Origin of the sequence: Paracoccus aestuariivivens, assembly GCF_009711225.1 — a bacterium.
Taxonomy (GTDB): domain Bacteria; phylum Pseudomonadota; class Alphaproteobacteria; order Rhodobacterales; family Rhodobacteraceae; genus Paracoccus; species Paracoccus aestuariivivens.
The window spans coordinates 173,014-229,483 of the sequence record NZ_WMIE01000004.1; the positions used below are offsets into that span (position 1 = coordinate 173,014).

57 protein-coding genes and 1 other annotated feature (1 of these 58 cut by a window edge) are annotated in these 56,470 nt (G+C 61.3%); of the genes, 28 read left to right on the forward strand and 29 right to left on the reverse strand.

Going from position 1 to position 56,470, the window contains the following annotated elements; all coding sequences use genetic code 11:
• The 6 genes in view from urtB to GL286_RS09685 are tightly spaced (at most 54 nt apart) and all read left to right on the forward strand, a layout consistent with a single transcriptional unit that may run on beyond the window.
• Window positions 1-245 carry the 3' portion of an urea ABC transporter permease subunit UrtB gene (gene urtB, locus GL286_RS09660; protein ID WP_155095348.1) on the forward strand. Its footprint begins 682 nt before the window's first position, so the window shows 245 of its 927 coding nt (coding positions 683-927); the start codon falls outside the window, past its left edge; it ends in the stop codon at window positions 243-245.
• A gap of 10 nt (window positions 246-255) precedes the next feature.
• A complete protein-coding gene (gene urtC / locus GL286_RS09665) occupies window positions 256-1,389 on the forward strand; it encodes an urea ABC transporter permease subunit UrtC (protein ID WP_246184896.1) in 1,134 nt (377 codons plus the stop codon).
• A gap of 8 nt (window positions 1,390-1,397) precedes the next feature.
• On the forward strand, window positions 1,398-2,147 hold the full coding sequence (gene urtD, locus GL286_RS09670; protein WP_211596250.1) for an urea ABC transporter ATP-binding protein UrtD: 750 nt from the start codon (window positions 1,398-1,400) through the stop codon (window positions 2,145-2,147).
• A 9-nt stretch (window positions 2,148-2,156) separates the two neighbouring features.
• Complete coding sequence (urtE, locus tag GL286_RS09675) at window positions 2,157-2,846, forward strand: urea ABC transporter ATP-binding subunit UrtE (protein WP_155095350.1); 690 nt, start codon at window positions 2,157-2,159, stop codon at window positions 2,844-2,846.
• Between the two features lie 20 nt (window positions 2,847-2,866).
• Window positions 2,867-4,096: a formamidase gene (gene fmdA, locus GL286_RS09680; protein WP_155095351.1), complete on the forward strand. Its 1,230-nt coding sequence runs from the start codon at window positions 2,867-2,869 to the stop codon at window positions 4,094-4,096.
• Between the two features lie 54 nt (window positions 4,097-4,150).
• A complete protein-coding gene (locus GL286_RS09685; protein ID WP_155095352.1) occupies window positions 4,151-4,480 on the forward strand; it encodes an FmdB family zinc ribbon protein in 330 nt (109 codons plus the stop codon).
• Window positions 4,481-4,532: 52 nt separating this feature from the next.
• Here GL286_RS09685 and GL286_RS09690 read toward each other — a convergent pair whose 3' ends face one another.
• From GL286_RS09690 to GL286_RS09725, 8 genes are all read right to left on the reverse strand, one after another.
• Window positions 4,533-5,150 (reverse strand): class I SAM-dependent methyltransferase, encoded by a 618-nt coding sequence (locus GL286_RS09690; protein WP_155095353.1) that lies wholly within the window; start codon window positions 5,148-5,150, stop codon window positions 4,533-4,535.
• A 9-nt stretch (window positions 5,151-5,159) separates the two neighbouring features.
• On the reverse strand, window positions 5,160-5,906 hold the full coding sequence (gene pssA, locus GL286_RS09695; RefSeq protein ID WP_155095354.1) for a CDP-diacylglycerol--serine O-phosphatidyltransferase: 747 nt from the start codon (window positions 5,904-5,906) through the stop codon (window positions 5,160-5,162).
• Entirely contained in the window at window positions 5,906-6,586 is a 681-nt protein-coding gene (locus tag GL286_RS09700) for a phosphatidylserine decarboxylase (protein ID WP_155095355.1), read from the reverse strand. Before GL286_RS09700 ends, pssA begins: the two co-directional genes overlap by 1 nt.
• A gap of 112 nt (window positions 6,587-6,698) precedes the next feature.
• Complete coding sequence (locus GL286_RS09705) at window positions 6,699-8,177, reverse strand: amidase (RefSeq protein WP_155095356.1); 1,479 nt, start codon at window positions 8,175-8,177, stop codon at window positions 6,699-6,701.
• Between the two features lie 47 nt (window positions 8,178-8,224).
• Complete coding sequence (locus GL286_RS09710; protein ID WP_155095357.1) at window positions 8,225-8,812, reverse strand: YdeI/OmpD-associated family protein; 588 nt, start codon at window positions 8,810-8,812, stop codon at window positions 8,225-8,227.
• An 18-nt stretch (window positions 8,813-8,830) separates the two neighbouring features.
• A complete protein-coding gene (gene ggt, locus GL286_RS09715) occupies window positions 8,831-10,642 on the reverse strand; it encodes a gamma-glutamyltransferase (RefSeq protein ID WP_155095358.1) in 1,812 nt (603 codons plus the stop codon).
• Window positions 10,643-10,720: 78 nt separating this feature from the next.
• Window positions 10,721-11,194 carry a Cys-tRNA(Pro) deacylase gene (gene ybaK / locus GL286_RS09720; protein ID WP_155095359.1) on the reverse strand — a complete coding sequence of 158 codons (474 nt, stop codon included), beginning with the start codon at window positions 11,192-11,194 and terminating at the stop codon, window positions 10,721-10,723.
• Window positions 11,195-11,269: 75 nt separating this feature from the next.
• Entirely contained in the window at window positions 11,270-12,685 is a 1,416-nt protein-coding gene (locus GL286_RS09725) for a SulP family inorganic anion transporter (RefSeq protein WP_155095360.1), read from the reverse strand.
• Window positions 12,686-12,709: 24 nt separating this feature from the next.
• Window positions 12,710-12,765: a sequence feature (sul1 is cis-regulatory element that is thought to sense ions involved in sulfur or methionine metabolism; They are found in Alphaproteobacteria), on the reverse strand.
• A 209-nt stretch (window positions 12,766-12,974) separates the two neighbouring features.
• Between GL286_RS09725 and GL286_RS09730 the strand changes: the two genes are divergently transcribed.
• Window positions 12,975-15,764 carry an AMP-binding protein gene (locus GL286_RS09730; RefSeq protein WP_155095361.1) on the forward strand — a complete coding sequence of 930 codons (2,790 nt, stop codon included), beginning with the start codon at window positions 12,975-12,977 and terminating at the stop codon, window positions 15,762-15,764.
• On the opposite strand, the gene GL286_RS09735 is transcribed toward GL286_RS09730, so the two are convergent.
• Window positions 15,737-16,507, reverse strand: coding sequence for an SDR family NAD(P)-dependent oxidoreductase (locus GL286_RS09735; RefSeq protein WP_155095362.1), 771 nt, complete (start codon window positions 16,505-16,507; stop codon window positions 15,737-15,739). The two genes, GL286_RS09730 and GL286_RS09735, sit on opposite strands and share 28 nt — an antisense overlap.
• A gap of 307 nt (window positions 16,508-16,814) precedes the next feature.
• On the opposite strand from GL286_RS09735, the gene GL286_RS09740 reads away from it, so the two are divergent.
• The 5 genes from GL286_RS09740 to GL286_RS09760 all read left to right on the forward strand — a co-directional run bounded on the left by GL286_RS09740 (window position 16,815) and on the right by GL286_RS09760 (window position 24,140).
• The gene (locus GL286_RS09740; protein WP_246184897.1) at window positions 16,815-19,103 is read left to right on the forward strand and encodes an adenosylcobalamin-dependent ribonucleoside-diphosphate reductase; all 2,289 of its coding nucleotides are present in this window, start codon (window positions 16,815-16,817) and stop codon (window positions 19,101-19,103) included.
• Window positions 19,104-19,550: 447 nt separating this feature from the next.
• Window positions 19,551-20,546, forward strand: a complete 996-nt coding sequence (locus tag GL286_RS09745) for an ABC transporter substrate-binding protein (protein WP_155095363.1) — start codon at window positions 19,551-19,553, stop codon at window positions 20,544-20,546.
• A 71-nt stretch (window positions 20,547-20,617) separates the two neighbouring features.
• The gene (locus GL286_RS09750) at window positions 20,618-21,499 is read left to right on the forward strand and encodes an ABC transporter permease (protein ID WP_155095364.1); all 882 of its coding nucleotides are present in this window, start codon (window positions 20,618-20,620) and stop codon (window positions 21,497-21,499) included.
• Window positions 21,496-22,563 (forward strand): quaternary amine ABC transporter ATP-binding protein, encoded by a 1,068-nt coding sequence (locus GL286_RS09755; RefSeq protein WP_343038862.1) that lies wholly within the window; start codon window positions 21,496-21,498, stop codon window positions 22,561-22,563. Before GL286_RS09750 ends, GL286_RS09755 begins: the two co-directional genes overlap by 4 nt.
• 155 nt (window positions 22,564-22,718) lie before the next feature.
• The gene (locus tag GL286_RS09760) at window positions 22,719-24,140 is read left to right on the forward strand and encodes a cryptochrome/photolyase family protein (RefSeq protein ID WP_155095366.1); all 1,422 of its coding nucleotides are present in this window, start codon (window positions 22,719-22,721) and stop codon (window positions 24,138-24,140) included.
• Here the strand turns inward: GL286_RS09760 and GL286_RS09765 are convergent.
• From GL286_RS09765 to GL286_RS09785, 5 genes are read right to left on the reverse strand one after another with little or no spacing between them, the layout of a single operon-like run.
• Window positions 24,137-24,901, reverse strand: coding sequence for an SDR family NAD(P)-dependent oxidoreductase (locus GL286_RS09765; RefSeq protein WP_155095367.1), 765 nt, complete (start codon window positions 24,899-24,901; stop codon window positions 24,137-24,139). The two genes, GL286_RS09760 and GL286_RS09765, sit on opposite strands and share 4 nt — an antisense overlap.
• 9 nt (window positions 24,902-24,910) lie before the next feature.
• Window positions 24,911-25,714: an ABC transporter permease gene (locus tag GL286_RS09770; protein ID WP_155095368.1), complete on the reverse strand. Its 804-nt coding sequence runs from the start codon at window positions 25,712-25,714 to the stop codon at window positions 24,911-24,913.
• A gap of 7 nt (window positions 25,715-25,721) precedes the next feature.
• Complete coding sequence (locus tag GL286_RS09775; RefSeq protein WP_155039486.1) at window positions 25,722-26,573, reverse strand: ABC transporter permease; 852 nt, start codon at window positions 26,571-26,573, stop codon at window positions 25,722-25,724.
• A gap of 13 nt (window positions 26,574-26,586) precedes the next feature.
• Window positions 26,587-27,741, reverse strand: coding sequence for an ABC transporter substrate-binding protein (locus tag GL286_RS09780; RefSeq protein WP_155095369.1), 1,155 nt, complete (start codon window positions 27,739-27,741; stop codon window positions 26,587-26,589).
• Between the two features lie 24 nt (window positions 27,742-27,765).
• A complete protein-coding gene (locus tag GL286_RS09785) occupies window positions 27,766-28,875 on the reverse strand; it encodes an ABC transporter ATP-binding protein (protein ID WP_155095370.1) in 1,110 nt (369 codons plus the stop codon).
• A 132-nt stretch (window positions 28,876-29,007) separates the two neighbouring features.
• Here GL286_RS09785 and GL286_RS09790 point away from each other — a divergent pair, with 132 nt between their 5' ends.
• The 7 genes from GL286_RS09790 (at window position 29,008) to GL286_RS09820 (ending at window position 36,257) form a co-directional block, all read left to right on the forward strand.
• A complete protein-coding gene (locus GL286_RS09790) occupies window positions 29,008-29,790 on the forward strand; it encodes a helix-turn-helix transcriptional regulator (protein WP_155095371.1) in 783 nt (260 codons plus the stop codon).
• A 72-nt stretch (window positions 29,791-29,862) separates the two neighbouring features.
• On the forward strand, window positions 29,863-30,759 hold the full coding sequence (locus GL286_RS09795) for a LysR family transcriptional regulator (protein WP_155095372.1): 897 nt from the start codon (window positions 29,863-29,865) through the stop codon (window positions 30,757-30,759).
• 117 nt (window positions 30,760-30,876) lie between these two features.
• Entirely contained in the window at window positions 30,877-32,031 is a 1,155-nt protein-coding gene (locus tag GL286_RS09800; protein WP_155095373.1) for an ABC transporter substrate-binding protein, read from the forward strand.
• A gap of 61 nt (window positions 32,032-32,092) precedes the next feature.
• Window positions 32,093-33,076: an ABC transporter ATP-binding protein gene (locus GL286_RS09805; RefSeq protein WP_155095374.1), complete on the forward strand. Its 984-nt coding sequence runs from the start codon at window positions 32,093-32,095 to the stop codon at window positions 33,074-33,076.
• Window positions 33,073-34,014, forward strand: a complete 942-nt coding sequence (locus GL286_RS09810) for an ABC transporter permease (RefSeq protein WP_155095375.1) — start codon at window positions 33,073-33,075, stop codon at window positions 34,012-34,014. Before GL286_RS09805 ends, GL286_RS09810 begins: the two co-directional genes overlap by 4 nt.
• The gene (locus GL286_RS09815) at window positions 34,004-34,813 is read left to right on the forward strand and encodes an ABC transporter permease (RefSeq protein WP_155095376.1); all 810 of its coding nucleotides are present in this window, start codon (window positions 34,004-34,006) and stop codon (window positions 34,811-34,813) included. Before GL286_RS09810 ends, GL286_RS09815 begins: the two co-directional genes overlap by 11 nt.
• 19 nt (window positions 34,814-34,832) lie before the next feature.
• A complete protein-coding gene (locus tag GL286_RS09820) occupies window positions 34,833-36,257 on the forward strand; it encodes a gamma-aminobutyraldehyde dehydrogenase (protein WP_155095377.1) in 1,425 nt (474 codons plus the stop codon).
• Between the two features lie 43 nt (window positions 36,258-36,300).
• Here GL286_RS09820 and GL286_RS09825 read toward each other — a convergent pair whose 3' ends face one another.
• The 8 genes from GL286_RS09825 to GL286_RS09860 form a co-directional block, all read right to left on the reverse strand.
• Entirely contained in the window at window positions 36,301-36,720 is a 420-nt protein-coding gene (locus GL286_RS09825) for a c-type cytochrome (RefSeq protein ID WP_155095378.1), read from the reverse strand.
• Window positions 36,721-36,737: 17 nt separating this feature from the next.
• On the reverse strand, window positions 36,738-37,211 hold the full coding sequence (locus tag GL286_RS09830) for a c-type cytochrome (RefSeq protein ID WP_155095379.1): 474 nt from the start codon (window positions 37,209-37,211) through the stop codon (window positions 36,738-36,740).
• The gene (locus GL286_RS09835) at window positions 37,211-37,735 is read right to left on the reverse strand and encodes a methylamine dehydrogenase light chain (RefSeq protein ID WP_155095380.1); all 525 of its coding nucleotides are present in this window, start codon (window positions 37,733-37,735) and stop codon (window positions 37,211-37,213) included. Before GL286_RS09835 ends, GL286_RS09830 begins: the two co-directional genes overlap by 1 nt.
• A 24-nt stretch (window positions 37,736-37,759) precedes the next feature.
• Window positions 37,760-38,353, reverse strand: coding sequence for a redoxin domain-containing protein (locus tag GL286_RS09840; protein WP_155095381.1), 594 nt, complete (start codon window positions 38,351-38,353; stop codon window positions 37,760-37,762).
• A 15-nt stretch (window positions 38,354-38,368) separates the two neighbouring features.
• Entirely contained in the window at window positions 38,369-38,899 is a 531-nt protein-coding gene (locus GL286_RS09845; protein WP_155095382.1) for a MauE/DoxX family redox-associated membrane protein, read from the reverse strand.
• Complete coding sequence (locus GL286_RS09850) at window positions 38,899-40,041, reverse strand: amine dehydrogenase large subunit (RefSeq protein WP_155095383.1); 1,143 nt, start codon at window positions 40,039-40,041, stop codon at window positions 38,899-38,901. The genes GL286_RS09845 and GL286_RS09850 overlap by 1 nt, the downstream gene beginning before the upstream one ends.
• A gap of 277 nt (window positions 40,042-40,318) precedes the next feature.
• Window positions 40,319-40,726: a type II toxin-antitoxin system VapC family toxin gene (locus GL286_RS09855; protein WP_155095384.1), complete on the reverse strand. Its 408-nt coding sequence runs from the start codon at window positions 40,724-40,726 to the stop codon at window positions 40,319-40,321.
• Complete coding sequence (locus tag GL286_RS09860) at window positions 40,723-40,962, reverse strand: AbrB/MazE/SpoVT family DNA-binding domain-containing protein (RefSeq protein WP_155095385.1); 240 nt, start codon at window positions 40,960-40,962, stop codon at window positions 40,723-40,725. The genes GL286_RS09855 and GL286_RS09860 overlap by 4 nt, the downstream gene beginning before the upstream one ends.
• A 164-nt stretch (window positions 40,963-41,126) precedes the next feature.
• Here GL286_RS09860 and GL286_RS09865 point away from each other — a divergent pair, with 164 nt between their 5' ends.
• A complete protein-coding gene (locus tag GL286_RS09865; RefSeq protein ID WP_155095386.1) occupies window positions 41,127-41,825 on the forward strand; it encodes a glycosyltransferase in 699 nt (232 codons plus the stop codon).
• A 1-nt stretch (window position 41,826) separates the two neighbouring features.
• Here the strand turns inward: GL286_RS09865 and GL286_RS09870 are convergent, their stop codons facing one another.
• Window positions 41,827-42,540: a hypothetical protein gene (locus GL286_RS09870; protein WP_211596252.1), complete on the reverse strand. Its 714-nt coding sequence runs from the start codon at window positions 42,538-42,540 to the stop codon at window positions 41,827-41,829.
• A gap of 91 nt (window positions 42,541-42,631) precedes the next feature.
• Between GL286_RS09870 and GL286_RS09875 the strand changes: the two genes are divergently transcribed.
• From GL286_RS09875 to GL286_RS09910, 8 genes are all read left to right on the forward strand, one after another.
• Entirely contained in the window at window positions 42,632-43,582 is a 951-nt protein-coding gene (locus GL286_RS09875; protein WP_155095388.1) for a glycosyltransferase family 8 protein, read from the forward strand.
• Entirely contained in the window at window positions 43,575-44,435 is an 861-nt protein-coding gene (locus GL286_RS09880; protein ID WP_155095389.1) for a 3-deoxy-manno-octulosonate cytidylyltransferase, read from the forward strand. Before GL286_RS09875 ends, GL286_RS09880 begins: the two co-directional genes overlap by 8 nt.
• 286 nt (window positions 44,436-44,721) lie before the next feature.
• Window positions 44,722-44,919 carry a periplasmic nitrate reductase, NapE protein gene (napE, locus tag GL286_RS09885; protein ID WP_281352107.1) on the forward strand — a complete coding sequence of 66 codons (198 nt, stop codon included), beginning with the start codon at window positions 44,722-44,724 and terminating at the stop codon, window positions 44,917-44,919.
• 6 nt (window positions 44,920-44,925) lie between these two features.
• A complete protein-coding gene (locus GL286_RS09890; RefSeq protein WP_155095391.1) occupies window positions 44,926-45,420 on the forward strand; it encodes a ferredoxin-type protein NapF in 495 nt (164 codons plus the stop codon).
• On the forward strand, window positions 45,410-45,658 hold the full coding sequence (locus GL286_RS09895) for a chaperone NapD (protein ID WP_155095392.1): 249 nt from the start codon (window positions 45,410-45,412) through the stop codon (window positions 45,656-45,658). The genes GL286_RS09890 and GL286_RS09895 overlap by 11 nt, the downstream gene beginning before the upstream one ends.
• Window positions 45,659-45,663: 5 nt before the next feature.
• A complete protein-coding gene (napA, locus tag GL286_RS09900; RefSeq protein WP_155095393.1) occupies window positions 45,664-48,171 on the forward strand; it encodes a periplasmic nitrate reductase subunit alpha in 2,508 nt (835 codons plus the stop codon).
• On the forward strand, window positions 48,171-48,641 hold the full coding sequence (locus tag GL286_RS09905) for a nitrate reductase cytochrome c-type subunit (protein ID WP_343038865.1): 471 nt from the start codon (window positions 48,171-48,173) through the stop codon (window positions 48,639-48,641). Before napA ends, GL286_RS09905 begins: the two co-directional genes overlap by 1 nt.
• A 1-nt stretch (window position 48,642) precedes the next feature.
• Entirely contained in the window at window positions 48,643-49,335 is a 693-nt protein-coding gene (locus tag GL286_RS09910) for a NapC/NirT family cytochrome c (protein WP_155095394.1), read from the forward strand.
• Window positions 49,336-49,347: 12 nt separating this feature from the next.
• Here the strand turns inward: GL286_RS09910 and GL286_RS09915 are convergent, their stop codons facing one another.
• The 6 genes from GL286_RS09915 to denD all read right to left on the reverse strand — a co-directional run bounded on the left by GL286_RS09915 (window position 49,348) and on the right by denD (window position 56,408).
• Window positions 49,348-50,436, reverse strand: coding sequence for an HlyD family secretion protein (locus tag GL286_RS09915; RefSeq protein WP_155095395.1), 1,089 nt, complete (start codon window positions 50,434-50,436; stop codon window positions 49,348-49,350).
• Window positions 50,433-52,058, reverse strand: a complete 1,626-nt coding sequence (locus GL286_RS09920) for an MFS transporter (RefSeq protein WP_155095396.1) — start codon at window positions 52,056-52,058, stop codon at window positions 50,433-50,435. Before GL286_RS09920 ends, GL286_RS09915 begins: the two co-directional genes overlap by 4 nt.
• The gene (locus tag GL286_RS09925; RefSeq protein ID WP_155095397.1) at window positions 52,055-52,486 is read right to left on the reverse strand and encodes a MarR family winged helix-turn-helix transcriptional regulator; all 432 of its coding nucleotides are present in this window, start codon (window positions 52,484-52,486) and stop codon (window positions 52,055-52,057) included. The genes GL286_RS09920 and GL286_RS09925 overlap by 4 nt, the downstream gene beginning before the upstream one ends.
• A 267-nt stretch (window positions 52,487-52,753) precedes the next feature.
• Window positions 52,754-54,535: an IlvD/Edd family dehydratase gene (locus tag GL286_RS09930; RefSeq protein ID WP_155095398.1), complete on the reverse strand. Its 1,782-nt coding sequence runs from the start codon at window positions 54,533-54,535 to the stop codon at window positions 52,754-52,756.
• Entirely contained in the window at window positions 54,532-55,419 is an 888-nt protein-coding gene (locus tag GL286_RS09935; protein WP_343038869.1) for an NAD(P)-dependent oxidoreductase, read from the reverse strand. The genes GL286_RS09930 and GL286_RS09935 overlap by 4 nt, the downstream gene beginning before the upstream one ends.
• A 5-nt stretch (window positions 55,420-55,424) precedes the next feature.
• Window positions 55,425-56,408 (reverse strand): D-erythronate dehydrogenase, encoded by a 984-nt coding sequence (denD, locus tag GL286_RS09940; RefSeq protein ID WP_155095399.1) that lies wholly within the window; start codon window positions 56,406-56,408, stop codon window positions 55,425-55,427.
• Window positions 56,409-56,470: the final 62 nt, after the last annotated feature.

The window sequence follows — 56,470 nt, forward strand, 5'->3', positions numbered from 1 at the left end:
TGATCGGATCGACCGGACCGACCTCGGGGCAGCTTTATATTGTCGATACATTCCTTGTCGTCGTCTTTGGCGGCGCGGGCAGCCTGATCGGCACCATCGCCTCGGCTTTCTCGATCAGTCAGGCGCAGTCCATCCTTGAATTCTTCCTATCCGGCTCGATGGCCAAGGTTCTGACGCTGCTTGCGGTGGTCGGCATCCTGATGGTCCGGCCGCAGGGCCTGTTCGCCCTGAAACTGCGCAAGTGAAAGGTAAGCCATGACCGATTTTCCCTCTATGGCGACCGGACGCGACGGACGCTTCCTGAACCGGACCGAGATGCTGGGTGCTGCGGCGCTAGCCCTGCTGGTCTTTGTTCTGCTACCGCTCGCGCTTGATCCGTTCCGGCTGAACCTTTTCGGCAAATACCTGACCTATGCCTTTGTCGCGGTCGGCCTTGTGCTGTGTTGGGGCGCGGGCGGCATCCTTAGCCTTGGGCAAGGCATTTTTTTCGGTCTGGGCGGCTATGCGCTGGCCATGTTCCTGAAGCTCGAGGCCTCGACCCCCGAGGCCACAGCCATCCAATCCACCCCCGGCATTCCCGACTTCATGGACTGGAACCAGATCACCGCGCTGCCGGGCTGGTGGCAGCCCTTCCATTCGCTGACATTCACCATCATCGCGGTGGTGGCGGTTCCGGTGATATTCGCCTTCATCATCGGCACGGCCATGTTCAGGCGCCGCGTGGGCGGGGTCTATTTCTCGATCATCACCCAAGCCATCGCCGCGATCCTAACCATCCTGATCATCGGCCAACAGGGCTATACCGGCGGCGTCAACGGCATCACCGACCTGCGCACGCTCAACGGCTGGGACATCCGCACGGATGAGGCCAAGACGGTGCTGTATTTCGTGAACGGCGCGCTGCTGTTCGGCTGCCTCGCGCTGGCGCAATTCGTTCGCCGCTCGAAGCTGGGCCGCATCCTGATTGCCATGCGCGACCGCGAGGATCGGGTGCGCTTCTCGGGCTATGACGTGGCATCCTTCAAGATCTTCGTCTTCTGCCTTGGCGCTGCTTTCGCGGCCATCGGCGGCGCGATGTTCACCCTGCAGGTCGGCTTCATGTCCCCGAGCTTCGTCGGCATCGTCCCCTCGATCGAGATGGTGATCTTCTGCGCGGTCGGCGGGCGCAACTCGATCCTTGGCGCGGTCTGGGGCACGCTTCTGGTCAACTGGGCCAAGACCACCTTCTCGGAAGGTTTCCCCGAGCTCTGGCAATTCGGCATGGGCGCGCTGTTCATCGCCGTGGTGCTGGTCTTCCCCGATGGGTTGGCCGGGCTGTGGAAACAGCATGTCGAGCCGCTCTTCGCGCGCCTCAAGCCCCGCCCCTCTGCCCCGCAGCCAGCCGAATGAGTGCCGCAATGTCTGACAGCAAAGACGCCTTCATCCTGACGGTCGAGGACCTGACGGTTTCCTTCGACGGGTTCAAGGCGGTGAACGGGCTGAACTTCTATGTCGAGCCCAACGAATGCCGCGTCATCATCGGCCCGAACGGCGCGGGCAAGACGACCGTGCTGGACCTGATCTGCGGGCGCACCAAAGCCACCGGAGGCTCGGTCCAGTTCAAGGGGCAGGAGCTGCTGAAAATGCGCGAGGATCAGATCGTCCATGCGGGCGTCGGGCGCAAGTTCCAGAACCCCTCGGTCTATGAGGATCTGACGGTCTTCGAGAATCTCGAGATCTCGTATCCGCGCGGCTATTCGGTCTTCGGCGCACTGGCCTTCCGCCGCGATCAGGCGGTGCGCGACCGCATCGCCGAGATTGCCGAGATCATCTTCCTGCAGAACCATCTGCAGGAAAAGGCCGCCTATCTGAGCCACGGCCAGAAGCAGTGGCTGGAAATCGGCATGCTGCTCATCCAGGACCCCGAGCTTCTGATGCTGGACGAGCCGGTCGCGGGCATGTCGGTGGCCGAGCGGGTCAAGACCGCCGAACTGCTGAACCGCATCATCGCCGACCGCTCGGTCATCGTGATCGAGCACGACATGAAATTCGTCGAGGACATCGCGACCCGCGTCACGGTCCTGCATCAGGGCAAGCTGCTGGCCGAGGGCTCGATGGCCCATGTCCAGGCCGATCCCAAAGTCATCGAAGTCTATCTGGGCCATTGAGGGGGCATCATGCTTGATATCGCGGAACTGCGCTCGGCCTACGGCGAAAGCGAGATCCTGCACGGGATGTCGATGTCCGTCCCCAAGGGCCAGATCGTCGCCATCATGGGCCGCAACGGCATGGGCAAGACCACGCTGATGAAGACCCTGATGGGCATCGTGCCCACGAAATCCGGCTCGATCCGGGTGGGCGACAAGGACGTGACGGCCATGAAGCCGCATGAGCGCGTCGCCTCGGGCATCGCCTATGTGCCGCAGGGGCGGATGATCTTCAGCGCCATGACGGTGCAGGAGAATGTCGAGACCGGCCTGACCGTCACCGGCGAGAAAACCGTGCCGCCGGACATTTATGAGCTGTTCCCGGTGCTGCTTGAGATGAAGAACCGCCGCGGCGGGAACCTCTCGGGCGGTCAGCAGCAGCAATTGGCCATCGCGCGGGCCTTGGCCTCGAAGCCCAAGGCCCTGCTGCTGGACGAGCCGACCGAGGGCATCCAGCCCTCGATCATCCGCGAGATGGCCCGCACGCTCCGCCGCATCCGCGACGAGCGCGGGTTGACCATCATCGTGTCCGAGCAGGTGCTGAGCTTCGCCCTCGATGTCGCCGACCGCGTGATGGTCATCGAGAACGGCGAGATCGTCCATGACGCCCCCCGCGAGGGCATCGACGAGGCGAAAATCGCCCGTTTCCTATCCGTTTGACGCCAAAAGGGAGATTACAATTGGCCGATACCCTGATTTCCGTGGACCTTTCCGAGAGCCCGCTCACCAACGAAAAGATCCACAACCGCTGGCATCCCGACATTCCGATCGCCTGCTGGGTCGAGCCCGGCGACGAGTTCAAGATCGAGTGCTATGACTGGACCGGCGGCCAGATCAAGAACAATGACGACGCCTCGGACGTTCGCGATGTCGAGCTTGAGCAGGTCCATTACCTCTCTGGCCCCATCGGCATCAAAGGCGCCGAGCCGGGCGATCTTCTGGTGGTCGAAATCCTCGACATCGGTGCCAAGGAAGAGATGCAATGGGGCTTCAACGGCTTCTTCTCCAAGCAGAATGGCGGCGGCTTCCTGACCGAGCATTTCCCCGAGGCGCAGAAGTCGATCTGGGATTTCCACGGCATGTTCACCAAGTCGCGCCACGTTCCGGGCGTGAAATATGCCGGTCTGATCCATCCCGGCCTGATCGGCTGCCTGCCCGACCGCAAGATGCTGGACATGTGGAACTCGCGCGAGAAGGATCTGTTCGACACCGATCCGACCCGCGTTCCGGGCCTTGCGAACCTGCCCACCACCAAGGCCGCCCATATGGGCGCGATGAAGGGCGAGGCGCGTGAGAAAGCCGCAGCCGAGGGCGCACGCACCGTTCCCCCGCGCGAGCATGGCGGCAACTGCGACATCAAGGACCTGTCGCGCGGCTCGACGATCTATTTCCCGGTCTATGTCCCCGGCGCAGGCCTTTCGATGGGCGACCTGCATTTCAGCCAGGGCGACGGCGAGATCACCTTCTGCGGCGCGATCGAGATGGCGGGCTGGCTGCACCTGAAGGTCAGTCTGATCAAGGACGGGATGCAGAAATACGCCATCAAGAACCCGATCTTCAAACCCTCGCCCATCGTGCCGAAATATGACGACTACCTGATCTTCGAGGGGATCTCGGTCGATGAGGGCGGCAAGCAGCATTACCTTGACGTGCAGATCGCCTATCGGCAGGCCTGCCTGAACGCGATCGAATATCTGAAGAAATTCGGCTATTCCGGCGCTCAGGGCTACGCGATCCTCGGGACCGCGCCGGTGCAGGGCCATATCTCGGGCGTGGTCGACGTGCCGAACGCCTGCGCGACGCTCTGGCTGCCGACCGACATCTTCGATTTCGACCTGAAGCCGAATGTGAACGGCCCGACCAAGATGCTGGACGGCTCGGTCGACATTCCGCTGGCCCCCGATCTGTAAACCATACAGGGCCGAAGCCAGCCTTCGGCCCCTTTCCCTCTGCCGGAGCCCCAGATGCCCACCTATGATTTTATCTGCAATGATTGCGGGCCGTTCGAGGCCCACGCCGCCATGGCCGATTTCAACAAGCCGCACGACTGCCCGTGGTGCGCGACCCCGGCACGCCGCGCCATGCTGACCGCGCCTTTGCTGGGCAATATGGATGCGGGCCGCCGCAAGGCTCATGCCACGAACGAACGCAGCGCGGATACCCCCCGCCGCTCGCACGGCTCGGGTTGTTCATGCTGTTCGGCAGCGGCGAAAAAGAAACCGTCGGGAACCTTGCATCGCCCCGACGGCTCGAAAAGCTTTCCCGCGAAACGCCCTTGGATGATCTCGCACTGACAGGCGTCGCGCGGCCGTCGGGGTATATCCTGACGGCCGCAGAGGAACTGCGTCAGCTTTTGCGCAGCTTGCTAAGGACCAGAAACGTCATGAACGGCGGGATCGATTCCTGCTGTTCCGGCACGAGTTGGGCCTCTTGCAGTACGGTCTCGATCCTGAAATCGGAATGCCAGCCGATCACATCTGCCAGGGGGGCGAAGATGCGCTCGATCTTGGCCAGCGGTCCCTCGGTCCGGGCGAAGTGGTTGGTTATCACAACCTTGCCGCCCGGTTTGCAGACCCGCGCGATTTCGGCCATGACCTTTTCAGGTTCCGGGACGACCGACAGCACATGCATCGCGGCAACCGTGTCGAAATGCTCGTCGGGAAAGTCCAGCGCACGAGCATCCATCTGCAAAAGCGCGTGGACCTGATCCAGCTTCATCCGCTCGACCTTGTCGACGGCTTTGTCCAGCATCTCTCGGCTGAAATCTATGCCGGTGACCCGAGTTCCGGGGCGGTAGTGCTGTAGCGAAAGGCCGGTTCCGACGCCGACCTCCAACACGCTTCCGCCCCGGGAATTGATGTAGTTTACGGCTTTTTTCCGCCCGACATTGGTGATGGCTCCGAAAGTCCCGTCATAGACCGGAGCCCAACGTGAGTAGGAAGACTGTACCGCCTTGAGATCCATATAGCGCGCTCAACCTGAGGAAGTTTTTTTTCTCTCCAACAGAGCCCAGATCACCATAGCAACGTAACCAACGCAAAGAACAATTAGCATCGCCCACGGGAAAGTTAGCAGTGTTGCCAAGGTGGCTGTCATCGAGATCAGGAAGAATTTGACGTTTTCCCGCGAAATTCTTGTTTTCTTGAACGACCATGTCGGAATCCGGCTGATCAGCAACAGGCCGACAATGACCATATAGATGCAGATCACCACCTCGGGCAGGACCGGACGGTTTCCGAACAGGAACGACAGATACATCGGCAGCATCACCAGAAGCGCACCGGCGGGTGAGGGAACCCCCTCGAAATAGGCGCTGTCGTGCTGGGGGGCGTCGGATTTAGCCCCGACATTGAAGCGCGCCAGTCGCATCACGCTGCAGACCGAGAAGACCAGCACCGAAATCCACGCAACGCCGCGAAACTCGTCCAGCCCCCAGAAATACAGCAGCAAGGGTGGCGCAACGCCGAAGTTCAGGAAATCCGCCAGCGAATCCAGTTCGGCCCCGATCTTGCTGGAGCTGCCAAGGGCGCGGGCAAGTCGCCCGTCCACCCCGTCCAGCACCCCCGCGAAGATGATCAGCATGACCGCAAGTGTATAGTTTCCCTGCACCCCGAACCTGATCGCCGACAGTCCCGCGCAGATCGCGGCCACCGTCAGCATATTGGGCAGCAATTGCAGCAGCGAAAACTCGCCCGAGGGTTTCTGCGGTTCGTCTGGCATCACTCGGTCCGGTCGCCAATCATGGACAGCTCGGCGATGATGGATTCGCCAGCCACCATAGTCTGGCCGATGCTGACCAGCGGTTCAACGCCCGGCGGCAGGTAGACGTCCAAGCGGGAGCCGAAGCGGATAAGCCCGAAACGTCCGCCGGTCTGCACGGTATCGCCCGGCTTTACGAAACAGACGATACGGCGCGCGACCAGTCCAGCGATCTGCACGACGGCGAGCTGGCGACCGTCAGGCATCTCGATGCACAGGCTGTTGCGTTCGTTATCGACGCTGGCCTTGTCCAGCGAGGCATTGAAGAATTTGCCCGGACGATAGGCGACCGCCGTTACCTTGCCCGCGACAGGCGCGCGGTTCACATGGCAATTGAAGACGCTCATGAATACGCTGACGCGGGTCAGCGCCATGTCGGACATGCCAAGCTCGGCAGGCGGAACCGCCTTTTCGATCAGGGACACGATGCCGTCAGCCGGGCTGATCACCAGACCGGGACGCGCCGGAGTCACGCGCTCGGGGTCGCGGAAGAAGTAGTAGCACCAGATCGTCAGAATGACGCCAAGCCACCCCAACGGCTCCCACAGCAGAAACAGCACCAAGGTGATCGCGGCGAAAATCGCAACGAAACGCCGTCCCTCTGGATGCATCGGCTTGATGAATGTGTCGCGCATGCGCATAAGAGATCGGCCCTTCCTGTGATTTGTGCCCCGACATACGAGGAAGGGCTTGTCTCAGGCAAGATGCAACGCTTGGGCATCGGGGATGGGCGACTGCGCGATCCCGCAGCAATCAGGACGGACGAAACCTCGAGAACCCGCTTGCCTGCTCATAGGCATAGGCGATCTGCAGCACCGCCAGATCCGAGCGTTGCGGACCGATGATCTGGATGCCGATTGGCTGGCTCGTTCCCTTCGGACCGAATCCGGCGGGAACGGCGGCAACCGGCATTCCCGCCAGCGTGGCCGGAATCACGACCTCCATCCAGCGATGATAGGTGTCCATCTGTCGGCCCGCGATCTGTTTCGGCCAGTCGAGCTTGGCGTCAAAGGGAAAAAGCTGCGCCGTCGGCAGCACCAGATAGTCGTAGCTGTCAAACATTGTCCGCATGACCTGATAGAAGGCCGACCGGTTGACGCTGGCCGCGAAAACATCCACTCCGGTCAGCTTCAGGCCATTCTCGACTTCCCAGATCGCCTCGGGCTTGAGCAGCGAACGGGTCGTTTCATCGGCATAGAACTTGCCCAAGGTTCCTGACACCGTGAACCCGCGCAGCGTCAGCCATGTCCGCCAAAGAGCCGGCATATCGAAATCCAGTCGTGCGGCCTCGACCGAACAGCCCATATCCTCGAAATTTTTCAACGCGCTCCGGCAAGTATCCAGAACTCCGGCTTCCATCGGAAGATAACCATCCAGGTCGCCCAGATAGCCGATCCGAGCTCCGGTAAAGTCCCGTGACAGGTTTTGTCGGAATTGCAGCGGGTCCATATCCAGAGACAGCGGTGCGCGGGCGTCGTAACCGGCCTGCACCGACAGCAGATAGGCCGCATCTGCAACGGTCCGCGCCATCGGTCCATCGCAGCCCAGTTGCTGCACGAACAGATCGGCATTCGTCGCAATCGGGACCAATCCCTGCGTTGGCCTGAACCCCACGACATTGTTCCAACCCGCCGGATTGCGCAGCGACCCCATCATGTCGCTGCCATCAGCGACGGGTAGCAGACGCTGGGACAATGCGACCGCCGCCCCTCCGCTCGAGCCTCCGGAGGACAGGTTTGTGTCCCATGCGTTCAGCGTCGTGCCGAACACCGGGTTATAGGTATGCGAGCCAAGGCCGAATTCAGGGGTATTGGTCTTGCCGACGAAAATCGCTCCCTCGCGCCTTGCGCGCTCCGCGACGATGCTTTCCGTCGCGGGCAGATTTTCACGGAATATCGGCGATCCTTGGGTCGTGACGATGCCAAGCGTCGGGGTCAGATCCTTTGGCGCTTGCGGAATGCCATGCAACGCTCCGGTTTTTTGTCCCGAGGCAATGGCCTCATCGGCAGCGTCGGCTGCCTTTCGCATTTGATCGGGGTCCAGCCTGCTGACAATGGCGTTGAAGCGTGGGTTGACCATCTCGATCCTGTCCAGATAGGCATCCATGACCTCGCGGCAGGACAGTTCCCTGCCCCTGATCGCCGCAGCAAGATCGACGACTCCCATGTCGGTAGGATCACTGGCATGACGGTGGCTTGGCGCGAGGTCCGTATTCGAAACGGTCGTGGTCATCTTTTCTCGTTATCCTGCTGTATCAGACCAGAAAACCTGCCGGCCCGTTAACGGCCGTTCATTCCCTTGCCCGCATGGATCAGGGGGGCGGCCTTGTCGATCCGCGAGACCCGTGTGGCCGGTTGCTTGGCTTGCGAGATATGCAGCACCCAGCTGCGCCGCCGTCCCGGTGTCAGCGCATCGAACGCGGTCCTGAACTCGGCATCGCCGTCCAGCCGATCCACAAGCTCGACCGGATATTCAAGATCGTCCTTGGGCAGGTCGATCCTTGTTCCGACTTTCTCGATCTCGATGGCTTCGCAAATATAGGCATTCAGGACAGGCTCAAGCGCCTTGATGCGCGCCACATCGGTAAAATTGATCACCCGTGACGTGCGCGAGTTTTCACCCGGCGCTTCCAGAAGACCTTCCGGATCGCTCAGCAGAACGCCCTTGAAAAAGCCCAAGGTGGCGCGGTCCTTGAAGCCCCAGATAATCGCGACATTGCCGCCGTTATAGGTATAGACAGGCGAGCGCCACTTGAACTCCTCGGTCAAGGCGCTGGCCAATAGCAGGTCGCGCAATGCGGCCAACTCATCCTGCCAATCGGTCAGGTTCCGGAAAATGGTATCAACCTCGGGGTGTTTCTCAGACATGGTCGCTGTCCCTATGCACTATCCGCCGATGGCGATGCCCTCACGACGAGGATCGGCGCCACCCTCCAGCCCGTCGGGCGTAATGGCGATGGCCTGAATGCCCGAGTTCAACTCGGTCTCGTTCACCTCGAAACCCAGATCCGCCATCGGTTTTGCCAGATTGGCCGCAGGGGTTCCTGCCTCAATATCCAACGGACCGAAACGCGACAGGATATTCGGCGCGGCGGCGGCCTGCTGCACATCCATGCCCCAATCCAGATGGGCAATAATGGACTTCGCGACATAGCCGATGATCCGGCTTCCCCCCGGCGAGCCGATGACCAGTACGGGCTTACCGTCCTTCAGCACGATGCTGGGGGCCATAGACGAGCGTGGACGTTTCCCCGGAGCCAGCGCATTCGCAATCGGATAACCCGCCTGATCATGGGTGCTGAAGCTGAAATCGGTCAACTCGTTGTTCAGCAGAAAGCCGTTCGTCATCACCCGTGCGCCGAAGCCGTTCTCGATGGTTGTCGTCATCGAAAGCGCGTTGCCTTGCGCGTCGACAATCGCGATATGCGTGGTCGATGGCAGTTCCAGCGCGTAGTCACGTCCCCAAAGCATCGCGTGGCTCCAGCCCGGTTTACCGGCGCTGACCTCGGGCAGGCTGTCATCTCCGGCAAGAAGTTTTCCACGCTCGGCCAGATAAGCCGGATCGACCAGGCCTTTGGTCGGCATCGGAACGAAATCGCTGTCGGCCATGTAACGCTCGCGATCGGCAAAGGCGAGGCGCGAGGCATCGCCGATCAGCCGCCAGCTTTCCGGATTCTGGGCGCCAAGGCTTGCCAGATCATACCCCCCTAGCATGCCAAGGATTTGCCCGACCGTCAGTGCGCCCGAGGATGGCGGCCCCATGCCGCAGACATCATGCGCGCGATAGGTGGCGCAGACTGCCGGACGTTCCACCACCCGATAGGCCGCCAGATCCGAGGCAGACAGGACACCCGGATTGTCCTTGGCGCCGCGCACCGCCGCGACAATATCCTGCGCCACCGGACCCGAGTAAAACCCGTCCGCGCCCTCGCGCTGCAAGACGCGCAGAACATTTGCGTAATCGGGGTTTTTCAGCAGCGTTCCGGCAGAAATGGCCTGCCCGCCAGGGAAAAAATAGTCGCTGGTTTCAGGATATCGCCGCAGAGCATCGCCTTCGGTCGCGACCAGACCGGCAAGACGCGGCGAGACGGTAAAGCCATGGTCCGCCAGCCGGATCGCATCCTCGAACAGGTTTGACCAATTCGCGCGGCCCCAACGGCGATGCGCGGCTTCCAGCAATGCAGGGGTTCCGGGCGTGCCGACCGAACGTCCCCCGACGACCGCCGCCATGAATTTCAAGGGCGCGCCGGATTCGTCCTGAAACAGCGTCGGCGTGGCCGCCATCGGGGCCGTTTCGCGCGCGTCCAGCGTCGTCAGTTGTCCGGTCCCTGCATCGTACCAGACCAGAAACGCCCCACCGCCAAGGCCCGAGCTTTGCGGCTCGACCAAGCCAAGAACCGTCTGGACGGCGACCATGGCATCGGCAGCCGAACCTCCGGCCTCAAGAACACGCGCGCCAGCCTGTGCCGCCAGCGGATTCGCGGCGCTGACCATCCAGTTCTTGGCCTTGACCGGTTGGCCCGCAACCTTGGCCGTCAGCGCGGCGCGAGCGGCATCGGTCAGATCTCCGAAAGCGTCTGACCGGTCATTTGCGCCGGTCGCGGCCTCGGGCGCGACGGCATCTGTCGCCTGCTGCGCATGGATCGGGAAAGCGACACTGCTTGCCAGCAATGCCAGAACTAAGCTTGTCCGTGTCATGATCTGCCCCTCCGCAATGGGAACAGTCTGACCCCGACAACCCGAGCCTGCAAGGATGGATCGAAATCCGGCGGCAAGCTATCGCGCAAAAGGCGCGATCCGGCAGTCCAGCGCGACAACCAGATCGTCCGGTCGAAGGATGATCTGCAAACCGCGCTGTCCCCCGTTGATATAGATGGTTTCGTGGTCACGGGCGCTCGCCTCAAGCAGCACCGGCACGCTCTTGCGCTGCCCCAAGGGGCTGATGCCGCCAACCTTGTAGCCCGTCATCCGCTCGGCCAGTTCCGGCTTCATCATCTGCGCGGATTTGGCACCGAGGACCGAAGCCAGCGCCTTCATATCCACCTCGGCATCCGAGGGCAGGATCGCGCAGACCGGCTTGCCGTCAACCTCGGTCATCAACGTCTTGAACACACGGGCGGGGGGAACATGCATCGCCTCGGCCGCCTGCAATCCGACCCGCTCGCCACCCGGAGCGTATTCGTATTCGGCCAGTTCGAACGAGATCCCCGCCTTGGTCAATTGCTGCGTTGCCGGAGTGCCTCGGGCCATGATCCATCCCTTGCGATTGTCGCCATGTTTTCCAGATCACCGATATGCATGACGGTTCCGGCGGCAGTCCAGACCCTAACTTCGGCCACCCACCGGCATGGCGTCCAGCCCGTGAATAGTGACGGCCATCCCGTGACGCTCGAACCGGCTTTTCACCTTTTCGATCGCGTCGAATGCGGTGATGTCCCAGACCTTGGCGGCGGTCAGGTCGATGCAGACCGGCCCATCATGTTCCAACGGATCGAAGGCGTCGATAAAGGCGTCAGCCGAGGCAAAGAACAGCTGTCCCTCGACGACATAGCGATTTCCGTCCCGCGTGACCTGCTGCATCTTCGCGACTTTGGCGGCAAAGAAGACACCACTCATCAGCACGCCGATGAAAACGCCAAGCGACAGGTTATGGCTAACCACCGTCACAGCAACCGTCGCAAGCATGACAAGGCTGGACAGACGCGGCGTTTGGCGCAAGCGCCGCAGCGATGCCCAGTCAAGCGTGTCGATCGACACCATGATCATGATCGCGACCAGCGCCGCGACCGGAACCTGCGAGACGACTCCGTTCAGGGCGACCATCAGAAGCAGCAGAATGCCGCCCGCCGCCATGGTGGACAGTCGTCCGCGGCCACCATATTTCACGTTCGAGACCGTCTGGCCGATCATACCGCACCCCGCGATCCCGCCGAACATGCTGGCAGCGACATTGGCAAGACCCAACCCACGCGCTTCGGCATCCTTATCCGACGGCGTGCCGGTCTGGTCGTCCACCACGCTTGCGGTCATCAGCGATTCAAGCAGCCCGACCATCGCGATTGCCAAGGCGGGCAAGAAGATGACCCGCAGCAGGTCAAGGTCTAAGGTCACATCCGGCAGGGCGAAAACCGGCAACCCCTCGGGCAGCTTGCCCAGATCGGCGACCCTCGGAACGTCGATTTTCATCGCCATGCACAGCGCCGTCAGGACGACGACGCAAATCAGCGGCGCGGGGATCTTGGTCGTCAATCGCGGGGCAACGTAGATGATCGCAAGTCCAGCCGCGATCACCCCATAGCCCGTTACACCTGCGTTCAGGATATGTGGCAGCTGCGCCGAGAAAATCAGGATCGCCAAAGCATTGACAAAACCCGTCCGCACCGAGTTCGAGACATAGCGCATCAGCGTGCTGAGCCGCGCGAACCCGAAGGCGATCTGGAACACGCCAGCCAATAATCCCGACGCGAACAGATATTGCACGCCATGGCTTTGCACCAGCGGGGCCGCGACCAGCGCGACCGACCCGGCAGCCGCCGAGATCATCGCCGGACGACCGCCAAAAACCGCGATGACGATGCTGATGACGAACGAAGCGAACAACCCGACCTTGGGGTCAACGCCTGCGGTAAAAGAAAAGGCGATGACCTCGGGGATCAGTGCAAAGGTTGCGACGGCGCCGGCAAGAAGTTCCGAGACAGGGTTTTCCCGCCACTGGCGCAAATAGTGCCGTGTTCTGTTCATGCAGTTCTGGAAAGACAATCTGACAGTTGTCCGGCGGATCGGCGGCCGGAATAGCCACCCGGAATTGCACCGGGTCCAAATGATTTGGCTTTTGATAGGGACAATTTGTCCGATTGCCAACCGTTTCGAAGCAGGCTGCGCAAACTTGGGCGACATCCCTTTTTGCGCACCGCGACCCGGCGGACCTCGGCACGGCAGGATACGGGGCATGTATGACATCTTGACGTTACGACATTTCGTAGCGACGACAGGCGCCTGAATTCCCACTCCGCGATCACGGGCCTTGCCGATGTCACAACTCTACGGATCAGTCTCAGCCGAACTTGCCGACGCATTGGCCACATATCGCGACCGGATCGCTTTGCGCGACCGCCAACTCCGCCTGAGCTATGGCGAGTTGGCCGCATTTGTCACGGCATGTCAGACGGTGCTGGCCCCGCATCAGGCAGTTGCGGTCTATGGCGCTCCGGGGGCGTTGTTCGGGGCGACCGCGACGGCTTGCGTGATTGCGGGCTGCCCGTTCGTCCATCTGGACCCCGCCATGCCAAATGCGGTTCTGGCCAATATCGTGGCCGAACTGGGCATCGGACTGATCCTGACCTCGCAGCCGCCCAAAGCGGGCCAACTGCCCGAGGAATGCGAGGTGATCGATGCGGCGACTTTGTTAGGCGGTCCAGCCGTCCAATCCGTGACCCCTGCCCTGATCGACCCGACCGATACGATCTATCTGGTCGCGACCTCGGGGACGACGGGTCGTCCGAAATGCATTCCGGTGACGCATGATGCCGCGTTCCTGTCCTATCGCTGGCGTGACGCCTATACGCCGTACCGACCCGACATGAAAATCGGAGTCTACATCTTCGCCATCTGGGAGATGTTCCGCCCGCTCCGCAGTGGGGCCGAGGTCTGCTTCCCCGGCCTCGACGATCTGCTATCGCCGCAGGCACTGGTCCGTTTCATGGGCGATCATGACCTGCACGAAATGCTGTTCACGCCCTCATTCTTCGAAAAAATGCTGCAAGGTCTGGATCATGAAACAGCTGCGGCTCTGCCCCTGTGCCGGATCATCCTCAACGGAGAGGTCGTCAGCGACCGCCTGAATGCCGAGGCCCGCGCAAAGCTGCCAGGGGTCGCGTTGTGGAACCTGTACAGCATCTGCGAGACGCATGACATCTGCATGTCCGAACTGACCGCACCCGTCGCTGGCGCTCGGGGCGTGACGGTTGGCAAGGCAATGCAGCATCTACGTGCCGTCGTGCTGGACGACAACGACCGCCCCTGCCCGACCGGCGTTCCGGGTCTTTTGCATTTCGAGGGCGACCGCATGCTGGGGCCGGGCTACATCAACCGCCCCGAGGAAACCTCCCGTCGCTTCCGCGAACTGGTGATCGAGGGCCGCCCCGCCCGCCTATATGACACGGGCGATCAGGGCTTCGTCACCGAAACCGGCGACATCGTCGTGTTGGGGCGCGTTGCCCATATGCTGAAGCTGCGCGGCCACAGCATACAGACCCGCGAACTGACCGAGACATTGGCGGGACTGATCGGCTTTTCGCACGCGATCCCTTGGGTACAGCAAGTCGCGGATCAGGGACAGGCGCTTGTTTTCTACTACACCGCCGACGCGGCCCAGATGACGCAGAACGACGCGCGCTGGCACATATCTCCCGACAGCCATCGCATCCCCGAGACGCTGGCCGAGGCCTTGCGCGCCGTGCTTCCAGCCTATTGCGTGCCAAGCTATCTGGTCCGGTTGGACGAAATCCCGATCCATCAGGTTTCGGGCAAATGCGATTACAAGGCGTTGCCCGCGATCCATGTCGAACAGGCGACCGATATAGCGGACACCCTGCCCGTCATTGCCCATGCCGCGCGTGTCATGTCCTACGCCATTTCCGACATCGACCCCGACCGGTCGTTCCTTGACCAAGGCGGCGATTCCCTGATGTGCGTCGATCTGATCGTCGCGCTGGAAAAAGACTACGGGGTCCGCGTGGACTTCGACTGGGCATTGAACCTGCCTCTGGCACGTTTGCATCAGCTCCTATCGACACAGGCCACGACCTCGCCGCACACGGGTTTCGAGCGCAAGGGCATCTTCCTGACCGGAGCCACCGGCTTTCTGGGACGCCATGTTCTGGCCGAAGCGGCAAAACACCTGCCCGAAGATCAGGTCATCTATTGCCTCGTGCGGGCGGGCAACGAAGATCCCCAACAGCGGCTTGAATCCCTCGCGCGATCCCTGAACCTTCCCGAGGATCGCATTGCTTTGGTCGCCGGTACAATCGACATGCCGCGCTTCGGGCTGGAGGCCGCAGATTACGCGGCGCTGTCGCGACAGATCACCAGCGTCATCCATTGCGCGGCAACGGTGAATCTCGCGGTCGAGCGCGCCCAGATGGAGCAATGGTCGCGCGCTGGCATCGCCAATATTCTTGATCTTTGCCGAGATGCGGGCGCTGATCTGCGCTTTTCGTCGTCCTCGGCAGTCTTTCCGGAACATGCCGGACCGCATCCTGAACGCATTGCCCTGCCCTATCCCGATTGCTCTGGCTACGCAGCGGCAAAGATCGAGGCCGAAGAACAGATTGTCACTTCGGGCGTGCCGGCGACAATCGTGCGCTTGCCCTCGCTTTACGATCTGGAACTGCCCAACCCCAAGGATCTGTACGAAAACATCCTGACCGCCTGCCGCGACGCGAAATGCCTGCCGAAAGCTCTGGCGTTTCCGATGATCGACGTGCGCGCGGCGGCAGCATTTCTCGTGCGGACACCGCCGTCGCAAGGGGCCAGTTTCCGCAACCTGATCGCTGACCAGCAGATCGCCATCGAACATGTTCCCATGGGCTACACGGTCCTGCCCAAAAGCGAGTGGCTGGCCCGCGTCAGGCTGCCCGATCTTCTGCGCAAGCTTATCGCGGACAGCCCTCATATCCTCGATGTCGAGGCCACATTGGAGAATGCCGCCGCGAAATCCGTATGGCAGCAGACCGGACTGGGCAGCTTCAGCCGCCTGTCCGACCCGACCACGCTACTTGCCGACCGGCTGCCCTACCACAACGAGCCCGCATTGACCTGAATATCCTCCATCGTCACGGCGCGGGCAGCATCGCTGACAAGGTAAGCGACCAGTTCGGCGATCTCGTCGGGCTGGACCAGTTTCCCCTGCGGGTTCGAGGCTTCGTATTTCGCGATGACCTCGGCCCGAGGCGCACCCGCCGCGACCTCGTCATCGATGAATTTCGTCAGCATCTCGGTCTGCACCCATGTCGGGCTGATACTGTTGCAGGTGATCCCCAGCGCCGCCCCTTCAAGGCTGACACAGCGCCCCAAGCCCAGCAGGCCCGCCTTGGAGGCGCAATAGGCGGCGTTGTTCGCCATGCCGTGATGCGCCGCGACCGAGGCTATATTAACGATCCTGCCCCATTTCTGCTTCGCCATCGACGGCATCACCGCGCGGATCATCTTGAAAGTGCCGGTCAGGTTCGTGTCCAGCGTCTCGTCCCAAATCCGGTCGGAATGGCCGGTGATGGCGGCCTCTTCATAGACACCGGCCGCGTTCACCAGAATATCGACCCGACCGTAACGTGCCAGAACCCCGTCCACAAATCGCGCACAGCTCTCGGTCTCGCGGACATCCAGCTGCCCAAACCCGATCCCGTCCCCGAACTCGGCACGCAGATCGGCGGTCAATTCGGGATCGTCACCACGCCTTGCACCGACGATGACCACCGTTCCGTGCGCCGCGAGCCTTCGCGCAATCGCGCGACCCATCCCCGACAGGCCGCCGGTGACAATTGCAATTCTGGTTTGGCTGTTCATCAGTCTTAACTATCCGGTCCGTCAGGCGGTTTGCCATGCAACGGGGTTCCGGCGCCTGTTCCGGCCCCCGACCCGCTGACCTAACGGATTGCCAGCCAAGGTCAATCAGCCGTACCGTCACTTAAGTTGACCTGTCGCATCTTGGACCGATCTTACGAAGGCAGGGTGCGACAGTCTGTTCCGCTACCAGATGTTGTGTTAAACTTGCCGCTCGCGCATATAGACGCGACGCATGCAGTGAATTCCATATCTAAATTCCGTTCCTGCTCGCCACCTTGCCCGCGAAACGCCCCACAGGAGTCGCCCGATGAATCAGCTAATGCCCGTCGAGAACGCATCCCCCTTTGCCGCACCGATTGCCGAGCAGATCTGGGACATGAAGTATCGCCTTAAGGACCTATCGGGGACACCAAAGGACGTTACGGTTCAGGATACGTGGCGGCGGATTGCCAAGGATCTTGCGCGGGTCGAAGCCGATCCCGCCGCGTGGGAGGACCGCTTTTATGCCGCGTTGGAAGGATTCAAATTCCTTCCCGCCGGACGGATCATCGCAGGTGCAGGGACCGGCCGCGATGTCACGCTGTTCAACTGCTTCGTGATGGGCACGATCCCCGACAGCATGGCCGGCATCTTCGACATGCTGAAAGAGGCCGCGTTGACCATGCAGCAGGGCGGCGGGATCGGATACGACTTCTCGACGTTGCGCCCCAAAGGCGCACCGGTCATGGGGGTCGCAGCAGACGCCTCGGGTCCGCTGACCTTCATGGATGTCTGGGATTCGATGTGCCGCACCATCATGTCGGCTGGCTCACGGCGCGGGGCGATGATGGCGACGATGCGCTGCGACCACCCCGATATCGAAGAGTTCATCACCGCCAAGCAGGACAGCAAGCGGCTACGCATGTTCAACCTGTCCGTTCTGATCACCGATCCGTTCATGGACGCGGTAAAAGCGGATGCCGACTGGCCACTGGTCTTTGGCGGCAAGACCTTCCGCACCGTCAAGGCGCTGGATCTGTGGAACCGCATCATGCAATCCACCTACGGCTATGCCGAGCCCGGCGTCATTTTCATCGACCGCATCAACAAAGCCAACAATCTTGGCTATTGCGAGACGATCTCGGCCACAAACCCCTGCGGCGAACAACCGCTGCCGCCCTATGGCGCATGCCTGCTCGGCTCGGTCAATCTGGCGCGGCTGGTGATCAACCCGTTCACCGAAAAGGCCGAACTGGATGCAAATGCGCTGGATGAACTGGTCCGGACCTCGGTCCGCATGATGGACAATGTGGTCGATGCGTCGAAGTTTCCGTTGCCGCAACAGGAAGCCGAGGCTCATGCCAAACGCCGTATCGGGCTGGGCGTGACCGGCCTCGCCGATGCGCTGCTGATGCTGGGTCTGCGCTACGGTGCCGAAGACGCGGTGCGTCAAACCCGCGTCTGGATGAAGGCGATTGCCCGCTCGGCCTATCTGGCTTCGGTCGATCTGGCCAAGGAAAAGGGTGCGTTCCCGCTGTTTGATGCGAAGAAGTACCTCAAATCCGGTTTCATGCAGAAGATGGACAAGGACGTTCGCGATGCGATCGCCCAGCACGGTATCCGCAATGCGCTGCTGACTTCGATCGCGCCGACCGGAACGATCTCGCTTTACGCGGGCAATGTCTCGTCTGGGATCGAACCGGTCTTTGCCTATGCCTATACCCGCAAGGTACTGCAAAAGGACGGCTCGCGCACCGAGGAAGAGGTCGTAGATTACGCCGTGCAGATGTGGCGGGACCTTTACGGCGATGCCGCACTTCCCGACTATTTCGTCAATGCCCAGACACTTGCGCCCAAGGATCACGTCGCGATGCAGGCGGCGGCGCAGGAATGGGTCGATAGCTCGATCTCGAAAACGATCAACTGCCCCGAGGATATCAGCTTCGAGGATTTCAAGGATGTCTATATGGCAGCCTGGGATCTGGGCTGCAAAGGCTGCACGACCTACCGGCCGAATGACGTGACCGGATCGGTCCTTTCGGTCGAACCCGAGAAAAAAACCGAGCCCGCTCCGGCCCCGGCGCCCGTAGCAGCTGCCCAACCCGCCCCGCCGCTTGCCCGAGACGAGGTGTTGCAGGGGGAAACCTACAAGCTGAAATGGCCCGACAGCCAACACGCGATCTATGTCACCGTCAACGACACCATGGACGCGGACGGTACCCGCCGCCCCTTCGAGGTCTTCATCAACTCGAAAAACATGGAACATTTCGCCTGGACTGTCGCGCTGACGCGGATGATCTCGGCGGTATTCCGGCGCGGCGGGGATGTCGCATTTGTGGTAGAAGAACTCAAGGCGGTCTTCGACCCGCGTGGCGGATCGTGGATGAAGGGCAAATATGTGCCTTCGATCCTTGCCGCGATCGGCAATATCCTCGAGCAGCACATGACAGCCATCGGCTTTATCGCGGACCGCAGCGCGATTGCGCAGGAGGTCGTCGATGCGCCTCTAGCCAGCAAACCGAAAGGTCAGGCCTGCCCCAGTTGCGGCGAGTTCAGCGTTATCCACGAAGACGGCTGCGAGAAATGCACCAGCTGTCTGTGGAGCCGCTGCGGCTAGTCACGGCCACCCGTGACAATGGGCGAAAGCCCGTTTCGAACTGCTCCAGCGCCTTAGCCAACGGGGGCTGGAGCAGCGTTTCGGCATTCAAGACACCCTTGATCTGACCGCACACAAACCGGTCGGCTGAGCGTCGGATCTCGCGTCCGCAATGACCCGACACCGGTGCGGGTCTGCCGCTTCGGGGCGTGGGTCCGGCAGAGCGGGCTCGTCCCGTCAGTGGCACGATATTACGCCGCGAAAACAGGCGATATTGACTAAGATGTCGCATTGATTTGATTTTCCGTCACAGATATGTATGCTGCCCCCTGATCGCGGCGCGGGGCCATTGGCCTCGTGCCATCCCCTCGGACCAGATTTCGGTCCCGGATGTGACCCCGAAACTGACGGGTTGCGCCGCATCTGCGTGTGTTTCGGCGCGCGCCAAAAATCAGGAGAGACCCCTTGATGAGCAAGTTTCTTGCCTCGACCACTTTCGCATGCCTATGCCTTGGGACTGCGGCCATGGCAGATGACGCCCAATGCGGCAGCATCACCGTCGCCGAGATGAACTGGGCCTCGGCCGGACTTGCGGCGTGGGTAGACAAGATCATCCTCGAGGAAGGTTATGGCTGTGACGTCGCGCTGGTCGCGGGCGACACGATGCCCACATTCACCTCAATGAACGAAAAATCCGAACCCGACATGGCCCCCGAATTGTGGGTCAATGCCGTCAAGGAGCCGCTGGATAAAGCTGTCGCGGAAGGGCGCATCGTGCTTGCATCCGAGATCCTGTCCGATGGCGGTGTCGAAGGCATCTGGGTTCCGACATGGCTGGCCGAGGAACACGGAATCAAGACGCTTGCCGACGCCTTGGCCCATCCCGAGCTGTTTCCGGGCGCCGAAGACGACAGCAAAGGCGCATGGTTCGGCTGTCCCTCGGGTTGGGCATGCCAATCGATCAACCGCAACCAGTTCCTTGGCGCGAAGGCCGAGGACAAGGGTTTCGAACTGGTCGATTCAGGATCGGCAGCCGCATTGGACGGCTCAATTGCACGGGCCTTCAATCGCAAGGAAGGTTGGCTGGGTTATTATTGGGCCCCGACCGCCATCCTTGGGCAATATGACATGACCAAGCTGGACCTTGAGGCCGAAGTGAACAGCGAACGCTGGGATGGCTGCATGGTCAAATCGGATTGTGCCGACCCGCAAGTGACCGAATGGCCGGTTTCGGACGTCTACACCGCGGTGACCGGCGAGTTTGCGGATAAGGCCGGCATTGCACTGGACTATGTCAAAGCACGTAGCTGGAGCAACGACACCGTCAACCAGATGCTGGCATGGATGACCGAAAATCAGGCCAGCAACGAAGACGGCGCTTACGAATTCCTTGAAAATCACGCCGATATCTGGACCGCGTGGGTCCCCGAGGATGTCGCCGAAAAGGTCAAATCCGCGCTCTGATTAGACCGACAGCGCCATCCGGGCAGGGCCGCATCCGGCCTTGCCCATTCGCATTTTCATAGGACATGATCATGGACCTTATCAGCTTCCCGGAAATGAGCCGGGGCAGCTTGCGCGCCATGCGCCAGACCATCGACGGCGCGTTTAGGGACTTTACCCGCGCATGGGGCGAAACGCTTGAAGCGATCTTCTCGCCCCTGCAAAGCCTGCTGACCTTTCTCGAGAACCTACTGATCCATTCGCCGTGGATTCTGGTGCTGGCGGCGATTTCGTTGGGGATCTGGCTGCTCAGCCGCAGCTGGCGGATCGTCGTCGGCGCGGTAGTGGCGCTGGTCGCCATCGGCTATTTCGGCATGTGGGAAGACACGATGCGGACCATCGCCATGGTCGCCGTCTGCACGCTGATCGCCGTGGTCGTGGGGATTCCGATCGGCATCCTGATGGCCCAATCGAAACGCACGAACGCCGTCGTGACGCCTGTTTTGGACATGATGCAGACCATGCCCAGTTTCGTCTATCTTATCCCCGTCGTCATGATCTTTGGTCTTGGCAAAGTACCGGGCGTGATTGCCGTGGTGATCTACGCCATTCCTCCGGTCATCCGGTTGACCAATCTGGGCATTCGTCAGGTCGCCCCCGACGTACTTGAGGCAGCCGACGCTTTCGGGTCGTCGGACTGGCAGAAACTGCGGGACGTACAACTGCCGCTGGCCCTTCCGACCATCATGGCGGGCGTGAACCAAACCATCATGATGAGCCTAGCCATGGTCGTTGTCGCCTCAATGATCGGTGTGCGGGGTCTGGGACAGCCAGTGCTTCAGGCGATCAACCAGCAGTATTTCACCATGGGCGTGATGAACGGCCTCGCCATTGTGGCCATTGCCATCATCATGGACCGCACGACGCAAGCCTATGGCCACCGCCTGCAAAAACATTCGGAGGTCCGCAAGTGAACGCGAACGATAGCCACGATATAGAAATTCGCCATCTTTACAAAATATTCGGATCTGAATCGCGAAATTACATCAAGTCGGTCAAGGACGGCATGACCAAGGCCGAGTTGAACGATCTGCACAACCATGTGCTGGCCTTGCACGACATCAACCTGACCATCCCGCGTGGCAGGATCACGGTCATCATGGGTCTCTCCGGCTCGGGAAAATCAACGCTGGTGCGCCATCTGAACGGGCTGATCCGTCCTACGGCAGGCGAGGTATTGTTCGACGGCAAGGATGTCGCGACGATGTCTCCGGCGCAATTACGCGAATTCCGGCGGATGAAGATCGCGATGGTGTTCCAGAAGTTCGCCCTTTTGCCGCACCGTACTGTCTTGCAGAACGCGGCTTATGGCCCAAGTCTGCGCGGCGTTTCCGCCTCGGAAGCCGAACGTCTGGCCCGCCACTGGATCGACCGCGTCGGGCTAGCAGGTTACGAAGATTACTATCCGCGCCAACTTTCCGGCGGCATGCAGCAGCGCGTCGGACTGGCGCGAGCGCTAGCGAACGATGCCGAAATCCTGCTGATGGACGAGGCGTTTTCGGCGCTTGATCCGCTGATCCGCGTCGACATGCAGTCCATCCTGCTGGAATTGCAGCAAGAATTGCAAAAGACCATCGTCTTCATCACCCACGATCTGGACGAGGCGCTGCGCCTTGGCGACCAGATCGCCATCCTGCGCGACGGTGCCATGCAGCAGGTCGGCTCGCGCGAGGATATCGTTCTGCGGCCCGCCAACAGCTATGTCGCCGATTTCGTGCGCGAGGTGAATCGCGGCCGCATCCTCGAAGTCAGGTCCGTGGCAACGCCGGTCGCGGCAAATGACGACCTGCCCGATTTCGAGGTCAAGGCACGCTCGAAACTGGACGTGGTGGCCCGTCGGATGACCTCCGAGGGGGTGGCTCGGGCCTTGGTTCGGGACCGTCAGGGAACCGTGGTCGGAACGATCGATCTGCCCGCGATCCTTGATGCGATGGTCAATCCTGCCGACGCAGCCTCGGACGCCGAGGACGCGGCCTAAGTGACGGCTTCTGCCGTCCCGCTCGGGATGGCAGAAGCCCATGAACCGTGCCCGCATCTGGTGCGTTAGCCTGTGCTATTCCGACAGATCACGAGATACGCTTTGCCACTTAGTCCGCCCCGTTTCGCCCGCACCCTTCGTGGCTTCGTCTCCCGATGACTCCGCCCGGAATTTTCTGGCTTACCCGCGATTTTCGCTTTCAGGACAATCCCGCTTTAGCTGCGGCCATACGTCAGGGACCGCTTCTGGCGCTGTTTTTCCTGGACAGGCAATTGATGGCGCAGGGGGCCGCCAGCCGGTGGAGGCTCGAGCGCGCGTTGAAAGCCTTTGACGCAGAGTTGCGCCGCCGCACCCAGGGACAGGGAGTGCTGATCCTGAAGGGCGAACCGGACAAACTGCTGCCCGACCTGCTGCGCGAAACCGGTGCGCGGGAAGTCCACCAAAGCGACTGGCCCGCGCCCGAGATGCGACGAATGCAAATTCAGGTGCAAGATGCGCTCAAGCCGCTGAATGCCGCGCTGATCCTGCATCCGGGCCATTTGCTGACCCATCCGGCGAACATCCGGACCGGACAAGGCGGAACCTATCGCGTTTTCACGCCATTCGCACGGGCGCTGCGGGCGTTCGGGCCGGATCGTCCTGTTCCACCTGCTCCGCAACGGATCAGCCCATTCGCGAACCCGCCGTCCGGCGTCGCGATTAAGGATATCGATCTGGCCCACGACATGAAACGCGGCAACAGCGTATTGACCAGATACGCCCTGCCAAGCGGAGAAACTGCTGCATTGGATCGGCTGGAAGACTTCCTTGACCATGCGGCAGGCTACGCCGACCAGCGCGACCGACCGGATCTGGACGCGACCTCTGGCCTGTCCGAGCATTTGGCCGTTGGCGAAATCAGCCCGCGCACGGTCTGGGCCATCGCCTCGGGGCGGATCAGGGAGCGACCAGAAACAAGCGACGCCATTGCAAAATTTCTATCCGAACTGATCTGGCGCGAATTTGCTTGGCACCTGCTGATCGATTTTCCCCCTATGGCGAAAGTCCCGTGGCGCGACGAATGGGCAAGCTTTCCTTGGCGCGGCCCCAACCCCGACTTCGCGCAATGGAGCCGCGCCGATACCGGAGTAGCACTCGTCGATGCCGGTCTGCGCGAGATGCGGGTGACAGGACGGATGCACAATCGTGTCCGCATGGTGGTCGCGAGCTACCTGACCAAGCACTTCTTGACCGACTGGAGATTGGGACTGGCCCATTTTCAGGACAGCCTGACCGACTGGGATCCGGCAGCGAATGCCATGAACTGGCAATGGGTGGCGGGATGCGGACCGGATGCCTCGCCTTTTTTTCGCATATTCAATCCCGAGAAACAGGCCAAGCAATTCGATCCACATGGCCATTATCGTCACCGATGGCTTGCCGGTTGGACGGGCGAACCCGCGCCAGAGGCGCTGGCCTATTTCGCCACCCTACCCTCGGGCTGGAGCGTTTCGCGTAACTGGCGCGAACGTTCGGACCTTCAGCATGGCCGAAGCCGCGCGTTGGATGCCTATCACCGGTTTCGTGGGGACGGCTAAAGAATCTCGCCCCCGTCGATCACCAGCGCGAGCCCGGTCACGAAGCTCGACCGGTCCGAGGCCAGATAGACGATGCCATCGGCGATTTCCTCGGGGCTGGCCCAGCGGCCCATCGGGATTGTGTCGGCGACATAGGATTCCAGCGCGCTGCGCCCGCCCATCTGGTTCTCGAAGCCCGCATTGAAGGGCGTGTCGACGAAACCGGGGCAAAGCGCGTTGAAGCGGATCCTGTCGCGGGCGTAATCCGCCGCCATTTGCCGCACCATCGCCACCGCTGCATGCTTCGTCGTGGCATAGGAAATCATCCCGCGATCATACTGACAGCCGGAATTCGAGGCCGTGATGATGACCGAGCCGCCACCCTGCGCCCGCATCGGGCCAACCACTTCACGCGCCAGCACGAAATGCGCGCGTACGTTCAACTGCCAAGACAGGTCCATCTGATCGGGCGTGATATCCTCAAGCCGACCGGCGATCTGGATACCGGCATGGGAATGCAGGACGTCAATGCGCCCGTGCCGCGCCAGCACCCCCGCCACCAACGCGGCAATGGCTGCGTCATCGCGGGCGTCCAAACCCTGCCCCTCGGCGCGACCACCCGCGTCGGTGATGGCATCTGCGGTGGCCTGCGCCAGACCCTCGCGCAGGTCGGTGACGATGACCGTAGCGCCCTCGGCGGCCATGGCCAGCGCCCCGGCGCGCCCGATCCCTGAGCCTGCGCCCGTGACAAGGGCGATCCGCCCCTCAAGACAGCCTGTCATGGTATTCTCCTAATGTCCGGGGGCTTTGCCTCGCCGGAGCGTCAGTTGCGCGATGACCAGCAGCATGAGCGAGGCCCCCATCACCATCGTGCCGATGGCATTGATTTCAGGCGTCACCCCCCGCCGGATCGACGAAAAGATGTAGATGGGCAGCGTCGTTTCCGAGCCAGCGACAAAGAAGGCGATGATGAAGTCGTCGAAGCTGAAGGTGAAACTGAGCAGGAACCCCGCCATGATCGCCGGGGCCAGCATCGGCAGCGTCACCTGTCGGAAGGTGGCCAGCGGCCCCGCCCCCAGATCGCTTGAGGCCTCGATCAGCGCGCGGTCCATGCCTTCGATGCGGGCGCGCACGATGATGATCACCAGCGACATGGTGAACAGCACATGCGCCGCGATCAGGCTGCCATGGCCCATCGACAGCCGCCAGCCGGTCGCGGCCTCCAGCCACGGGTTCACCGCGTCGAAGACCGTGACCAGTGCGATCAGCGTGGCGATGCCGATGACGATGCCGGGGATCATCACCGCGATATAGATCAGCGCGTCGAACAGGACGCGGATGCGCCCCTTCATCCCCGACAGGGCCAGCGCGGCCATGGTGCCAAAGACCGATGCCAGAATGGCCGATACCAGCGCCACCGTGGCCGAGGTTTTCAGCGCATCGATCACGAAGGGGTTCGACAGCGCCTTGCCATACCATTGTGTGGAAAACCCCTGCATCTGGCTGGCCGAGCGTCCGGCGGAAAAACTGAACAGCGCGATGATGCCGATGGGCAGGTACAGGAAGATATAGACGGAGAGGGCGTAAATTCTCATGGCTGTCTCACATCAGGCCGACATCATCGCGCGCCGCACCGATCCGGCTGAGGAAGCGCATATATAGCGTCACCGTGACCAGCATGACCGCGACCAGCGTCACCGCCATGGCCGAGCCAAAGGCCCAATTTCGCGATTGCAGGAACAGATCGACCAGCGCATTGCCGACGAAGAAGACCTTGCCGCCGCCCAGCATCTGCGGGATCAGGTATTCCCCCATCAGCAGGATGAAAACCAGCATTGACCCGGTGGCGACGCCCGGCAGCGACAGCGGCAGCGTCACCTGCAGAAAGCTGCGCCAAGGCGGCGCGCCAAGGTCGGATGAGGCCTCAAGCAGGCGCTTGTCCAGCCGCTCGAGGCTGACATAGATCGGAAAGACCATCAGCGGCAGGTAGCCATAAACGATGCCCACCAGCACCGCGAAGGGGGTGTTGATCAGACGGATATCGCCCAAGCCCAGATCGGCCAGCAGCGCCGGGATGCCACGACCGCCCAGCAGGAAAATCCACGCATAGCTGCGGATCAGGATCGAGGTCCAGAAGGGCACGATCACCAAGACCAGCAGCGCCGTCCGCCAGCGCGGATTGGATTTCACCGCCAGAAAATAGGCCAGCGGATAGGCGATCAGCAGCGCCGCCAGCGTGCCCACGGGTGCCAGGACCAGCGTGTTCTGGAAAGCCGTCCAGCGGCTTCCCAGATTGGCATATTGGGCAAGGGTCAGCGCCGGGGCATACCCCCCCGCCGGAGCCCTTTCGCCAAGCGAATAGACCAGCACCACGGCCAGCGGCAGCACCAATAGCGCCGCATACCACAGGCCCGCAGGTCCAAGAAGCAGCCAGCGGGCGCGGGCCTTGGTCATGGTCACCCCCTCCTCAGGCCGATTTGAAGCGCGCCATCAGCTCGGCGCGGTTCGGGTCGGTCAGGGTCGCGGCCGCGCCGAATTCCTGCACGTTCAGCAGATCTGCCGCCGGATACAGGATCGGGTCGGCCAGCACTTCCTTGGGCAGCAGCGCGTTGACGCGGCTATCGGCCACCGGGAAGCCATGCGCGGTCGCCTCGCGGGCGTTCACCTGCGGGTCGATCAGGAAGTTGATCAGCGCATAGGCCGCCTCGCGATGCGGGGCGTTTTTCGGGATGGCGTAGTAATCCGACCAGATCTCGCCGCCCTCTTTGCCAAGGGCGAAGTGGATTTCCGGGATGTCGCGGTTCATCTGCTTGCCCTCGCCGGTCCAGCACATGGTCATCCACGCATCGCCATTGCGCATCGACGGCTGGTAATCCGAGCTGATCGCGAACAGATGCGGCTTGACCTGCAACAGCAGCTTTTCGGCATCGGCCAGTTCCTTAGGATCGACCGAGTTGAAGGAATAGCCGTAATATTTCAAAGCATTGCCGATGGTGGTCAGCTGGTAGTCATGCACCATGGTCCGACCCGAGAAATCGGTCATGGTCAGGTCGAAGAACTCTTTCCAGCTGGTGAAGGGGGCCTTGGCCTTGGTGCTGTCCCACGCCATGCCGGTGGTGCCCCAGTTTTTCGGCACCGCATACAGCTTGCCATTGACCGTGCCCGCATCGGCAAAGCGCGCATCAAAGGCCGCCGCGTCGTAATTGGGCAGCTTGGACAGGTCCAGTGGCTCGATCAGGTCGGCATCGACATAGGTGGTGATGGTGTAGTTCGTCGGCACGAACACATCCCAGCCCGAGCCGCCCGCCTGCAGTTTCGCCAGCATTTCCTCATTCGAGCCAAAGACGTTGACCTGCGTCGCGACCCCGGTTTCCTTCTGGAAGATCGCGAAGTTTTCCACGTCGTGATAGTTCGGCCATGTCGCCAGCACGGCGCGGTCGCCAAGCTCGGCGGCATGGGCGCCGCGCGGGCGCAGCATCGGCATGGCACCCGCCATCACCGCCATGGCCGTGCCCAGACCCGTCACCCCAAGGAAGTGCCGGCGCGAGACCGAGCCCTTGCGGTAGCGTTCCAGTTCTTCTGCGAATTTCCGACGCGAGATCGGTGCGTTATCGTCCTGCATCTGTCGCTTCCCTTGTTGGAGATGTCAGTCTTGACCAAGGATCAGGCCATTGCCCTGATCCCAAAGGATGTGAAGCTGGGTGCCCACATCCACGCCCGGCAAGGCTCTTTCGGCCTGTCTCGGGACCATGACCTGCAATTCGCCCAAGTCGGGATGGCGCAGCAGGTATTCCACATGTTCGCCCAGGAAGGTCATACGCGCGACCGTGGCGGTGATGTCCGGTAGGCCGGGTTCCGCAGAGGCGCCAAGGCGCAGCCCCTCGGGGCGGATGGCGATGTCCACCTTGTCGCCGGGGTTGACCGGGCGCGGGGCCTCGACCACGACATCGTGGTTCGAGGCCAACCGGACCAGCGCATGTTCCCCGATATTGCGGGTCACCGTGCCGGGCAGAATATTGGCGCGGCCCACGAAATCCGCGACATAGCGGTTGGCGGGGCGGTCATAAAGTTCGCGTGGGGTGCCGATCTGGGCAATGCGGCTCTTGCCCATGATGCAGATGCGGTCCGACATGGACAACGCCTCTTGCTGGTCATGGGTGACAAGGATGAAGGTGATGCCCAGCTTCCTTTGCAAAGACAGCAGTTCCATCTGCATCTCGGCGCGCAGCTTGGCGTCCAGCGCGGCCATGGGTTCGTCGAGCAGCAGGATCTTCGGCTCATTGACGATGGCGCGGGCCAAGGCCACGCGCTGCTGCTGGCCGCCCGACATTTCCCAGATCCGGCGCGGGCCGAAATCGCCCAGACGCACCGTGTCCAGCGCGCGGGCGACGCGGGCAGCGATGTCATCCTTCGCCAGTTTCGGGCGGCGCTGGCGCAGCCCATAGCCGACGTTTTCCGCCACCGTCATATGCGGGAACAGTGCGTAATGCTGGAAGACCATATTGACCGGGCGGCGATGCGCCGGTTCCGCCCCGATATCCTGCCCGTCGATCAGGATGCGCCCTTCGGTTGGGGCCTCAAACCCCGCCAGCATCCGCAAAGCCGTGGTCTTGCCGCAGCCCGAGGGGCCAAGAAATGACAGGAACTCGCCCTTGCCGATCCGTAGGTTCAGCCGGTCGGCGGCCAGCACCTTGCCGAACCTTTTGGTCGTGTCGACGAATTCGGCGATCACCTCGCCCTGCTCGGCATATGCCATGCTGCAGCCTTCCCTGTCGATAAACCCTTGACGCGGGCTACCCCTTGATTTGAGAAATTCGTAGAAAACTGTCAAAGCGTTGTATATACCACAAAAGGCATAGAGACGCGTCCGACCTGCGAAAGGTGACGAATGGACTGGATCGAGGCAAGCGCGCGGGTGGTCGATGGCTTAGGCACGCCCGAATTTCCGGCAGAGCTTGTCGCGGCCCTGCGCTGCGTCGCGCCATTCGAGCATAGCGTGACCTTTGCCTATTTTCAGGACCGACGACCCATCGCGCTACATGACGAGTTTCCCGCATGGAAACGGCAGGTCATGGTCGAGGATTATCAGGCCGGGCCCTATCTTCTCGACCCGTTCTATCTGCAGCCCCCGCCCAAAAGCGAGGCCCTGTTGACGCGCCTGCGCGACCTCGCCCCTGATCGCTTCTATCAGGCGGAGTACTTTCGGAACTACTATGTCCGGACCGAGCTTGCCGAAGAAATAGGCTTCATGGTCGATATGGGGCAAGGCGTTCATCTGGTGGTTTCGGCGATGCGGGCCGCGCGGGTCTTCTCGGCGCGCGAGTTCAGAGAACTGAACGCCGTCCTGCCCTTCGTTGCCGCCACGGCCCGCAAGAACTGGCCCGATCTTTGTGGGCAATTCGCAGATCAGCCCGCTCCCAAGCAGGGGGCATTGTCCGAGAGGATAGATTCGGCGTTCCGCAAAGTCGGGCGCAATCTACTGACCCCACGCGAGACGGAAGTGGTGGAATATACCCTGAAGGGCCATTCCGCCGAGGCCACCGGCCGCGCTCTCGGGATTTCAAGCGGCACCGTCCGCATCCACAAGCGCAACATCTATGCCAAACTGCATATCAGTTCGCAGGGTGAGCTATTCTCGAACTTTATCGCTGCGTTGGATGAGCTGAAATAACGCCGAATCCGTTCGAATTTTCGCTGGAGTGGTTTACAGGATCAGTTTCGGCCGCAGAACAGGAGCACGCCCATGGCCTTTACCTTCAGGCAATTGTGCTACTTCCTTGCCGCCGCCGAAAACGGATCGGTATCCGGCGCGGCGCAGGTGCTGGCGATCTCGCAATCCGCCGTGACCGAGGCGATCCGCGACCTCGAAGCCGATCTGGGCGTGCAATTGTTCGACCGTCACCCGCGCGGGCTGGATATCACTCCGCGCGGGCACCAGTTCCTGCGACACGCGCAAAAGGTCATGGAATCGGTTTCGGATGCGCGGCAGGCGATGGTGCAAGAGGGAACCCGGCTTTCGGGCAAGCTGAATATCGGTGTGACCTCGCTGGTCGCAGGCTATGTCATTTCCGACGTGCTGGCGCGATTTCGGCGGGCAAACCCTGCGGTTGAACTGGCCGCGCTTGAGGATAGCGGCGAATATCTGGAGCACCTGCTGATAGGTGGCGAGTTGGACGTTGCGGTAATGGTCACATCGAACCTGCGCGACCGGTTGGCTTTGCAGGCGGAAATTCTTGATGTTTCGCCGTATCAGCTATGGCTACCGAACGGGCATCCGCTGGCATCGCAGCCATCCGTCTCGATCGAGGATCTGGCTAATGAACCGATGATCATGCTGCGGCTTGACGAGACCGAGCAACCGACCCGTCGCCTGCTGGATGCCTTTGGGGCCAAGCCCAAGATCGCCTTCCGCACCCGTTCGGTCGAGGCCGTCCGGTCATTGGTCGCCACCGGCGCAGGGATCGCGATCTTGCCCGCGCTGATCTATCGCCGCTGGTCGCTCGAGGGCGACCCGATCGTCTCGCGCGACGTGTCGGGTGCGTTGCCGGTCGTGCAGGTCGGCGTCGTCTGGCGCAAAGGCGCGCCGCTGTCGCCAGCCGTGCGCGAATTCATCCGCACCGCGCAGTCCCAGAAGCGATGACCATCATATCGGAATTTCCGATATCGACCTTCTGATAATTGAATTTGCGAAATCGCGCAACTCGGAGGATGATTTTCCCAGGGGAGGCGGCAACGCCTCGGATCAACAGGGAAAAACATGAAAAAGATGCTGAACGCGCTGGCCTCGGGGCTGGCGCTGGTTGCGGCTGGCGCATTGCCGGTTGCCGCCGAAATGCCGACCCAATTAGGCCAGCCCGAGGGCGCGCTCTCGATCGTCGCATGGCCGGGCTATATCGAGCGCGGCGAGACCGACAAGGCCTTCGACTGGGTCACCAAATTCGAGGAAAAGACCGGCTGCAAGGTCGAGGTTAAAACCGCGGGCACCTCGGACGAGATGGTCTCGCTGATGAACCAGGGCGGCTTCGATCTGGTCACGGCCTCGGGCGACGCGTCTCTGCGCCTAATCGCGGGCGAGAAGGTCCAGCCGATCAACACCGACCTGATCCCCAGCTGGAACACCGTCGACGACCGTTTGAAGGACGCGCCTTGGCACACGGTCGACGGCACGCATTACGGCACGCCCTTTATGTGGGGGCCGAACGTGCTGATGTATAACACCGAGATCTTCAAGGAAGCGCCGAAAAGCTGGGATGTCGTCTTCAACGAACAAACCCTGCCCGACGGTAAATCGAACAAGGGCCGCGTTCAGGCCTATGACGGCCCGATCTATATTGCCGATGCCGCGATGTACCTGATGAAGCACAAGCCGGAATTGGGCATCACAAACCCGTTCGAGCTGAACGAGGACCAGTATGCCGCTGCGCTGGAACTGCTGAAAGGTCAGCGTCAGCTGGTCTCGCGCTACTGGCATGATGCCATGATCCAGATCGACGACTTCAAGAACGAAGGCGTCGTGGCCTCGTCGACCTGGCCGTTCCAGGTGAACCTGCTGGCCGCCGATAAAGCTGCCGTCGCCAGCACCATCCCCGAGGAAGGCGCGACCGGCTGGGCCGACACGCTGATGCTGCATACCGAATCCAAGCACCAGACCTGCGCCTATCTGTGGATGGAGCATTCGCTGTCCTCGAACCTGCAATCGGACCTGTCGGTCTGGTTCGGCGCGGTGCCCTCGGTTCCCGCCGCCTGCACCGATGGCCGTGGCCAACAGACCGCCGAGGGCTGCAAGACCAACGGTTACGAAGATTTCGACAAGATCTGGTTCTGGCGCACCCCGACCTCGAAATGCGAGGCTGGCGGCTGCGTTCCCTATCACCGCTGGGTATCCGACTACATTGCCGTGATGGGCAGCTGATACCGACTGCCCGGGGCACGACAGATGAGCCCCGGGCATCACCTACCTTCAGGATAAGACAATGACAGAAGCTGTGAGCTTTCGCGGCGTGTCGCGTTATTTCGGTCACGTACGCGCTGTGGATGGCGTAGATCTGGATATTTGCGACGGTGAATTCTTCGCGATGCTGGGCCCGTCGGGTTCGGGCAAGACGACGTGCCTGCGCCTGATCGCGGGGTTCGAACAACCGACCTCGGGCGAGATCAAGATTTATGGCGAAGAAGCGTCGGGCGTTCCGCCCTACCGGCGTAATGTGAATACGGTATTCCAAAGCTACGCCCTGTTCCCGCATATGAATGTGCGCGACAACGTCGCCTTCGGCTTGCGGGTCAAGGGCGTATCGAAACCCGAACGCCACAAGGCTGCAGAAGAGGCTCTGGCCCTGGTCGAGCTTGCGGGCTTTGGCGACCGCCGTGCCGGTGAGTTGTCGGGTGGTCAGCGCCAGAGGGTTGCGCTGGCACGCGCGTTGGTGAACCGCCCACGGGTGCTACTGCTGGACGAACCGCTAGGAGCGCTCGACCTGAAATTGCGCGAACAGATGCAGCACGAACTGCGCCAATTGCAGCGCTCGCTTGGCCTGACCTTTGTTTTCGTGACCCACGATCAGAAAGAGGCCCTGTCGATGGCCGACCGCGTCGCGGTCTTTGCCGATGGCCGTATGCAACAGGTCGGCACGCCCGAGGAAATCTACAGCCGCCCCGCCAGCCGCTTTGTCGCCGATTTCGTCGGGTCGTCGAATGTCATCCCCGCAGACTTTGCCGGTGCCGGTCCCGCAGGCCGCTGGGCAAGCCTGCGCCCCGAGGATATCCATCTTGATCCGCGCGGACGGGATGCCGTTGTCACCTCGCGCGCCTATCATGGCCGGGTGATCAAGCTGGGCCTGTCGCTAGGCTGCCACAAGCTGACCGCGCTGCTGCCAGCGACGGCCTCAGTTCCAGAAACCGGCGAAACCATCCGCGTCTCGTGGGATGCGGGCCGCGCCCATGTCATGGGACCAGAGGCATGAACTCGGCCGCGATTTTTCCGGCGCGGTCCGGTCTGGTGGCCCGTGCCGTCGACTGGATGATCCGTCATCCGGCGATGTTCACCTTTCTGATGGTGCTGCCGATCTCGCTTTGGCTCGGCATCGTCTATATCGGCTCGCTGATCGCGCTGCTGATGCAAAGCTTCTTTTCCATTGATGAATTCTCGGGCGTGATCGTCAAGGAATTTACCCTTGGCACCTATGCCGAACTGCTGCGTCCAGCGAATTTCGACATTATCCTGCGCACGATCCTGATGGCGGCACTGGTCACGCTGGCCTCGGCTGTCATCGCGTTTCCGATTGCCTATTACGCCGCCCGCTACGCCAAGGGGAAATGGAAGGCGCTGTTCTATATCGGAATCATGCTGCCCTTGTGGTCCAGCTATCTGGTCAAGGTCTATGCATGGAAGCTGGTGCTGGCCAAGGAAGGCATCCTGACCTGGATCTTCGAAAAGCTGCACCTGTCATGGTTGCTGGACGGCATTCTGTCCCTGCCAGTGATCGGTGGCAACTCACTGTCGGTCAGCTATCTCGGGACGTTCATCGTTTTCATCTATATCTGGCTGCCCTACATGATCATTCCGGTTCAGGCCGCGCTAGAGCGTGTTCCGGGCGCGATGCTGGAGGCCGCCTCAGACCTTGGCGCGACCCCACGGCAAAGCTTCCGCATGGTCCTGTTCCCGCTGGCGCTACCGGGGATCATCGCCGGTTCGATCTTTACCTTCTCGCTGACGCTGGGCGACTACATCATCCCGCAGATCATCGGCTCGGGGCGGTTGTTCATCGGTCAAGCCGTCTATGTCCAGCAGGGCACGGCAGGGAATATCCCGCTGGCCGCAGCCTTTACCGTCGTCCCCATCGTCATCATGGGCGTCTACCTGTGGGGCGCACGCAAAATGGGGGCCTTCGATGCACTCTGAGAAACGCGCCCCACTGGCGCTGAAACTTGCGGCCGCCGGAGGCTTGGTCTTTCTGCTGGCCCCCATCGCGCTGATCTTCGTCTATGCCTTCACGACCGAGGAAAAAAGCTTCCGCTGGCCACCGCCGGGACTGACGACCAAATGGCTGGGCGTCACGCTGGGCCGCGCCGACGTCTGGGAGGCGCTTGGCCTTTCGCTGAAAGTCGCCGCGATCTCGACCTCGATCGCGCTGGTCCTTGGCACGATGACGGCAGCGGCGGTCGCCCGTTCGCGCTTCTTCGGACGCGAGACGATCTCGCTGCTGGTCATCCTGCCGATTGCCCTGCCGGGGATCATCACCGGCATCTCGCTGCGCTCGGCTTTCTCGCTGCTGGAGATCCCGTTCAGCACATGGACCATCGTTCTGGGTCACGCGACCTTCTGCATCGTGGTGGTCTATAACAACGCGGTGGCACGCTTCCGACGCACCTCGGGCGCACTGATCGACGCGGCGATGGATCTGGGCGCGGACGGCTTGCAAACCTTCCGGCTGGTGATCCTGCCGAATATCGGAACTGCGCTTCTGGCAGGCGGGATGCTGGCCTTCGCGCTGTCCTTCGACGAGGTCATCGTCACCACCTTCACCGCAGGGAACCAATCCACCCTGCCGATCTGGATGCTGGAGGAACTGATCCGTCCCCGCCAGCGTCCCGTCACCAATGTAGTCGCCATGGCCGTTGTTCTGGTCACCGTGATCCCGATCCTTGCCGCCTACTGGCTGACCAAGGAAGGCGAGCACACCGATGGCGCTGAAAAATAAGATCTATACGGAGTACCCCATGCAAACCCAAATGCTGATCGGCGGCGCACTGGTCTCGGGCACCGAGACCGAGGAGCCGATCTTGAACCCGCGCACCGGCGAGATCATCCTGACCCTGCCCGAGGCATCCATCGCGCAGGTCGAAACCGCCGTCGCCGCCGCGCAAAAGGCGTTCGAAACGTGGTCGCGCACGACTCCGGCGCAGCGATCCGGCTACCTGCTGAAGATCGCCGACCGGATCGAGGCCAAGGCCGCCGAGTTCGCCTCGCTCGAGGCGCTGAACTGCGGCAAGCCGGGACATCTGGCACTGGCCGATGAATTGCCCGCAATCATCGACTGCTACCGCTTCTTTGCCGGTGCCGTCCGCAACATGTCGGGTCCGGTCGCAGGCGAATACCTTGCCGGACATACCTCGATGATCCGTCGCGATCCCATCGGGGTCGTGGCATCCATCGCGCCGTGGAACTATCCGCTGATGATGATGGCGTGGAAGATTGCGCCGGCCATCGCTGCGGGCAATACCGTGGTGTTCAAGCCGTCCGAGCAGACCCCGCTGACCGCCCTGAAAATGGCCGAGATCTTTGCCGAGATCCTGCCCGAAGGCGTCGTCAATATCGTGCTGGGCCGTGGCGACACGGTGGGTGCTGCGCTGATCGACCATCCGGCCATCGCCATGATCTCGATCACCGGCGACATTGCCACCGGCCGCAAGATCATGGAGGCCGCGACCAAGACCATCAAGCGCACCCATCTGGAACTGGGCGGAAAGGCTCCGGTCATCCTGCTGGACGATGCCGATATCGAGGCCGCAATCGCTGGTCTGCGCGCATTCGGCTATTACAATGCTGGTCAGGATTGCACGGCGGCGTGCCGCATCTATGCACATGCCTCGGTCTATGACCGTTTCGTGGCCGATTTCTCGGCAGCGGTTTCGACCATCTCTTATGGCAACAGCGATGACAGCCTGAACGAAATGGGGCCGCTCATCTCGCCGCGCCAACGCGACCGCGTGGCAAGCTTCGTGGCCCGCGCCCGCGAGGCCAACCATATCGAGATCACCGCTGGCGGTGAAATCCCTGACGGCCCCGGCTTCTTCTACAAGCCGACCGTCATCGCAGGCGCGCAGCAGACCGACGAGATCGTCCAGCGCGAAGTCTTTGGTCCGGTGGTTTCGGTCACGCGCTTCGACGAAACCGAAACGGCGGTCAAATGGGCCAATGACTCGAATTACGGTCTTGCCTCGTCTATCTGGACCAAGGACGTCTCCAAGGGCCTCGCCCTGTCATCGCGCCTGCAATACGGCTGCACTTGGGTAAACACCCATTTCATGCTGACCAACGAAATGCCGCATGGCGGGATGAAACACTCGGGCTATGGCAAGGACATGTCGGTCTACGCGCTCGAGGACTATTCCATCGTCCGCCACGTAATGATCGCCCATTAATTCGAAACGGGCGCGGCGTTGATGCCGCGCCCGTTTTATTTCGTCAGGGCCAAGGATAATCCGCGATCTGCGTGCCCTCGGACATCAGTTTCTTCGCCACATCCCGACGCATGACGACGACATCCGCCACCGGAACCGCACGGCGGCGGGTCACCTCGTCGGGCGTGAAGGGCGCCGCCTCTCCGGGCGACCAGCGGTCCAGAATGTAATTCATCACCGACGCAATTCCGGCATCATCCAGCGAGGCCGAAATCACCCCCGGCACATGCATCATATAGGTCCGACCCATATCGTCGGCTGCGATCTTGCCGACCGAACCGGGGAAGGTCGGAATGCCGCCTTCGACTGAGCCCAGCCCCTCCATGCCATGACAGCCGGCGCAGCGCAGGATGTAGTCGCGATGCGCCTGCCCCTCGGCGGCCAAAGCGGGACCGGCAAATGCCAGCCCCGCCAAGCCGATCATCAGTGATCGAACTCGTCTCACCCCTTGGGTCTCATCGCGAGAAGATCGTGCGCTGCGGGCGGCGCAGCGAAGGTCTTGGCGATCAGGTCGGGTGTAACCTTGGGCAATGCCTCGTCAGGCGCATCGCGACCGGCTTCGTGCAAGACCCAGTTCGCGACAGTGGCGGCCTCTTGCTCGGACAGGGCGGTCTGTGCGGGCATGATCAGCCCGACATACATCTCGCCGTCAACCGTGATCTTTCCGGTCAACCCCGAGGCCAACACACCCGCCAGATAATCCGGAGCCTTGTCGCCAAGTGCATCCCAGAACGCGGGCCGGTTCAGCGGCGGGGCAAGGCCCGGATTACCAGTGCCGCCATCATTGTGGCAGGCCGCGCAATTGTCGGCGAAAAGCTGGGCACCATCGGCATCCTGCCCAAGCGCCGGAGCGACCGAGGTCGCCACCAGCAACAGGGCCGAGATCGCCGCAAGGCGTGATCTGGCAATCGTCATTATTCAGCCATCCCGACAACGACCGAAACGGTGCAGTGATAGCCCTTGTCGGTATTCGCCATGCACCAGTTGATGTCGTTATAAAGGCCCATGCGATAGCCCGGACGCTCGCCCTTCGAGGTGTAGCAGAACGTCGCCGAGTTGACCTGCGGCTTGCCGCAGCAGTCATTATAGGACACCAGATAGTCCTTGTTGTCGTCCGGATTGGTGCAGGTGCCAACCCACGACACCGACGACGCCGATGAACCGGGGGGGCACGAGGTCAGCGAACCGCCCGATGTCGAGCACAGGTTGCCATCCAGCGCGCAATGTTTCCAGTAGCTGCAATCATCCTCGGGCAAGGGGGTGGCTGCATTCGCGCGTCGGTCGAATGGCAGGATCGGAGTCGCGGCGGCGGCCCCCAGCAGCGCCACGCCGGCCTTGGCCAGGAAGCTGCGACGGCCCTTCGTGCGCGCCGCGCTGCGGATCTGGCCTTCGGCGGCCTTGTCGATGGATTTGAACAGATTGTCGATAAAACGGGGCATCTTGGGCTCCTTGAAGAATTCGTATCAGGCGACAGCTGACAGGCCCGCCGAGGCCTGTAGCGACGGCACGCCGGTTTCCGATGCGGTGAACAGGCTTTCCAACTGCTCGCGCGAGTTCACCAACCCCTTGGCGCGCACGGTGCCGTCGGGGCCGATCAACACGGCAAAGGGTAATTTCGCGACCTTGAAGGTCATGCCCAGCTCAGAGGACAGCACATAGGGGAAACCTTGCAGTTTCTGGTCCTCGATCAGGCGGCGGTGCAGCGCCTCGCGCCCGTCGGATGCAAGGATCACGTCAAGCCAAGGCTTTTCGTCATCGCGGATCGAAGCCAGCGCGGGCAGCAATGCCTTGCAGATCGGGCAGGTCGTGGACAGGAAGAACACAAGCTGCGATTTTCCCGCGGCATTTCCCAGCACGAAGCCAGAACCGTTCAGGTTCGGCAAAGCCAGTTCCGGCACCTTGCTGCCCAGTTCCGGTCCGCTGCCCGAGATCATCGCGCCAACGGGCGAAACGCGCTCGAACAGGATGCCGATCTGGCGGGCCAGAACATAGGTCAGGGCCAGTTGCACCAGCACGACGACCCATAATGCGATCAGGGCGAAGGTCATAATTTCCATGTCTGCTTTTCCTTTTCAGCTTGCCCGCCGGATGTTCGGCAGATGCGAGGCCAGTTTTTCGGCGACGCTCTGCAGTCCGGCAAAGGTCAGTCCGGCTGCGATCCCTGTCAGGACCGCAACAGGACCAAGCCCACCCGAAGGCATCGTGGCGATGCCAAGCGCCAATGCGGTCAAGACCGCATTGCGCGCCAGCGTCACCCCCGAGATCCGCTGCGGCGCGCCTCCGCAACCGCAGTCGATCTCTGTCTGGCCCCGCGACAACGCCACGGCCATCAGCAGGCCGTAACCCGCGAACAGCCCCGCCGCCATCAGGCCCGCCGCCGCGTGCAGCGGGGGAACCAGCAATGCCAGAACAATTGCCGCCTCGGTCACGGTCAGCGTCCGGACAATGGCCGGAGTCCAGCCATCGGGCACCAGCCCGTATCCTTGGGCGAAACCGACCGTTTCTAGGAAAGCCTGGCTTTTGTGCCAGACCGACCGGATCAGGATCAGCGCGACAAAGGTCGTCAGGGCCACCGCCGTGATTGGGGCAAGCTGATGCATCATCAGAAATCCGTGGCGATCAGCGCAGGGAACTTGGACAGCCCCTCGAATTCACCCGCCTTGGTCAAAGTGACCTCACCATCGGCTTCGGTATATTCATAGCGGGTGAAGTTGCCTTCTTCCGACGCGGCGAACAGCACCGGAACATCGCCTTTGCTGGCCGTCAGGGTGTTTTCGTGATGCGCCTCGGAACGGCCGACCAGTTTCTTGCTGGCAAGATCGTAGGTCCAGATTTCGCGCGCCGGATCTTTGTGCGAGCCCTCTTTCGCGCCCGAATGCATAAGGACGAACAGCTTGCCGGTCGGAGCGTTATAGGCAATCGCCTCGGAGCCACCCGGAGCCCATTTGCCCAGAACACCGTCGGTCATGTTCAGCGTCTCGGTCAGGACCGGAGCATCGCCGCTGTCGTCAACGAAATACAGGCTGCCCTTGAACGACAAATAGATCAGCTTGCCATCGACCCGCACCGGATTTGCAAACAGCGCATCGGCATCGGGATCAAAGATCTTTTCGGATTTCGCCGGCTTGCCGAAGGTGCCATCGGCCGCCCAAGTGTAGCTTGCCAGAGTGCCATCGCCACAGATCGTGGTGAATTTCATTCCCGTAGCGGGGATGGCGGTCCAGCAACCGGGCGTCGGGATTTCAGCGATGGCCTTTTCGGCCTTCAGGTCGATGACCGAAATCGAGGTCGCGGGCGTCGCATTCTGCGCCAGCAGGTAGGACTCATCGTCGCTTAGGGCGAACAGGGCCGGCTGGGTTTCGACATGGGCCAGTTTGGTCGGAATCTCGAACTCGCGCTTGCGCGACAGAGTCGCCACATCCCACTCATGCAGCACCGCCGTGACCGGACCATAGGTAAAGCGCTGCATATAGATCGAGCCGGTGTAAAGCGACTTGCCATCCTTGCTCAGCACCATCTGCGCGGTGGTGCCCGCGCCCATATTGCCCTTCATTTTCAGATCACCATCGGCGCCAAGAACGTCAATCGTGCTGGCACCGTTCCAGGATTGGTCCATCACCAGGACATTGGGGCCCTCGGCAATCCTTTCCTCGACCTTCAGGGTCTCGGGCGTAAAGGTTTCTTGCGCAACTGCGGGCAGGGCAAGGCTTGCCAGAAAGATTGGCAGGACCGTGCTGGATTTCATTTTGAAAACTCCTGGGATTAACTGTCGTCGATCCAAATCAGCCAATTCCGGGATTTGCACGAGGGACCGATATCAACCGTTACGCGCAATCTCAAAATGCATGCAAAATCGCTGCACTGCGCAAACTAAAGGCAAAAACAATCGATTAAAGGTCATATCTCAGCACGCATCGCCCCGTGCCAAGACTGACAAAGCCCCACCTAGAAGCAGCACATAGGGCGTCAGGGACGCAACTCAAGCAGTCCCGCCCTGACACCCGCAATCTGTTGAGGGCAGGCTAAGCCGTCGCTTCCCGAACCTCGGTCATGCCTGCGGAACTGACGGCTTTGCGGTCGAAACTCAGCGTCATGTGGCAACCCGCGTCACGCGCCGCCAGAGCGATCATGTGATCCGAGAACCCTGCCCCGCCCTTGCGATACCGCTCGTTTGCCAACCCTACCCGGTCAGGCGTTTCAACCACCAGTTCGCGACTGGCAAGCAATCCGTCTATCGCCTCGCAGATATCGTAGCGCGGCAGGCCGTAGGCACGTTCGAGGACCCAGACCAGTTCGATCATGACCTCGCGCGAAAGATAGCCGGGGACATCCGGCGTCAAGGTCGCGAATACCGCCTTGGCCATCTCTCCTTGGCGCTGATGGTCTTGCGTTAGGTAGCGGACCAGCACATTCGTGTCGATGCCGATCATGCCTTCGCGGCACCCTCGGCAATCGCGCGGTCCATATCGTCGATCGAAACCGGACGTTGCCCCTTGCGTTGCAGAAGTCCGGCAAGCTCGGCAACCGGTCTGGTCCGCATCAACCGCACCTGTCCGTCATCCAGAATGACATAGCGCAGGCGGTCGCCCGGCTCCAGATCCAGCGCCTGCCGGACAATCTTGGGCAAGGTCGTCTGACCTTTGATCGTGATGGTCGATTCAGACATGACAATGCAATCCTGCTTTTCTCATTGCAATTTAAGCCCGCCCCTTACTTCTTGCAAGAACTCATCCACCCGCGTGGTTCAACCGAAAACGCCGCTTGACTATTGAAAGCAATCAAGCAGGCTCACGCAAAACAACGCCCAATCCATCCAGAAACGGAACCCACATGGCGGACCTGACAGTTTTCATCGGCTGGGACTCTCGTGAAGACATAGCCTACCAAGTGGCGAAGCGATCGTTGCTGGAACACGCTTCGATCGAAGTCGATGTCCAGCCCATCAAGCTGACGGAACTGGTCGACAAGGGCGTTTATACCCGCGCCGTGGACCCGTTGGCCTCGACCGAATTCACCTATTCCCGTTTCTTCACGCCTTGGCTGGCAGGCTATCAGGGCTGGGCGCTGTTCTGCGATTGCGACTTCCTGTTCTTCGGCGATGTAGCCAAACTGCTGGCATATTGCGATGACAGCAAAGCGGTCTGCTGCGTTCACCATGACTACACACCGAAAGCCGGTGTCAAAATGGACGGCAAGATCCAGACCAACTACCCGCGAAAAAACTGGTCGTCATTCATGCTGTTCAACTGCGCGCACCCGTCGACCCGCAGCCTGACGCCCGATGTCATCAATGCCGAAAGCGGAGCCTATCTGCACCGTTTGCAATGGGCGCAAGATAGCGAAATCGGCGAAATCCCCGAGACGTGGAACTGGCTCGAGGGCTGGAGCGAGAAACCGGAGAACGGCACTCCGGACGCGGTCCACTACACCAATGGCGGACCTTGGTTCAAAGATTGGCAGAATGTCGAATACGCGGATATCTGGATCAGAAATGCGCTGTCAATCGACCCCAAATTCAAGCCGATCTAGGCTAACCCCCTGTCCACAGCGGCAATCCGGTCGCCTCGGCAACCGGATGATCTGCGGTAAAGACCGGATAGCCCCGTGCCGCAAACAACTGCATCGCCTCAAGATCCGGTCCGGTATGCAGGCGCGCCAGCCCTATCGCATTGTAGCCGTGCCCCGAGGATAAAGGGTTGATTCCGGTCAGGATCACTTTTTCAGCGCCGCTGACCAAAGAAAGCGCCGCTGCCACGATGCCGTTTGACCATTTGGTGTCAGCTTCCAATTCGAGGTTAAGCTTGCCGGTCGCCTTGTGCATCAGAGCGACCCTCTCATATCGGCTCATCAGGCGAAGCTGGTCATAGCGATAGTCGAAGCTGATCAGGCCATGCTTGAGCCGGTCCAGATCATGCCGCCAATGCAACATATAGAGCAGCCCCGTGCTTTGGCCTCGCAAGACCCGCCTGACCTCAAGCGCGTTCGGGTTCTGGCCTTCGATCTGGTTGAACTGCATCAGTGTCACATCGGGCGTCTCGATCAGCCAATTCCGCGCGGCGATCTGCGAGGCATTGATCGTAATCACACGAAACCCCGCATCCCATTCTGCCGGTCGGGTCGAGAACGGTGCCGAACCAACGACGACCGCAGTCCTGCCCTGCAAGACCGGACCCAGATCGGGTATCCGGGGCGCTGTCAGCCGGTATTTCGCTAACCGATAAAGATAGCGTCTGGCACGCGCCAAGTCTTCCAATCGAGCCGCAACTGATACCATTTGGTTTACCCGAGAAGTTGTGCCTATTCTAACGAAAGGAATTGGTTAAGGCAGCAAGGCAATGGATATCGCCGGACCGGAGGCAGATTTTGCAATCGTCACCTGCGCCGACCACAAGATGCTTCCCGCAGCCTGCTGTTCGTTGCTTTCCGCCCATGCCAACCTAACTTGCCCGGCACGATTTGTCCTTGTCGCGCTGGACCTGACCAAAGACGATTCCGACGCTGTGGCCAAGTTCGGACAAAAGCACGGAATTGGCATTGAACTGCATCCCTTTGCAAGCGACCAGCTTCCCGACATGACAAGCGGACGCTGGCCCAAAGCGGTTCTGGCCCGCCTGTTCTTGGACCACGTTATCTTTGATAAAATCAACAGGTTACTTTATCTGGATGCCGATACCTTGGTGGCCCGTTCGGTCGAGCCGCTTCGCAGCATTGACCTTCGGGGACGTTATGTGGCTGCGGTCGATGATTTCATCATGGCATTCCCCAAAAAACTTCAGTCGCGACGGGACGCAATCGGCCTGCGCTCGGGCAGCAGCTATTTCAACTCTGGCGTGATGCTTTTCGATTGGCCGGCAAGTCTGGCAGCTTCGGTCCTGCAGACGGCAAGGGACAACATCGCGGATCGGTCGGAGAATTATCACGCAACCGATCAGGATGCGCTGAACGCGGCACTCGAGGGTAAGTGGCTTCGACTTGATCCGACGTGGAACGTGCAGACCGGATTTCTTCCCAGCATTCAGACACCCGCGATCCTGCATTTCACGGGGCGTAGAAAACCATGGCAGGCCGGAGCGTCTTGGCAACATCGGTCCTATTCGAAAATCTACCGCGATTATCTGGAAGGAACCCGTTGGGAAAGCACCTGCCGCAAACCGGGTTTGGGCCGCAATATGGCCAACCTTGCGCTTTACCTAGGCAAGCGGCTGGAAAATCTCAGAAAGTCCCGTTCCCTGAGACAATACCTCGAGGAATGTCGAAAATATGCCCGGAGCGACAAGCTTGACTGAAAACCCGGCTAACACGGTCCCTCCGACCGCCGATGCAAGTTCGGATGAATGGCGCAGGCTTTTTGCGGGATATTCGAACATCGTCCTTGTCGCGAATAGCGACGATGTCGACCTTGCCGGATTGGAAAGAACCTACCCAGACGATACGTTATTCATATTTTTCAATAAGGTATATAAGGTCCTCGACACGCAATTCCGGCGTCCGGCGCTACTGGTCAGCCGCAGCGGCATGATGGGGGCCAATATCGTTCATCGCCGCGAAGTCCCCGAAGTTCTGAAATATTTCGATCGGGAAAACTTCCTTGGCGTCCTGAATATCATCATCGGCAACGGAGAGCGCTTCAGCCCTGCCGAGGCATTTCTGGGCGTACCGGTCAGGCATCTGGATCTGGAAGCGACAATCGCACCATTCTATCCCCAAAAAAAATTCCCCACGACCGGCTTCGCTTTATGTGTCTGGCTGACCAAGCTTGGCCATGACGGCAAGATCATCCTTGCGGGTTTTTCCTCGAAACGTAGCGAGCGCTGGAAGGTCTTCGACGTGCATGACTGGACTTATGAACAGGTCCTGCTGCGCCTGCTGGCACGGAATGGCGATATCGAGATCCTCGAGTTGCCCTCTGAAAATCCCTTTGCCGACATCCCCAAACATTTTCCCCAGTTCACGCCATTCGATGTGGCCGTGACGGCGAATGAGGTCCTATCGGACCGACTGTCAAATCTTGGCACGATCACCGATCGATTGATGTCCGTGACGAAAGTGCTGCGCTATCTGGATAGCTCGTTTCGCAATCTGAGACCCAAGACACGCAAGCAGAAATTTCTGGCAGAACAGCAGAAGTCGCGGGAATAGCTTACAGAAAACATCCGGCAATCGGCTGCGCCAAATCCTCGAACCGGCCGAGTCGGCTGCATTCCCTTAAACGACCATGCGCTGATAAAAATCAGCCTCATTCACAGGCAAACCACCACCCAAAAACGCCATAATTATTCTTATAATCTTCAATTTATACCGAAAAACTAGAATTATGGAATAATTCGGCCTCCCATCTTCCGAGGTCAAATTTCCCGTGCTACGGTTAACCGGTACAGGAAGCATTTTCGTCAGCTCGCCCAATTGCCATGCAAAGGGGAATATGTTGCCCGACGCTCGCTACGATACCCAGGACACTTCCGTCACATCGGGCCAACGCATCCGCGAATTGGCGGTTTTTATCCTGCTGGCCTTTGCGATATGGCCAATCCTTTCGGTCGCCTTTGTCGGCGCATACGGTTTCATCATCTGGATCTACCAGATCTTCACCGGCCCGCCCGGACCGCCCATGCATGGGCACTGACCCGATATGCCAGCAACCGCCAGCATATCCCGCCGCAATCTACTGAAAGGCCGAACAGTCGCGCCGCCGTTCCAGCCGCGACCACCCGGCGTTACGCTGGCCTCGGTCGCGTCCTGCACCGGATGCGGCGATTGCGTGACCGCCTGCCCCCAGCAGATTCTGCAGCTTCGGGACAGCAAGGTCGCTCTGCTGCCCGCATCCGGCGAATGCACCTTTTGCGGTGAATGTGCCGCCGCCTGCCCCGAGCCGGTCTTTACCGAAATTCGTGTGATGGCCCATGTCGCAACGATCAGCGACGACTGCTTGGCGATGGCCGGAATCACCTGCATGAGTTGCCGCGACGCCTGTCCGGAAGTCGCGATCACGATGCGCCCGCGCGTCGGCGGGCCATTCCTACCGGTTCTTGATCGCTCGACATGTACCGGATGCGGAGCATGCATCGCGCCATGCCCCAGCGATGCAATCGGCTTCATCGAAAGGGAATACGCCGATGAAGGATGAAGTCTGGCATGTCTCGTCGGCGGTGATCAGCGTCATGCCCGGCGCAATGGATGCCGTCGCGAAACAGATCGCCTCGTACGAGAATGTGGAAATTCACGCCCGTGACGAACGACGGCTGGTCGTCACGATCGAAGGCCGCAGCAGCGGCATGCTTGGAGAAACACTGACTAGGATCAACCTGATTGACGGGGTTCTTGGGGCCAACATGGTCTTCGAACACGCAGAGAAGGCGGGGTAGCGCAGATGACTGTCGACCAGACCAGACGTAACCTATTGAAGGCACATGCTGCGGCCCTTGCGGCCTCGGCGGCAGGCATTCCGGCGTCCGTCCTTGCCCAGCCCGTCCCGGGCGGCGTCGAGGCATTGCAGATCAAATGGTCCAAGGCCCCTTGCCGCTTTTGCGGGACGGGTTGCGGGGTCATGGTCGGCGTCAAGGATGGCAAGGTCGTCGCCACCCATGGCGACATGCAGGCCGAGGTCAACCGCGGCCTGAACTGCGTCAAGGGCTATTTCCTGTCCAAGATCATGTATGGCGAGGACCGCCTGACCACGCCCTTGATGCGCAAGACCGATGGCAAGTTCGACAAGGAAGGCGAGTTCGAGCCGGTCAGCTGGGACGAGGCTTTCGATGTCATGGCCGCCAAGGTCAAGGAAGTACTGAAAGCAAAAGGCCCTGAAGGTGTCGGCATGTTCGGTTCAGGGCAATGGACCGTGCTGGAAGGCTATGCCGCGACCAAGCTGATGCGGGTCGGCCTGCGCTCGAACAACCTTGATCCCAACGCGCGGCACTGCATGGCCTCGGCGGCGGTCGCCTTCATGCGGACCTTCGGCATCGACGAGCCGATGGGTTGCTATGACGATTTCGAACATGCCGAGGCCTTTGTGCTTTGGGGCTCGAACATGGCCGAAATGCACCCGATCCTCTGGACCCGTTTGGCCGACCGCCGTCTGGGCACGCCGGGGGTGAAATGCGCGGTACTCTCGACCTTCACCCATCGCTCGATGGATCTGGCCGATATCCCGATCGTGTTCAAGCCGGGGACCGACCTCGCGATCCTGAACTATATCGCGAACCACATTATCGAATCCGGTTCGGTCAACGAGGAATTCGTCGCTAAATACACCAAATTCGTGAAGGGCACGACCGATATCGGCTATGGCCTACGGCCCGACAACCCGCTCGAGGTCAATGCCAAGGGCGTGGCCGATGCAGCCAAGATGGACCCCTCGGATTTCGAGGCCTACAAGGCGCATGTCTCGACCTATACGCTGGACTATGTCAGCGAACTGTCGGGTGTCGAGCCGGGCTTCCTGAAGGAATTGGCCGAGCTTTACGCCGATCCGAACCGCAAGGTCATGTCACTTTGGACGATGGGCTTCAACCAGCACGTCCGCGGCGTCTGGGCCAACCAGTTGGTCTACAACATCCATCTGCTGACCGGCAAAATCTCGGAGCCGGGCAACTCGCCCTTCTCGCTGACCGGCCAGCCCTCGGCCTGCGGCACCGCGCGCGAGGTTGGAACCTTCGCGCACCGTCTGCCCGCCGACATGGTGGTGACCAATCCCGAGCATGTAAAACATGCCGAGGAACTCTGGAAAGTCCCGCATGGCCTTTTGAACACCAAACCGGGTTTCCATGCCGTCCAGCAAGACCGGATGCTCAAGGACGGGGTACTGAATTTCTACTGGATCATGGTGAACAACAACCTGCAGGCCAGTGCGAACAGCTCGAACGAGGCCTATCCCGGATATCGCAACCCCGACAACCTGATCGTCTGTTCGGATGCCTATCCGACGGTCACGGCCATGGCCGCCGACATCATCCTGCCCGCCGCGATGTGGGTCGAGAAAGAGGGCGTCTATGGCAATGCCGAACGCCGCACCCATGCATGGCACCAGCTGGTCGACGCACCCGGCGACGCGAAATCCGACCTGTGGCAGTTGGTCGAATTCTCGAAACGCTTCACCACGGATGAGGTCTGGCCCGCTGAATTGCTGGCCGCAAACCCCGAATACAAGGGCAAGACCATCTTCGAAGTGGCCTTTGCCAATGGTCAGGTCGACAAGTTCCCGATCTCGGAAATCCGCGAGGATTACAACAACCCCGAGGCACAGGATTTTGGCTTCTACATCCAGAAGGGCCTGTTCGAGGAATATGCCAGCTTCGGGCGCGGCCATGGCCATGACCTTGCGCCCTATGACATGTACCAGTCCGACGACATTCGCGGGCTACGCTGGCCGGTCGTGGACGGCAAGGAGACGCGCTGGCGCTTCCGCGAGGGGCTGGACCCCTATGTCGAAAAAGGCCGCGGCATGCAGTTCTACGGCTATCCAGACGGCAAGGCGCTGATCATCGGCGTCCCCTACGAGCCGCCAGCCGAAAGTCCGGACGACGAGTTCAACTTCTGGCTGGTCACGGGCCGCGTGCTGGAACATTGGCATTCCGGCTCGATGACCATGCGCGTGCCCGAACTTTACAAGGCCTTCCCCGGAGCCAAGGTCTTTATGAACGCGGTCGATGCACGCGAGCGGGGTTTCAATCAGGGAGCCGAGGTCCGGGTGATCTCGCGGCGCGGCGAAATCCGGTCGCGGGTGGAAATCCGAGGCCGCAACCGCATGCCCAAGGGCGTGATCTTTGTCCCCTGGTTCGACGCCAGCCAGCTGATCAACAAGGTGACGCTGGATGCGACCGATCCGATTTCCAAGCAGACCGACTTCAAGAAATGTGCCGTCAAGATTGAGGCCGTGTGATGAAACCGCTTCGGATCGTTTTGATGATTGCCTTTACCTGCGCCGCCAGCCTGACCTTGGCGCAGGCCATCCCGCAGGACCCGCCCGAACTGACCGGCCCCACCCCCCAGCCGATGGAGCCGATCCCTGCCGCACCGCTGGAACGCTATGTCACCGACGATGTCCGCCAGATGCGAGCCTATCCCGAGCAACCGCCGATCATTCCGCATTCGATCGAAGGCTATCAGTTGTCGGTCAACGCCAACCGCTGCCTTAGCTGCCACAAGCGCGAGAACTCGCTGGGCACCGGCGCACCGATGATCTCGATCACGCATTATATGACCCGCGACGCGCAGATGCTGGCCGATGTCTCTCCTCGCCGGTATTTCTGCACGCAATGCCATGTGCCACAGGCCGATACCGAACAGTTGGTGAAGAACACCTTCACAGACATGGCGGATATGGGTGCGGAAACAGCAGGGGAGCAGTGACATGCTGCGATGGATCCTCGCGCCGTTCAAATGGTTCTGGCGTGTGCTGTGGACTCCGGCTGGTACGCTTGGGCTGGGGTTTCTGACGCTCGGCGGCTTTGTCGGTGGCGTGCTGTTCTGGGGCGCCTTCAACACCGCGCTGGAAAAGACCAATACCGAGGCATTCTGCACGTCCTGCCACGAGATGCGCGACAACGTCTACGAAGAACTCTCGCGGACAGTCCACTTCTCGAACCGCTCGGGGGTTCGGGCGTCCTGTCCGGACTGCCATGTGCCGCATGAATGGTCCCACAAGATCGCACGCAAGATGCAGGCATCGAAAGAGGTCTGGGGCAAGATCTTCGGCACGATCAACACGCGGCAGAAGTTTCTGGAGAAACGCATCGAACTGGCACAGCACGAATGGGCGCGCCTGAAGGCGAATGACAGTCTTGAATGCCGCAATTGCCACACGGCGGTGGCGATGGACCTGTCGAAGCAGGCCCCGCGCGCGGCCTCGATCCACAGCCAGTACATGCTGACCGGCCAGCGGACCTGTATCGACTGCCACAAGGGCATCGCGCATGAACTGCCCGATATGAGCGGCGTCAAACCGGGTTGGATCGGGCCGCCCGAGCTACAGGGCACTCCCCAGACCGAAGGCGCCCATGAACAAATCCAAGGATATCTCGACCAGAAGGCCCATGAGGGCTAGGCGCGTAGTCTATCAGCCGTGATCGTTCGGCGCGGGCCGGACAAGGCGGGCTGTTCTATCGCTCGCGCCCGCGGCCTGATCGACCATCACCACGACCGAAAGACCGGGCTCAAGAAGTTCGGACATGTCCTGACCCGGATCGATATCGATGCGGACTGGTAGGCGCTGCGCCACTTTGGTGAAGTTGCCGGTCGCGTTCGATGCCGAAAGCAGGCTGAACTCGGAGGCTGTCGCTGGCGAGAACGAGGCGACCGTACCGGTAAACTCGCGCCCCTGCATCGCGTCGACCGTGAAGCGCGCTTGGTCGCCTACGTGGATGCCATGCAGTTGCGTTTCCTTGAAGTTTGCGATTACCCAGACCTCGGGAGAGACAACGCTGACCAGTGACGTCCCTGCCCCGACATATTGCCCCAGCCGCACGCTGACCTGACCAAGCCGCCCATCGGCAGGCGCGCGGATTTCGGTATTGGCCAGATCGATGCTGGCCAGCTCCACTGCCGCCTCGGCCGAGGCGATATCGGCATTGCTGGCAGCTATGCCGACGCGCGCGCCGTTCAGATCCTCTCGGGCGACGGCAATGGCGCTTTCGGCCTGCACTTCCAACGCCTCGGCACGGCGCAATGCGAGTTGGCTTTCGTCTGCCGAACTTTGCGCCGCGACTCCGCGCTCGCGCAGTTTGCTGGTCCGGTCCCAGTCCTGCTGCGCCGTATCGCGGACGGCTTCGGCCGAATGCTGCGCGGCCTCGGCCGATTGCAGCCTTGCTTCCGCCGAATGAACGCCCTGCTCTTTGATTTTCAGCGCTGCCCGAGCACTTTGCAGCGCGGTCTGTGCTTGTGCCAGCTTCTGCCGATATTGCCGGTCATCGATCCGCGCGATCACCTGCCCCTTCGTGACAGTCTGGAAATCCTGCACTTCGACCGACGAGACAGAGCCCGAAAGTTGCGGCGCAAGCACGGTGACCTGTCCACGGATATAGGCATTTTCCGTCCGGGGCTGGGCGGATGCAAAGGGCGGCAGGTGCCATGCAAACAGCACTATCAGGATGCCGGCCAAACCGGCGACCAAGGCGATAATGGTCGGAACAAGATGGGATCTGGTCATTTGAGGGGCTCGGGAGAGATATCTTGAGGGGAAGATTTGGGCCAATGCGCCGCCAGCCAGTCGCGCAGGATGTGCAGAAGCAGGGCGCAAAGCGCGAATGCGGCGACAAGGAACGTCAGAAAATACGCGTCGTTAAAGGCCATGACATAGGCTTGGTTCGCGGCATCCTGCGCGATACCAGCCACCGCCTGTGCCCGCCCTAAGGCGGCATCCGGCAATTGTTGCAGCAAAGCAGCGGCCCTGAATGCAATAGCCTGCGCGGTTTGTGGATCGGTCGTCATCAGATCCTCACGCAGCATTTGCAGATGTTGCGCCTGACGCTGGTTGATGAAGGTCGTGAACAGACCTGAACCCGCTGCGCCACCGATGCTTTGCGTCGACAGGAAGACAATGACGAAAGACAGAATGTAATTCGGTCCCCGCGCCATCGCTGCTAGCAACCCGCGCATCATGGCAGGAGCCATGAACAGCGATCCGGCAAAAGCGATCATCGCCTGGCTCAACATCATCTGCTCGGGACGTGTGTCCATGGTCGATTGGCTGTCCATATACGCGCCCGCCGCGATCAGCAGCAACGCCACCAGATGGAAATGCGGCACACGATGCGGCTTCATGAACGGGATCAGGGACAGTCCACCCAGTATCCCGGCAACCGAGATCACCGCGAAGATCTCTACCAGCTGATCCTGCGTTATGCCCAGAACCTGGAACATGCGCGGCGCACCGGCACTTTGCTCGGACAGGATCAGGCGGAACAGCAGCAAAGTCACCGTCAGATGCAGCATCGAGGGGCTGAGAAGCCAGCGTATGTCTACCAAAGGTGACGCGCGGTTCAACTCGATGGCCACGGCGACGGTCAGGGCGGCGATTGACAGTGCCAGCAGCCAGCCAAGCCAGACCGTCTCGGTCCACCAATGGATCGGGCCCATCACGCAACCGATGATCAACCCGCCAAACCCGATCGAGATCAGCACCCAGCTCACCAGATCCAACGGCGCGATGACCTTGATCCGCGGCGGGGATTTCAGCGGCAGCAGATAGACGAGCGCCAGCGAGAACGCGGCAAGTCCAAGTCCCATCAGGTGCAACGCATTCCAGCCCGCATCCCCCATCAAAGCAGGCGAGATCACCCGCGCAAGGTTCGGCCCGACGGCGATCACGCTCAGGGACAAAGGCAGTCCCAAACGCAGTTTCCATGCCGGAGGCAGCGGCTCCAGCATATACAGGAATGCCAGTGTCGACAGCGGAGCCGAGGCCATTCCGGCGAAGAATTGCGCGGTGATCGCCGAGCGCAAATCGAAAATCGAGAACGACAGAAGCGCGACCGCAAGGTAGATCACGATCGCGATCTCGGCGAAACGCCGCAGGCCGTATTGCGTGCGCAGCTTGATCAGCAGCAAGGGCATGGTGGCGCGCGGGATCAGGAAGGCGGCCATCAGCCAGCTCGCCTGTGTCGTGGTGGCGCCCAGATCTCCGGCGATCTGGGGAATGTTGGTGCTGACAAAACCTTGCGCGATGCCTTGCGTCAGCCCGATCACGACCGATGCCGCAATATAGGCAAGGGCGCGCGGTAAAGGCATCGGCTCGAAGGCAGGCGCGGCAGGTTGGGGGGACTGGCTCATGCGCGGCGCAGCTTTTCGGCATTGCGGGTCATCTGCGCCAGAACACGACCGGCAGCATCAAGATCCTCCGCGGCAATGCCCTCGACCAGTGCCGCATCGACTTCGTCGCGGAAACGCAGCAACGGCTCGATCCGCGTCGTGTCGGTCAAGAACACCGCATGTTTGCGACCGTCACCGGGCAAGGGGCGGCGCTCGGCCAATCCTTGGGTCTCAAGCGCGTCGAGCAACCGTTTCAGGGTCGGAGTCTCGATCTCGAGCGCACTGGCAAGCTCGGCCTGACTTGCACCGGGGTTCCGACCGATCGTCGTAAGCAAGCGGGCGCGGGCATAGGTCAGGCCGACTTTCTTCACGCGCAACTCGAAACCCGCACGGATAGTGCGCGTCAGTGTCAGCAATTCATCAAATAGGGTTACGGGTCTGTCGGCCATGGAAACACGTTAGCTTGCTAATTATCTTGATTAGCAAGCTAACAATGCGCGGCAGAAATTCAAGCCCCCAAGCAATGGGGATATGCATCAAAAATTATTAAGGATGATCCCGAGGGCAGTCCGGTCCGAATTCGACCGCATGTTGGTGGTCAATAATCGGTGCGCCAGCGGCTGCGATAGTAGTAAGCGCCCATGCCAAGGGCATGTACAAACACCCCCGACCTCATCCGAGGCGGGGGTGAACGCATTTCGTTTCCTGACGATCTATCAGTGGTTGTGGCGCGGCGGCGTGGTGGAAATCCGTTGGAAATCCTCGGCCCCGCGAATGGTCGCGCCGTCCTCCAACTGCGTCACCGTCTCGCGATAAATCCGCTGCCACGGCGTGCGCGAGGGTGGAACAGCGGGGATGCCATCAGCCTTGCGGCGGGTGATCTCGGCCTCATCCACCAGCATGTCGCAAGTGCCCGCATTCAGGTCCAGACGGATGATATCGTCCGTCCTGATCCAAGCCAAACCGCCGCCAGCAGCACTTTCCGGCGAGGCGTTCAGGATCGAAGGGCTGTCCGCCGTCCCCGATTGCCGCCCGTCGCCCAAGGTCGGCAGGCTGGTGATACCGCGCTTGATCAGGTGATCCGGCGGCTGCATGTTCACCACCTCGGCCGAACCCGGCCAGCCCAGCGGGCCTGCGCCGCGGATGACCAGAATGGACCGCTCGTCAATGCCCAGCGAAGGATCGTTGATGCGGGCGTGGTAATCCTCGGACCCGTCAAAGACAAAGGCCTTGCCCTCGAAAATCCCCTCGCGACCCGGCTCTGACAGATAGCGGGCGCGGAAATCGGCGGAGATCACCGAGGTTTTCATGATCGCGAAATCGAACAGGTTGCCCTTGAGGACGAAGAAACCCGCGCGCTCCATCATCGGCTCGGCATAGGGCTTGATCACCTCGCGGTCGGTGGCCTCGCGGCCTTCGAGGTTCTCGGCCATGGTCGCGCCGCTGACCGTCGGGCAATCGCCGTCCAGCTTCCCGGCCTGCAGCAACTCCCACATGATCGCCGGAACGCCGCCCGCGCGGTGGAACCGCTCGCCCAGATAGGCCCCCGCAGGCTGGACGTTCGCCAGCAGCGGAATGTCATAGCCGTAAGCCTGCCAATCCTCGGGGCGCAGATCGACGCCGGCGTGCTTCGCCATCGCCATGATATGCGGCTGGGCATTGGTCGAGCCGCCAATCGCCGAGTTCACCCGGATCGCGTTCAGGAAGGCCTCGCGCGTCAAGATGTCCGAGGGGCGGATATCCTCGAGCACCAGCTCCACCGCGCGGCGACCGGTGCGGTAGGACATTTGGCCGCGCTGACGATAAGCGGCGGGGATCGCAGCGCAGCCGGTCAGCGACATTCCAAGCGCTTCGGCGATCGCGTTCATCGTCGATGCCGTGCCCATGGTGTTGCAATGGCCGACCGAGGGGGCCGAATCCAGCGCCGCCTCAAGGAACTCCTCACGCGTGATTTCGCCTGCCGCATATTTCCGGCGCGAGCGCCAGATGACGGTGCCGGAACCGACCAGCTCGCCATCATGCCAGCCGTCCAGCATCGGGCCGCCCGACAGGACGATCGCCGGAATATCCACCGTCGCCGCCGCCATCAGCGCCGAGGGCGTGGTCTTGTCGCAGCCCGTCGTCAGCACGACGCCGTCAAAGGGATAGCCGTAAAGCAGTTCGACCAGACCCATATAGGCGAGGTTGCGGTCCAGTGCCGCGGTCGGGCGCTTGCAGTTCTCGAACAGCGGATGCGAAGGAAACTCGATCGGAATCCCGCCCGCATCGCGGATGCCGTCGCGCACGCGCTTGGCCAGATCCAGATGGTGGCGGTTGCAGGGGTTCAGGTCGCTGCCCGATTGCGCAATGCCGATGATCGGCTTGCCGGAACGCAGTTCCTCGGGCGTGGTGCCGTAGTTCATGAAGCGCTCGAGGTACAGCGCGGTCATGTCGGCATGGTCGGGATTGTCGAACCAGTCCTGCGAGCGCAGGCGGCGTTTGGGTTGGTCCGAGGTCATTTGCTCTCCTCCGCAGGGATGGCTCCGTTCAGTCTTTCTAGATGCAGCAGTAGCCCGCTGTGATCCGTGTCGCCATGGCCCGAGGCGACGAATTGGGTGAAGCCCTCTCGCACCGCCTCTGTCAAGGGCAGGGTCAGATTTGCCGCTTCGGCAAGGTCCGCAACCGCGTTCAGATCCTTGAGTTGCAGCCGCGACGGCCCGCCGGGCGCGAAGTTGCGTTCCACCATCCGCGCGCCATGCAGTTCCAGAATACGGCTTTCGGCAAAACCGCCCCGGATCGCGTCGCGAAATTTCGCGCGATCCGCGCCGCCGGCCTGCACCAGCATCATCGCCTCGGCCACGGCACCGATGGTCACGGCGACGATCTGCTGGTTCGCCAGCTTGCAGACCTGCCCCGCGCCGGACGGCCCGACATGGGTCACGCGGCCAAGCGCCGCGAAGATCGGAGCAAGGCCCGCGATCACCGCGGAATCGCCGCCCGCCATCAGGGCCAGCGTCCCCGCCTCAGCCCCGACCACGCCGCCCGAAACGGGGCAATCGACATGAGCAATGCCGCGACTCGCCAAAGCCTCGGCATGCTCACGCGCCATATGCGGCGCGATAGACGAGGTGTCGATGACCACCGCACCAGAGCGCAGGTTTTCGGCCACGCCCTTGGCAAAGATCACATCCGCGACGGCGTGCCCGTCCGACAGCATGGTGAAGACCACATCCGCCCCGACCACGGCCTGAACCGGATCCATCGCGACCACCGCCCCGTCTTGGGCCAACGCCTGCGCCTTTTCCGGCGCGCGGTTCCAAACCGTCACCTCGAAACCGGCCCCAAGCAGACGGCGCACCATCGGCGCGCCCATCAGCCCGGTGCCCAGAAATGCGATCTTCACGCCGCTCACAGCTGGCCGCCCAGCTCGTCCTCGATATGGACGCGGATGATCTCGTCGAAGCTCGATTCAGCGGTGAAGCCCAGTTCGCGGGCGCGCTTGGCCTCGAAGCCCGGAGCCCAGCCTTCGCACATGCGCATGATCATCTCGTTCGGTTCGCGGCGGATCAGGTTCACGGCCTTGTCGCCCGCGATGCGGCGCAAAGCCTCGATCTGCTCGCCAACCGTGGCGCTAAGCCCCGGCATCGACAGGTTGCGGCGCGGGCCGACCAGATCAACGTCGATGGTCGCGGCATGCAGCATGAAGCCCACCGCCGAGCGTGGCGAGGTGTGCCAGTGGCGGATCGATTCCGGGACCGGCAGCACGGCCTCCTGCCCGACCAGCGGTTCACGCAGGATGTTCGAGAAGAAGCCCGAGGCCGCCGCATTCGGCTTGCCGGGACGGATGCAGACCGTGGGCAGGCGGATGCCAATGCCGTCAAAGAAACCACGGCGCGAGTAATCGGCCAGCAACAGCTCGCTCATCGCCTTTTGCGTGCCATAGCTGGTCAGCGGCGTGGTGTGGAAATCGTCGGGGATCGGGAAGGGCAGCGGCGCGCCGACCACCGCGATGCTTGATGCAAAGACCACACGCGGACGGTAGCCATCCTCAGCCTGCGCCAAACGGATCGCGTCGAACAGCGCCCGCGTGCCGTCAAGGTTGATGCGGTAGCCCTTTTCGAAATCAAGCTCGGCCTCGCCCGAGACGATAGCGGCCAGATGATAGATCACGTCGGGACGTGTAGCGATCAGCTTTTCCGCCGTTCCGGCATCGGACAGGTCGGCGGTCAGGCAGGACACCTTGCCGGTAAAGCCCGCAGGCGCTTCAGGGGCAAAGACATCGACCAGCGTCAGCGCGTCGATCGCGCGCCCGCCCAGCCCGCCCTCGGCCACCAGCCGTTGCGTCAGCTTGCGCCCCACCATGCCGGCCGCGCCAATGATCAGAATATGCATGTTGTCCTCCTCCTTCCGACTCAATCGAACCGGATTTATATGGTTGTCTGATAACCTGATCT

Excerpts from the sequence above, each read along its gene's own strand:
- urtC (WP_246184896.1), top strand. The coding sequence starts at position 256 with ATGACCGATTTTCCCTCTATGGCGACCGGACGCGACGGACGCTTCCTG.
- urtD (WP_211596250.1), top strand. The coding sequence starts at position 1,398 with ATGTCTGACAGCAAAGACGCCTTCATCCTGACGGTCGAGGACCTGACG.
- urtE (WP_155095350.1), top strand. The coding sequence starts at position 2,157 with ATGCTTGATATCGCGGAACTGCGCTCGGCCTACGGCGAAAGCGAGATC.
- GL286_RS09685 (WP_155095352.1), top strand. The coding sequence starts at position 4,151 with ATGCCCACCTATGATTTTATCTGCAATGATTGCGGGCCGTTCGAGGCC.
- GL286_RS09690 (WP_155095353.1), bottom strand. The coding sequence starts at position 5,150 with ATGGATCTCAAGGCGGTACAGTCTTCCTACTCACGTTGGGCTCCGGTC.
- pssA (WP_155095354.1), bottom strand. The coding sequence starts at position 5,906 with ATGCCAGACGAACCGCAGAAACCCTCGGGCGAGTTTTCGCTGCTGCAA.
- GL286_RS09700 (WP_155095355.1), bottom strand. The coding sequence starts at position 6,586 with ATGCGCATGCGCGACACATTCATCAAGCCGATGCATCCAGAGGGACGG.
- GL286_RS09705 (WP_155095356.1), bottom strand. The coding sequence starts at position 8,177 with ATGACCACGACCGTTTCGAATACGGACCTCGCGCCAAGCCACCGTCAT.
- GL286_RS09710 (WP_155095357.1), bottom strand. The coding sequence starts at position 8,812 with ATGTCTGAGAAACACCCCGAGGTTGATACCATTTTCCGGAACCTGACC.
- ggt (WP_155095358.1), bottom strand. The coding sequence starts at position 10,642 with ATGACACGGACAAGCTTAGTTCTGGCATTGCTGGCAAGCAGTGTCGCT.
- ybaK (WP_155095359.1), bottom strand. The coding sequence starts at position 11,194 with ATGGCCCGAGGCACTCCGGCAACGCAGCAATTGACCAAGGCGGGGATC.
- GL286_RS09725 (WP_155095360.1), bottom strand. The coding sequence starts at position 12,685 with ATGAACAGAACACGGCACTATTTGCGCCAGTGGCGGGAAAACCCTGTC.
- GL286_RS09730 (WP_155095361.1), top strand. The coding sequence starts at position 12,975 with ATGTCACAACTCTACGGATCAGTCTCAGCCGAACTTGCCGACGCATTG.
- GL286_RS09735 (WP_155095362.1), bottom strand. The coding sequence starts at position 16,507 with ATGAACAGCCAAACCAGAATTGCAATTGTCACCGGCGGCCTGTCGGGG.
- GL286_RS09740 (WP_246184897.1), top strand. The coding sequence starts at position 16,815 with ATGAATCAGCTAATGCCCGTCGAGAACGCATCCCCCTTTGCCGCACCG.
- GL286_RS09745 (WP_155095363.1), top strand. The coding sequence starts at position 19,551 with ATGAGCAAGTTTCTTGCCTCGACCACTTTCGCATGCCTATGCCTTGGG.
- GL286_RS09750 (WP_155095364.1), top strand. The coding sequence starts at position 20,618 with ATGGACCTTATCAGCTTCCCGGAAATGAGCCGGGGCAGCTTGCGCGCC.
- GL286_RS09760 (WP_155095366.1), top strand. The coding sequence starts at position 22,719 with ATGACTCCGCCCGGAATTTTCTGGCTTACCCGCGATTTTCGCTTTCAG.
- GL286_RS09765 (WP_155095367.1), bottom strand. The coding sequence starts at position 24,901 with ATGACAGGCTGTCTTGAGGGGCGGATCGCCCTTGTCACGGGCGCAGGC.
- GL286_RS09770 (WP_155095368.1), bottom strand. The coding sequence starts at position 25,714 with ATGAGAATTTACGCCCTCTCCGTCTATATCTTCCTGTACCTGCCCATC.
- GL286_RS09775 (WP_155039486.1), bottom strand. The coding sequence starts at position 26,573 with ATGACCAAGGCCCGCGCCCGCTGGCTGCTTCTTGGACCTGCGGGCCTG.
- GL286_RS09780 (WP_155095369.1), bottom strand. The coding sequence starts at position 27,741 with ATGCAGGACGATAACGCACCGATCTCGCGTCGGAAATTCGCAGAAGAA.
- GL286_RS09785 (WP_155095370.1), bottom strand. The coding sequence starts at position 28,875 with ATGGCATATGCCGAGCAGGGCGAGGTGATCGCCGAATTCGTCGACACG.
- GL286_RS09790 (WP_155095371.1), top strand. The coding sequence starts at position 29,008 with ATGGACTGGATCGAGGCAAGCGCGCGGGTGGTCGATGGCTTAGGCACG.
- GL286_RS09795 (WP_155095372.1), top strand. The coding sequence starts at position 29,863 with ATGGCCTTTACCTTCAGGCAATTGTGCTACTTCCTTGCCGCCGCCGAA.
- GL286_RS09800 (WP_155095373.1), top strand. The coding sequence starts at position 30,877 with ATGAAAAAGATGCTGAACGCGCTGGCCTCGGGGCTGGCGCTGGTTGCG.
- GL286_RS09805 (WP_155095374.1), top strand. The coding sequence starts at position 32,093 with ATGACAGAAGCTGTGAGCTTTCGCGGCGTGTCGCGTTATTTCGGTCAC.
- GL286_RS09810 (WP_155095375.1), top strand. The coding sequence starts at position 33,073 with ATGAACTCGGCCGCGATTTTTCCGGCGCGGTCCGGTCTGGTGGCCCGT.
- GL286_RS09815 (WP_155095376.1), top strand. The coding sequence starts at position 34,004 with ATGCACTCTGAGAAACGCGCCCCACTGGCGCTGAAACTTGCGGCCGCC.
- GL286_RS09820 (WP_155095377.1), top strand. The coding sequence starts at position 34,833 with ATGCAAACCCAAATGCTGATCGGCGGCGCACTGGTCTCGGGCACCGAG.
- GL286_RS09825 (WP_155095378.1), bottom strand. The coding sequence starts at position 36,720 with ATGATCGGCTTGGCGGGGCTGGCATTTGCCGGTCCCGCTTTGGCCGCC.
- GL286_RS09830 (WP_155095379.1), bottom strand. The coding sequence starts at position 37,211 with ATGACGATTGCCAGATCACGCCTTGCGGCGATCTCGGCCCTGTTGCTG.
- GL286_RS09835 (WP_155095380.1), bottom strand. The coding sequence starts at position 37,735 with ATGCCCCGTTTTATCGACAATCTGTTCAAATCCATCGACAAGGCCGCC.
- GL286_RS09840 (WP_155095381.1), bottom strand. The coding sequence starts at position 38,353 with ATGGAAATTATGACCTTCGCCCTGATCGCATTATGGGTCGTCGTGCTG.
- GL286_RS09845 (WP_155095382.1), bottom strand. The coding sequence starts at position 38,899 with ATGATGCATCAGCTTGCCCCAATCACGGCGGTGGCCCTGACGACCTTT.
- GL286_RS09850 (WP_155095383.1), bottom strand. The coding sequence starts at position 40,041 with ATGAAATCCAGCACGGTCCTGCCAATCTTTCTGGCAAGCCTTGCCCTG.
- GL286_RS09855 (WP_155095384.1), bottom strand. The coding sequence starts at position 40,726 with ATGATCGGCATCGACACGAATGTGCTGGTCCGCTACCTAACGCAAGAC.
- GL286_RS09860 (WP_155095385.1), bottom strand. The coding sequence starts at position 40,962 with ATGTCTGAATCGACCATCACGATCAAAGGTCAGACGACCTTGCCCAAG.
- GL286_RS09865 (WP_155095386.1), top strand. The coding sequence starts at position 41,127 with ATGGCGGACCTGACAGTTTTCATCGGCTGGGACTCTCGTGAAGACATA.
- GL286_RS09875 (WP_155095388.1), top strand. The coding sequence starts at position 42,632 with ATGGATATCGCCGGACCGGAGGCAGATTTTGCAATCGTCACCTGCGCC.
- GL286_RS09890 (WP_155095391.1), top strand. The coding sequence starts at position 44,926 with ATGCCAGCAACCGCCAGCATATCCCGCCGCAATCTACTGAAAGGCCGA.
- GL286_RS09895 (WP_155095392.1), top strand. The coding sequence starts at position 45,410 with ATGAAGGATGAAGTCTGGCATGTCTCGTCGGCGGTGATCAGCGTCATG.
- napA (WP_155095393.1), top strand. The coding sequence starts at position 45,664 with ATGACTGTCGACCAGACCAGACGTAACCTATTGAAGGCACATGCTGCG.
- GL286_RS09905 (WP_343038865.1), top strand. The coding sequence starts at position 48,171 with ATGAAACCGCTTCGGATCGTTTTGATGATTGCCTTTACCTGCGCCGCC.
- GL286_RS09910 (WP_155095394.1), top strand. The coding sequence starts at position 48,643 with ATGCTGCGATGGATCCTCGCGCCGTTCAAATGGTTCTGGCGTGTGCTG.
- GL286_RS09915 (WP_155095395.1), bottom strand. The coding sequence starts at position 50,436 with ATGACCAGATCCCATCTTGTTCCGACCATTATCGCCTTGGTCGCCGGT.
- GL286_RS09920 (WP_155095396.1), bottom strand. The coding sequence starts at position 52,058 with ATGAGCCAGTCCCCCCAACCTGCCGCGCCTGCCTTCGAGCCGATGCCT.
- GL286_RS09925 (WP_155095397.1), bottom strand. The coding sequence starts at position 52,486 with ATGGCCGACAGACCCGTAACCCTATTTGATGAATTGCTGACACTGACG.
- GL286_RS09930 (WP_155095398.1), bottom strand. The coding sequence starts at position 54,535 with ATGACCTCGGACCAACCCAAACGCCGCCTGCGCTCGCAGGACTGGTTC.
- denD (WP_155095399.1), bottom strand. The coding sequence starts at position 56,408 with ATGCATATTCTGATCATTGGCGCGGCCGGCATGGTGGGGCGCAAGCTG.